53 protein-coding genes, 1 pseudogene, 1 riboswitch and 1 other annotated feature (1 of these 56 running past the window's edge) are annotated in these 57,671 nt (G+C 33.1%); of the genes and pseudogenes, 15 read left to right on the top strand and 39 right to left on the bottom strand.

What is annotated here, in order from left to right:
• Nucleotides 1-705: the 3' portion of a S1C family serine protease gene (locus tag ACSULM_RS00270; RefSeq protein ID WP_436859776.1), read on the top strand. Its footprint begins 597 nt before the window's first position; only the last 705 of its 1,302 coding nucleotides appear in the window; its start codon lies off the left edge, out of view; its stop codon occupies nt 703-705.
• A gap of 490 nt (nt 706-1,195) precedes the next feature.
• On the opposite strand, the gene tyrS is transcribed toward ACSULM_RS00270, so the two are convergent.
• Nucleotides 1,196-2,458, bottom strand: a complete 1,263-nt coding sequence (gene tyrS / locus ACSULM_RS00265) for a tyrosine--tRNA ligase (RefSeq protein WP_436859775.1) — start codon at nt 2,456-2,458, stop codon at nt 1,196-1,198.
• A 397-nt stretch (nt 2,459-2,855) separates the two neighbouring features.
• Here tyrS and ACSULM_RS00260 point away from each other — a divergent pair, with 397 nt between their 5' ends.
• Nucleotides 2,856-3,767: a transglycosylase domain-containing protein gene (locus tag ACSULM_RS00260; protein ID WP_436859774.1), complete on the top strand. Its 912-nt coding sequence runs from the start codon at nt 2,856-2,858 to the stop codon at nt 3,765-3,767.
• A 114-nt stretch (nt 3,768-3,881) separates the two neighbouring features.
• Here ACSULM_RS00260 and ACSULM_RS00255 read toward each other — a convergent pair whose 3' ends face one another.
• Together ACSULM_RS00255 and acsA are read right to left on the bottom strand one after the other, a co-directional pair.
• Nucleotides 3,882-5,549: a formate--tetrahydrofolate ligase gene (locus ACSULM_RS00255; protein ID WP_436859773.1), complete on the bottom strand. Its 1,668-nt coding sequence runs from the start codon at nt 5,547-5,549 to the stop codon at nt 3,882-3,884.
• A gap of 374 nt (nt 5,550-5,923) precedes the next feature.
• Nucleotides 5,924-7,633: pseudogene (gene acsA, locus ACSULM_RS00250) on the bottom strand (acetate--CoA ligase).
• A gap of 176 nt (nt 7,634-7,809) precedes the next feature.
• Here acsA and ACSULM_RS00245 point away from each other — a divergent pair.
• Together ACSULM_RS00245 and ACSULM_RS00240 are read left to right on the top strand one after the other, a co-directional pair.
• The gene (locus tag ACSULM_RS00245; protein WP_436859772.1) at nt 7,810-8,442 is read left to right on the top strand and encodes an N-acetyltransferase; all 633 of its coding nucleotides are present in this window, start codon (nt 7,810-7,812) and stop codon (nt 8,440-8,442) included.
• Nucleotides 8,443-8,455: 13 nt separating this feature from the next.
• The gene (locus tag ACSULM_RS00240; protein WP_436859771.1) at nt 8,456-9,619 is read left to right on the top strand and encodes an acetoin utilization protein AcuC; all 1,164 of its coding nucleotides are present in this window, start codon (nt 8,456-8,458) and stop codon (nt 9,617-9,619) included.
• Between the two features lie 183 nt (nt 9,620-9,802).
• Here the strand turns inward: ACSULM_RS00240 and ccpA are convergent, their stop codons facing one another.
• The 10 genes from ccpA to ACSULM_RS00190 all read right to left on the bottom strand — a co-directional run bounded on the left by ccpA (nt 9,803) and on the right by ACSULM_RS00190 (nt 22,666).
• A complete protein-coding gene (ccpA, locus tag ACSULM_RS00235; RefSeq protein ID WP_069995080.1) occupies nt 9,803-10,792 on the bottom strand; it encodes a catabolite control protein A in 990 nt (329 codons plus the stop codon).
• Between the two features lie 317 nt (nt 10,793-11,109).
• On the bottom strand, nt 11,110-12,201 hold the full coding sequence (locus tag ACSULM_RS00230) for a bifunctional 3-deoxy-7-phosphoheptulonate synthase/chorismate mutase (RefSeq protein WP_436859770.1): 1,092 nt from the start codon (nt 12,199-12,201) through the stop codon (nt 11,110-11,112).
• Between the two features lie 402 nt (nt 12,202-12,603).
• Complete coding sequence (locus tag ACSULM_RS00225; RefSeq protein ID WP_436859769.1) at nt 12,604-13,938, bottom strand: hypothetical protein; 1,335 nt, start codon at nt 13,936-13,938, stop codon at nt 12,604-12,606.
• A 78-nt stretch (nt 13,939-14,016) separates the two neighbouring features.
• Nucleotides 14,017-14,511, bottom strand: a complete 495-nt coding sequence (locus ACSULM_RS00220) for a DUF948 domain-containing protein (protein WP_436854135.1) — start codon at nt 14,509-14,511, stop codon at nt 14,017-14,019.
• 70 nt (nt 14,512-14,581) lie between these two features.
• The gene (gene murC / locus ACSULM_RS00215) at nt 14,582-15,895 is read right to left on the bottom strand and encodes a UDP-N-acetylmuramate--L-alanine ligase (RefSeq protein ID WP_436859768.1); all 1,314 of its coding nucleotides are present in this window, start codon (nt 15,893-15,895) and stop codon (nt 14,582-14,584) included.
• Between the two features lie 23 nt (nt 15,896-15,918).
• Complete coding sequence (locus ACSULM_RS00210) at nt 15,919-19,650, bottom strand: DNA translocase FtsK (protein WP_436859767.1); 3,732 nt, start codon at nt 19,648-19,650, stop codon at nt 15,919-15,921.
• 17 nt (nt 19,651-19,667) lie between these two features.
• The gene (gene ytpR / locus ACSULM_RS00205) at nt 19,668-20,267 is read right to left on the bottom strand and encodes a YtpR family tRNA-binding protein (protein ID WP_436859766.1); all 600 of its coding nucleotides are present in this window, start codon (nt 20,265-20,267) and stop codon (nt 19,668-19,670) included.
• A gap of 13 nt (nt 20,268-20,280) precedes the next feature.
• Nucleotides 20,281-21,144, bottom strand: a complete 864-nt coding sequence (locus tag ACSULM_RS00200; RefSeq protein ID WP_436854140.1) for a DUF1444 domain-containing protein — start codon at nt 21,142-21,144, stop codon at nt 20,281-20,283.
• Between the two features lie 117 nt (nt 21,145-21,261).
• A complete protein-coding gene (locus tag ACSULM_RS00195; RefSeq protein ID WP_436859765.1) occupies nt 21,262-21,570 on the bottom strand; it encodes a thioredoxin family protein in 309 nt (102 codons plus the stop codon).
• Between the two features lie 19 nt (nt 21,571-21,589).
• The gene (locus ACSULM_RS00190) at nt 21,590-22,666 is read right to left on the bottom strand and encodes a M42 family metallopeptidase (RefSeq protein WP_436859998.1); all 1,077 of its coding nucleotides are present in this window, start codon (nt 22,664-22,666) and stop codon (nt 21,590-21,592) included.
• An 82-nt stretch (nt 22,667-22,748) separates the two neighbouring features.
• On the opposite strand from ACSULM_RS00190, the gene ACSULM_RS00185 reads away from it, so the two are divergent.
• Complete coding sequence (locus tag ACSULM_RS00185; protein WP_436859764.1) at nt 22,749-23,066, top strand: hypothetical protein; 318 nt, start codon at nt 22,749-22,751, stop codon at nt 23,064-23,066.
• 269 nt (nt 23,067-23,335) lie between these two features.
• Here the strand turns inward: ACSULM_RS00185 and ACSULM_RS00180 are convergent, their stop codons facing one another.
• From ACSULM_RS00180 to ACSULM_RS00145, 8 genes are all read right to left on the bottom strand, one after another.
• Nucleotides 23,336-24,163, bottom strand: a complete 828-nt coding sequence (locus ACSULM_RS00180) for a YtnP family quorum-quenching lactonase (protein ID WP_436859763.1) — start codon at nt 24,161-24,163, stop codon at nt 23,336-23,338.
• Nucleotides 24,164-24,374: 211 nt separating this feature from the next.
• Nucleotides 24,375-25,010, bottom strand: coding sequence for a tRNA (guanosine(46)-N7)-methyltransferase TrmB (gene trmB / locus ACSULM_RS00175; RefSeq protein ID WP_436859762.1), 636 nt, complete (start codon nt 25,008-25,010; stop codon nt 24,375-24,377).
• Between the two features lie 12 nt (nt 25,011-25,022).
• The gene (locus ACSULM_RS00170; protein WP_436854145.1) at nt 25,023-25,814 is read right to left on the bottom strand and encodes a phosphotransferase family protein; all 792 of its coding nucleotides are present in this window, start codon (nt 25,812-25,814) and stop codon (nt 25,023-25,025) included.
• Between the two features lie 461 nt (nt 25,815-26,275).
• A complete protein-coding gene (gene dat, locus ACSULM_RS00165; protein WP_436859761.1) occupies nt 26,276-27,121 on the bottom strand; it encodes a D-amino-acid transaminase in 846 nt (281 codons plus the stop codon).
• A gap of 2 nt (nt 27,122-27,123) precedes the next feature.
• Complete coding sequence (gene pepV / locus ACSULM_RS00160; protein ID WP_436859760.1) at nt 27,124-28,533, bottom strand: dipeptidase PepV; 1,410 nt, start codon at nt 28,531-28,533, stop codon at nt 27,124-27,126.
• A 268-nt stretch (nt 28,534-28,801) separates the two neighbouring features.
• Nucleotides 28,802-29,209, bottom strand: a complete 408-nt coding sequence (locus ACSULM_RS00155; protein ID WP_436854148.1) for a YtxH domain-containing protein — start codon at nt 29,207-29,209, stop codon at nt 28,802-28,804.
• A gap of 17 nt (nt 29,210-29,226) precedes the next feature.
• The gene (locus ACSULM_RS00150; RefSeq protein WP_436859759.1) at nt 29,227-29,925 is read right to left on the bottom strand and encodes a pseudouridine synthase; all 699 of its coding nucleotides are present in this window, start codon (nt 29,923-29,925) and stop codon (nt 29,227-29,229) included.
• Complete coding sequence (locus ACSULM_RS00145) at nt 29,925-31,559, bottom strand: putative polysaccharide biosynthesis protein (RefSeq protein WP_436859758.1); 1,635 nt, start codon at nt 31,557-31,559, stop codon at nt 29,925-29,927. Before ACSULM_RS00145 ends, ACSULM_RS00150 begins: the two co-directional genes overlap by 1 nt.
• Nucleotides 31,560-31,681: 122 nt before the next feature.
• Between ACSULM_RS00145 and ACSULM_RS00140 the strand changes: the two genes are divergently transcribed.
• Nucleotides 31,682-32,944 carry an NAD(P)/FAD-dependent oxidoreductase gene (locus ACSULM_RS00140; RefSeq protein WP_436859757.1) on the top strand — a complete coding sequence of 421 codons (1,263 nt, stop codon included), beginning with the start codon at nt 31,682-31,684 and terminating at the stop codon, nt 32,942-32,944.
• A gap of 76 nt (nt 32,945-33,020) precedes the next feature.
• Here ACSULM_RS00140 and ACSULM_RS00135 read toward each other — a convergent pair whose 3' ends face one another.
• The 3 genes from ACSULM_RS00135 to ACSULM_RS00125 all read right to left on the bottom strand — a co-directional run bounded on the left by ACSULM_RS00135 (nt 33,021) and on the right by ACSULM_RS00125 (nt 37,361).
• Nucleotides 33,021-33,332 carry a rhodanese-like domain-containing protein gene (locus ACSULM_RS00135; protein ID WP_436859756.1) on the bottom strand — a complete coding sequence of 104 codons (312 nt, stop codon included), beginning with the start codon at nt 33,330-33,332 and terminating at the stop codon, nt 33,021-33,023.
• Nucleotides 33,333-33,350: 18 nt separating this feature from the next.
• Nucleotides 33,351-35,765, bottom strand: coding sequence for a leucine--tRNA ligase (gene leuS, locus ACSULM_RS00130; protein WP_436859755.1), 2,415 nt, complete (start codon nt 35,763-35,765; stop codon nt 33,351-33,353).
• A gap of 51 nt (nt 35,766-35,816) precedes the next feature.
• Nucleotides 35,817-36,010 (bottom strand) — a binding site (T-box leader).
• Nucleotides 36,011-36,191: 181 nt separating this feature from the next.
• On the bottom strand, nt 36,192-37,361 hold the full coding sequence (locus ACSULM_RS00125) for an MDR family MFS transporter (protein ID WP_069995058.1): 1,170 nt from the start codon (nt 37,359-37,361) through the stop codon (nt 36,192-36,194).
• 110 nt (nt 37,362-37,471) lie between these two features.
• Here ACSULM_RS00125 and ACSULM_RS00120 point away from each other — a divergent pair, with 110 nt between their 5' ends.
• The gene (locus ACSULM_RS00120; RefSeq protein WP_436859754.1) at nt 37,472-38,425 is read left to right on the top strand and encodes a TIGR01212 family radical SAM protein; all 954 of its coding nucleotides are present in this window, start codon (nt 37,472-37,474) and stop codon (nt 38,423-38,425) included.
• Complete coding sequence (locus tag ACSULM_RS00115) at nt 38,422-38,982, top strand: tRNA (mnm(5)s(2)U34)-methyltransferase (RefSeq protein WP_436859753.1); 561 nt, start codon at nt 38,422-38,424, stop codon at nt 38,980-38,982. The genes ACSULM_RS00120 and ACSULM_RS00115 overlap by 4 nt, the downstream gene beginning before the upstream one ends.
• Nucleotides 38,983-39,367: 385 nt before the next feature.
• On the opposite strand, the gene ACSULM_RS00110 is transcribed toward ACSULM_RS00115, so the two are convergent.
• The 3 genes from ACSULM_RS00110 to ACSULM_RS00100 form a co-directional block, all read right to left on the bottom strand.
• Nucleotides 39,368-39,769, bottom strand: a complete 402-nt coding sequence (locus ACSULM_RS00110) for a transcriptional regulator, SarA/Rot family (protein ID WP_436859752.1) — start codon at nt 39,767-39,769, stop codon at nt 39,368-39,370.
• Nucleotides 39,770-39,916: 147 nt separating this feature from the next.
• Nucleotides 39,917-40,873 (bottom strand): L-lactate dehydrogenase, encoded by a 957-nt coding sequence (locus ACSULM_RS00105; protein WP_436859751.1) that lies wholly within the window; start codon nt 40,871-40,873, stop codon nt 39,917-39,919.
• A 186-nt stretch (nt 40,874-41,059) separates the two neighbouring features.
• Entirely contained in the window at nt 41,060-41,884 is an 825-nt protein-coding gene (locus ACSULM_RS00100; protein ID WP_436854159.1) for an alpha/beta fold hydrolase, read from the bottom strand.
• Between the two features lie 264 nt (nt 41,885-42,148).
• Between ACSULM_RS00100 and ACSULM_RS00095 the strand changes: the two genes are divergently transcribed.
• Entirely contained in the window at nt 42,149-43,150 is a 1,002-nt protein-coding gene (locus tag ACSULM_RS00095; RefSeq protein WP_436859750.1) for a proline dehydrogenase family protein, read from the top strand.
• Between the two features lie 163 nt (nt 43,151-43,313).
• Here ACSULM_RS00095 and ribH read toward each other — a convergent pair whose 3' ends face one another.
• From ribH to ACSULM_RS00070, 5 genes are all read right to left on the bottom strand, one after another.
• Nucleotides 43,314-43,772, bottom strand: coding sequence for a 6,7-dimethyl-8-ribityllumazine synthase (ribH, locus tag ACSULM_RS00090; RefSeq protein WP_436859749.1), 459 nt, complete (start codon nt 43,770-43,772; stop codon nt 43,314-43,316).
• Nucleotides 43,773-43,785: 13 nt separating this feature from the next.
• The gene (ribB, locus tag ACSULM_RS00085; protein WP_436859748.1) at nt 43,786-44,967 is read right to left on the bottom strand and encodes a 3,4-dihydroxy-2-butanone-4-phosphate synthase; all 1,182 of its coding nucleotides are present in this window, start codon (nt 44,965-44,967) and stop codon (nt 43,786-43,788) included.
• 10 nt (nt 44,968-44,977) lie between these two features.
• On the bottom strand, nt 44,978-45,610 hold the full coding sequence (locus ACSULM_RS00080) for a riboflavin synthase (RefSeq protein WP_436859747.1): 633 nt from the start codon (nt 45,608-45,610) through the stop codon (nt 44,978-44,980).
• A 6-nt stretch (nt 45,611-45,616) separates the two neighbouring features.
• A complete protein-coding gene (gene ribD, locus ACSULM_RS00075) occupies nt 45,617-46,660 on the bottom strand; it encodes a bifunctional diaminohydroxyphosphoribosylaminopyrimidine deaminase/5-amino-6-(5-phosphoribosylamino)uracil reductase RibD (RefSeq protein WP_436859746.1) in 1,044 nt (347 codons plus the stop codon).
• Nucleotides 46,661-46,825: 165 nt separating this feature from the next.
• Nucleotides 46,826-46,959, bottom strand: a riboswitch (FMN riboswitch).
• 231 nt (nt 46,960-47,190) lie between these two features.
• Nucleotides 47,191-48,657, bottom strand: a complete 1,467-nt coding sequence (locus tag ACSULM_RS00070; protein WP_436859745.1) for an FAD/NAD(P)-binding protein — start codon at nt 48,655-48,657, stop codon at nt 47,191-47,193.
• Nucleotides 48,658-48,832: 175 nt separating this feature from the next.
• Between ACSULM_RS00070 and ACSULM_RS00065 the strand changes: the two genes are divergently transcribed.
• Nucleotides 48,833-49,759 carry an osmoprotectant ABC transporter substrate-binding protein gene (locus ACSULM_RS00065; RefSeq protein ID WP_436859744.1) on the top strand — a complete coding sequence of 309 codons (927 nt, stop codon included), beginning with the start codon at nt 48,833-48,835 and terminating at the stop codon, nt 49,757-49,759.
• A 263-nt stretch (nt 49,760-50,022) separates the two neighbouring features.
• Here the strand turns inward: ACSULM_RS00065 and ACSULM_RS00060 are convergent, their stop codons facing one another.
• Nucleotides 50,023-50,877 carry an N-acetylglucosaminidase gene (locus tag ACSULM_RS00060; protein WP_436859743.1) on the bottom strand — a complete coding sequence of 285 codons (855 nt, stop codon included), beginning with the start codon at nt 50,875-50,877 and terminating at the stop codon, nt 50,023-50,025.
• Nucleotides 50,878-51,042: 165 nt separating this feature from the next.
• Nucleotides 51,043-51,267 carry a hypothetical protein gene (locus tag ACSULM_RS00055; RefSeq protein ID WP_436854168.1) on the bottom strand — a complete coding sequence of 75 codons (225 nt, stop codon included), beginning with the start codon at nt 51,265-51,267 and terminating at the stop codon, nt 51,043-51,045.
• A 219-nt stretch (nt 51,268-51,486) separates the two neighbouring features.
• Here ACSULM_RS00055 and ACSULM_RS00050 point away from each other — a divergent pair, with 219 nt between their 5' ends.
• Both ACSULM_RS00050 and ACSULM_RS00045 read left to right on the top strand, forming a co-directional pair.
• Nucleotides 51,487-51,981 carry a sigma-70 family RNA polymerase sigma factor gene (locus ACSULM_RS00050; protein WP_436859742.1) on the top strand — a complete coding sequence of 165 codons (495 nt, stop codon included), beginning with the start codon at nt 51,487-51,489 and terminating at the stop codon, nt 51,979-51,981.
• On the top strand, nt 51,974-52,399 hold the full coding sequence (locus tag ACSULM_RS00045; RefSeq protein ID WP_436859741.1) for a competence protein ComK: 426 nt from the start codon (nt 51,974-51,976) through the stop codon (nt 52,397-52,399). The genes ACSULM_RS00050 and ACSULM_RS00045 overlap by 8 nt, the downstream gene beginning before the upstream one ends.
• 2 nt (nt 52,400-52,401) lie before the next feature.
• Here the strand turns inward: ACSULM_RS00045 and ACSULM_RS00040 are convergent, their stop codons facing one another.
• From ACSULM_RS00040 to ACSULM_RS00025, 4 genes are all read right to left on the bottom strand, one after another.
• A complete protein-coding gene (locus ACSULM_RS00040; protein ID WP_436859740.1) occupies nt 52,402-52,851 on the bottom strand; it encodes a hypothetical protein in 450 nt (149 codons plus the stop codon).
• A gap of 152 nt (nt 52,852-53,003) precedes the next feature.
• A complete protein-coding gene (locus tag ACSULM_RS00035; RefSeq protein WP_436859739.1) occupies nt 53,004-53,642 on the bottom strand; it encodes a pentapeptide repeat-containing protein in 639 nt (212 codons plus the stop codon).
• 247 nt (nt 53,643-53,889) lie between these two features.
• A complete protein-coding gene (locus tag ACSULM_RS00030; protein ID WP_436859738.1) occupies nt 53,890-54,006 on the bottom strand; it encodes a putative holin-like toxin in 117 nt (38 codons plus the stop codon).
• A gap of 343 nt (nt 54,007-54,349) precedes the next feature.
• Nucleotides 54,350-55,063: a transaldolase gene (locus ACSULM_RS00025; RefSeq protein ID WP_069995039.1), complete on the bottom strand. Its 714-nt coding sequence runs from the start codon at nt 55,061-55,063 to the stop codon at nt 54,350-54,352.
• Between the two features lie 298 nt (nt 55,064-55,361).
• Here ACSULM_RS00025 and ACSULM_RS00020 point away from each other — a divergent pair, with 298 nt between their 5' ends.
• From ACSULM_RS00020 to ACSULM_RS00010, 3 genes are all read left to right on the top strand, one after another.
• On the top strand, nt 55,362-55,667 hold the full coding sequence (locus ACSULM_RS00020; RefSeq protein ID WP_436854176.1) for a hypothetical protein: 306 nt from the start codon (nt 55,362-55,364) through the stop codon (nt 55,665-55,667).
• Nucleotides 55,668-55,784: 117 nt separating this feature from the next.
• Complete coding sequence (crcB, locus tag ACSULM_RS00015) at nt 55,785-56,150, top strand: fluoride efflux transporter CrcB (RefSeq protein WP_436859737.1); 366 nt, start codon at nt 55,785-55,787, stop codon at nt 56,148-56,150.
• A complete protein-coding gene (locus tag ACSULM_RS00010; protein ID WP_436859736.1) occupies nt 56,147-56,503 on the top strand; it encodes a fluoride efflux transporter FluC in 357 nt (118 codons plus the stop codon). Before crcB ends, ACSULM_RS00010 begins: the two co-directional genes overlap by 4 nt.
• A gap of 87 nt (nt 56,504-56,590) precedes the next feature.
• Here the strand turns inward: ACSULM_RS00010 and ACSULM_RS00005 are convergent, their stop codons facing one another.
• Nucleotides 56,591-57,427, bottom strand: coding sequence for an aldo/keto reductase (locus tag ACSULM_RS00005; RefSeq protein WP_436859735.1), 837 nt, complete (start codon nt 57,425-57,427; stop codon nt 56,591-56,593).
• Nucleotides 57,428-57,671: the final 244 nt, after the last annotated feature.

Raw genomic sequence — 57,671 nt, 5'->3', positions numbered from 1 at the left:
AAAGCTATTGATTTCGCTAATTCTACTAAAGTGAAGACAGGCGATAGCGTCTTTGCAATGGGAAATCCACTCGGTTTAGAGTTTGCTAATTCAGTTACTTCTGGTATTATTTCAGCAAATGAACGTACAATTGACACACAAACATCGGCTGGTTCCAATAAAGTTAACGTGTTGCAAACAGATGCTGCAATCAATCCAGGTAATTCAGGTGGTGCCCTTGTTGATATTAATGGTAACCTTATCGGTATTAACTCTATGAAGATTGCAAGTGACCAAGTTGAAGGATTAGGCTTTGCAATTCCAAGTAACGAAGTGAAGGTAACGATCAAACAACTTGTAGAAAACGGAAAAATCGTTCGCCCTTCTATCGGTATTGGTCTACTGAATGTTAGTGAAATTCCTGAACAGTATAAGGATGAACTTAAGACTAACCGTAAAGATGGTGCTTATGTTGCCAAAGTCGAAACAGATAATGGACTTAAAGAAGGTGACATTATCACAAAAATTGATGATCAAACAGTGAAAGAAGATACAGACATTCGCTCATATTTATATCAACACAAAAAGCCAGGCGAAAAAGTCAAATTAACAATTGACCGCGATGGCAAGACTCAAACTGTTGAGATAACTTTAAAAGAACAAAAGGCTTCATCAATTAGTGCATCAAAAGATTCAGAGAGCGAAAGCGATTCCCCTTTTAATTAATTCATAAGAAAAGACAACACTACTCATAAAAATACGGTTTCAGAACATTGACAAGCCCTTCGCAAATTAATGCGAAGGGTTTGTTTATTTCTATTTATATAGCTTTTACTGTAAATTCCAAAATGAGATACTTCATCTAAATTTTATATACTAAATACCAACGCAAACTACTTTGTTTATATTCTTTTTCTTTGGTACATTGATTTAATACTAAATAATATTTTATATTTCTTTTACCAATTGCTTTGGTCCACATAATAAACACTACCCCTGTTTAATTTACATATATTCTAATTTTTTAATATTGGCAGTGATTTATGCCGACTCCTGCGGGAATAGCACTAGCCGAAGACTACTGGTTAAGGCAGTGCCCGCGGAAAGCGTTCATAAAAAAACTGCCAACAAAGTCGGAGACTTTGTCGACAGTCTGAAGCAACCGATGGACACATTGTGTGAACTCGGTTGCTTTATTTTTTATCTTGCGCCAAAACTACTTATAATTCACCATGTAGTATTTCTTCTTACCACGACGAATAATCGTAAACTCATTATCAATTTTATCTGCATCTGTAAGTTCATAATTTACATCTTGTTGTCTTTCACCATTAATATAAATTGCACCGTTATTGACGTCTTCACGCGCTTGACGTTTCGACGATGAAATATCTGTTTCAACAATTACTTCTACAATATTTGTAGTCTTATTACTCAGTTCAACTTGTGGCACATCTTTGAATCCAGCTTTCAATTCTGTTGCAGATAATGATTGTAAATCCCCTGCAAATAACGCTTTAGAAATACGTACTGCATCATCGAGTGCCGCTTGTCCATGAATAAAGCGTGTAACATTTTCAGCTAATGCTTTTTGTGCTTCACGTAAATGCGGCGCCTCAATCATGGATTGTTCTAATGCTTCAATTTCTTCTTTTTCCAAGAATGTGAAGTATTTTAAGAATTTAATCACGTCGTCATCTGTTGTGTTAATCCAGAATTGGTAAAATTCATATGGACTCGTCTTCTCAGCATCTAACCAAACAGCGCCACCTTCTGTTTTACCAAATTTCTTACCGTCTGATTTAACAACCAATGGAATTGTCAATCCGTAAGCTTCTGTTTGACCATACATACGACGCATTAATTCAATACCACTTGTGATATTGCCCCATTGATCCGATCCACCAACTTGAATTTTACAATTATATGTCTTGTTTAAATGACCAAAATCAATTGCTTGTAAAATTGTGTATGTGAATTCTGTGTAAGAGATTCCATGTTCTAAACGTGTTTGAATAGAATCTTTACCTAACATGTAGTTCACGCCAACATGTTTACCGTAGTCTCTCAAGAAATCAATTAATGAAATTTGACCTAACCAGTCTCTATTATTTACTAATTTAGCACCTTGTTCTGTATCAAATTCAAATATTTTATGCATTTGTTGACTGATGCCTTGAACATTTAATTCCACTTGTTCTTCTGTTTGCAATGTACGTTCCTCTGATTTACCAGATGGATCACCAATCATGCCTGTACCGCCACCAATTAATACGAGTGGACGATGACCATGTTCTTGGAAACGACGTAACGTTAAGAATGGTAATAAGTGACCAATATGCAAGCTATCAGCAGTTGGATCTGCACCACAATACAAAGTTACTTGTTCTTTATTTAATATTGTTTCAATACCTGTTTCATCTGTTTGTTGATAAATTAAGCCTCTCCATTGTAAATCTTCTAAAAGTGCATTTGCCATTGTATCAGCCTCCATTTTTTAGATATAGTTTTGAATTAGGATGTAATAATTGAGTAAGGTAGTAAATAACGCTACTTTTCTATATAAAAATATAAAAACGCCCCTACAAATTAATGTAAGGGCGCATGCGCACGGTACCACCATACTTTAAGTCAAACAACTTTATTAATGATACGTTCATTAACTAAAACGTTTGGATCTTACTCAATCAGGTGTATTCACACGTTGTTTATCATTAGTTCACAGCGACCACTAACTCTCTTGAGATAATACAATATGCTACTTCTCCTTCATCCAAAAACGATATCGAATTGATATTAATTATAAGTAACTCTATTTTAAAAGTCAATCCTATAAAATATGTTATAATATTGCTTAAATAAGAAGGAGGTTATACATGAGTCAACAAACAGCTGATAGCAATATGGATGTACAACATGAAGCATCTAAACTAGAAAAATTCGAACGTATTTATAAAAAAATCAAACATATATTCATGGGCTTGTTTGCCATACTTGCATGTACCTCAGTCATTTTATTAGCCGTTACTGTATTTTATTTTCAACATTTAACACAGTCATCCATAAACATGACTGATGAAACATTAAGATTAAAACTATTGAATATTGCAGGCACACAAGAAATCGATTATGACAATCACAATATTCTTTCTGAATATAACCAATCGATGAACCCACTCATCGTAGGACCTCAAGGCGTAAATAAAAATGTTATCAAAGCTTTAACCGCTTCTGAAGATAGTTTGTACTTCAAACACAATGGTATCTTACCGAAAGCTTTGTTACGTGCCGTTGGTCAAGATGTATTCAACTCTCAATCAGCGACAGGTGGTAGCACGATTACTCAACAATTAGTTAAAAATCAGGTGCTGACTAACGAAAAAACATATCATCGTAAAGCAAATGAATTGGTACTTTCTATGCGTGCGGAACAGGTACTTACTAAAGATGAAATCATCTATACGTATTTGAATATCGTACCTTTTGGGCGTGATTATAATGGTAACAATATATCAGGCATTGCATCAGCTTCTTATAGTTTATTTGGTAAACCACCTTCAGCAATTAATGTTGCTGAATCTGCTTATCTTGTAGGCTTATTGCAAAGCCCTTATTACTATACACCTTATGATGAAAATGGTTCACTAAAACCTGATGAGCAAATTCAAATTGGTCTTAATAGACAGCATTACGTACTGAAACGCATGTTAGTTGAAAAGAAAATTTCGGAACAGACGTTTAAACAAGCAGAACACTATAATATTAAACAACACCTATTAGCAAAATAAGGGAGCAGCATTGAAATTTAATCATTACAATAGATCTCAACACTGCTCCTTATATTTATACTATTTTATTTAATCCATGATGACTCGAAAATTTCAGGTTATCATTTTTCTTTATTAGAATAGCCCTACTGCATGTCCATCATCAGTAACATCCATATTTAATGCAGCTGGTTTCTTAGGTAGACCTGGCATAGTCATTATTGCACCAGTTAATGCAACGATAAACCCTGCACCTGTTTTAGCTTCTAATTCACGAATAGTAATTTCGAAGCCTTCTGGAGCACCTAATTGCGTCGCATCATCTGTGAAGGAATACTGAGTCTTAGCCATACAAATTGGATAATGATCCCAACCGTTGTCTTTAAATTGTTTTAATTGTTTTTGAGCTTTGCTACTGAAAGTAACTTTAGCACCGCCATAAATTTCTTTAACAATTGTTTCAATTTTGTCTTCTAATGGTTGTTCTAATTCATAAAGGTGTTTAAATGTTTGAGGTTGTTCAATGACTTCTAGCACTTCATTTGCTAAGTCAATACCTCCTTTACCACCTTTTTCCCAAACTTCTGTTAACGCTAAACGTACACCATTGTCTTTTGCCCATTGCTGTACGTATTCTGTTTCAGCATCTGTATCATGAACAAATGCATTTAATGCTACAACAGGTTCTAAGCCATATTTTCTAACATTTTTAACATGGCGCTCTAAGTTAACAATACCTTGTTTCAATGCTTCTACATTTTCTTCTTTTAAGTTATCTTTCGCTACACCACCATGCATCTTAAGCGCACGGATAGTTGCTACTACAACAACTGCTGAAGGTTCGAATCCTGCTTCACGTGCTTTAATATCGATGAATTTCTCAGCACCTAAGTCTGAACCAAATCCTGCCTCTGTCACGACGATATCTGCTAAATCTCTAGCCGTTTCAGTTGCTAGAATAGAGTTACAGCCATGCGCAATATTAGCAAATGGACCACCGTGTACTAACGCTGGTGTACCTTCAATTGTTTGCACTAAGTTTGGTTTAATCGCATCTTTTAAAATCATTGCCAATGCGCCTTCAACTTTTAAATCTGCTACAGTAACTGGTTTGCGGCTACGTGTATATCCGATTGTAATTTTACTGATTTTCGCTTTTAAGTCTTTAATATCATTTGCTAAACAAAGAATAGCCATAATCTCTGAAGCTACCGTAATATTGAAACCATCTTCACGTGGCACACCTTGAGTTGGACCACCTAATCCTACAATGACATTACGTAACGCACGATCATTCATATCTAGTACACGTTTCCACTCAATACGACGTTGATCGATTTCTAATTCATTACCTTGGTGAATATGATTGTCAATAAATGCTGATAATGCATTATTTGCTGTTGTTATCGCATGGAAGTCACCATTAAAGTGTAAATTAATATCTTCCATTGGTAACACTTGTGCATAACCACCACCCGTTGCACCACCTTTAATACCAAAAGTAGGTCCTAAAGCTGGTTCACGTAATGCGACCATGACATTCTTGTTAAGTTGATTAAATGCATCAGATAAACCAACTGTGACTGTCGATTTACCTTCTCCGGCAGGTGTTGGACTCATCGCCGTTACTAAGACCACTTTTCCTTTACCGTTATTTTGTTGAACTTGATTAATATCAATCTTCGCTTTGTAATGACCATATGGTTCAAGTGCATCTGCAGGGATACCTGCTTTTTCAGCAATTTCTCCTATTGGTTTAAGTGTAGATTGATTTGCAATATCTAAATCAGATAAGTGTGCCAAATTCATTCGCCCCTTCTTAAAATAAATTTTAAATCAATAATCTTTATATATTCCTATATATACTACTGACAAAAATAAATCCTTACATGTCTAATTTTAACCAACTTAGAATATAATGTCGACAAATTGCGATAGCGCTTTCAGATTTTCATACACAAAATTGTAAATTTTACCCTTATCTATACACCAAAGTTGTATTATTGCACATTAATATCCTTCCATATTGAAATAATGAAAATTAAATATTGTTATTATTCGCTCAATAATAACCAGCTATATCCATTTAAACTCAATGAATATAGCTGGTTAAATTACTTTTAGTATTTAATTACGTGAACATTACAACTTACTATAGTAGTTAAAAACATTTCAAATTAATCTTCCATCGTACTTAAATCGCCTTCTGGTAAATCAAGTTCCCAAGCTTTAAGCACACGGCGCATTATTTTACCTGAGCGTGTCTTAGGCAGCTTTTCTTTAAATTCAATTTCTCTAGGTGCTGCATGTGCAGCTAAACCATCTTTTACAAATTTGCGTATTTCTTCTTTCAAGTCATCTGATTCATGATAACCATCACGCAAAGCTACAAATGCTTTAATAATTTCTCCTCTAACAGGATCTGGCTTACCTATCACACCTGCTTCGGCAACAGCTTCATGTTCTACTAATTTGGATTCTACTTCGAATGGACCAACACGTTCACCTGCAGTCATGATTACATCATCTACTCGACCTTGGAACCAGTAATAGCCGTCTTCATCTTTATAAGCCGAATCACCAGATACATACCAATCGCCTATAAAGTAGGATTCATATTTTTCAGGATTCTTCCAAATTGATACCATCATTGATGGCCAACCCTTTTTGATTGCTAAATTACCCATGCGATTCGGTGGCAATTCATTACCTTGGTCATCAATAATCGCTGCTTCTACACCTGGTAATGGTTTACCCATAGATCCTAGCTTCACATCCATTGATGGATAATTTACAATCATATGTCCGCCCGTTTCAGTCATCCACCATGTATCCAATACACGTTTACCATAAACATCCTTCGCCCATTTGATAACTTCAGGATTTAACGGTTCTCCTACAGATAAGATTGTTTTTAGCGATGAGAGATCATACTTTTCAACAATATCATCACCCGCACTCATTAACATTCTCAATGCGGTCGGCGCTGTATACCAAATTGTTACTTTAAACGTTTCTATCATGCCATACCAAGCTTCTGGTGAGAAACGTCCACCTGCAATACAATTCGTCACACCATTCAACCAAGGGCTAAATATGCCATATGATGTTCCTGTAACCCAACCTGGATCTGCAGTACACCAATAGACATCGTCTTCTTGAAAATCTAACACATACTTACCAGAAACGTAATGTAGTAGCATCGCTCTTTGCGCATGTAATACACCTTTTGGTTGCCCTGTAGAGCCTGAAGTATAATGTAAAATCAAACCATCATCTAGTGATAACCATTCTGTTTCAAACGTATCTTTAGCTTTGTTAAATTCAGTATTAAAATCCACATATTCAGCATCAACATCGTCATCTACTACTACGATTGTTTCTAAATGTGGAAGTTTGTCTTTAGGAATTCTTGGCAATAGCGCATTTGTGGTAATGATTACTTTAGCTTCACTATTTTCCAAACGATCGGCAACCGCTTTTTCCATAAAAGCTTCAAATAACGGACCAACTATAGCGCCAATCTTTAAAGTGCCAAATAATGCAAAGTATAACTCAGGCGTTCTAGGCATAAATATGAATACACGATCACCTTTTGCTACATGTGCTTTATCTTTAAGGACATTTGCAGCTTTATTTGTATTAGCTTGCATTTCCTTAAATGTATATTGTTCTTGGCGATTATCATCTTTATAATGCAGAGCAATTTTATCACCTTTGCCCTCATCTACATGGCGATCAATACATTCATGCGCCATATTAACATTACCAGATTCATGCCATGAAAATACTTTTTCAACCTCGTTCCAATCAAAATTTTGATATGTCTTCTCGTAGTCTTGAAGATTGAAATCTCCATTTTACCCTTTGTAAACTTCTACTTTCATTTTAAATCCCCCTCTGAATGAAATCGCTTACTTAAAAAGTATTATAACGAATATTATCTAAATTTTCAAAATAATAAGTGTAAGCGTATTCATTTTTGTGTTATTTTATTCTTCAATAACTTATAATGAAACTATTAAGATTGCTACAACGACATATGCGGTATTGGGGTGAAATCATGAAACATATCAAAACGTATCAGTCTCGAACATATCAAATTAATGATAGTCAATTTGTAATTGAAGGCCCAGTCTCATACAAACAACTCGATATGATGACCTTTGATGATGGCTTATCTGCTTTTCGACAACCTGCTGAGCAATTTGAAGCAGTAAAAGAAATTAGTGAATTAGATGAAGGTCGTATTTTTATATTACGACAACGTCAACATATAATCGGATATGTGACCTATCATTATCCAGACCCTTTAGAGCGTTGGTCTACTGGTAATTTAGATTATCTTATCGAATTAGGTGCTATAGAAATCAGCTTGGCGTATCGCCATCTACATCTAGGTAGCGAACTGATTAAAGTAAGCTTAGCTGCGGATGAATATGAAGATTATATCGTATTAACAACAGAATACTATTGGCATTGGGATTTGAAAAATTCAGGCCTAGATGTCTATGAATATAAGAAATTAATGCAAAAATTAATGGGGTATGGGGGCTTAGAAATTTTTGCAACAGATGATCCAGAAATTACAAGTCATCCGGCTAATTGCTTAATGGCTAGGATTGGCTCACGTATTAGTATTGATCAGTTACAAGCATTTGATGACATTCGATTTATGAATCGCTTTTTCTTTTAAAGGGGAGAAATTTATGAGTAATACGCAACATGCAACAGGATATGTCTATGCTAATGCGTTACTGCAATATCGTTTTAGCAATGAACATCCATTCAATCAAATGAGATTAAAGTTAACCACTGAATTATTACAAGATTTAGGTTGTTTGAAGCAACACCATATTGTAACACCTAGAATTGCAACGGATGATGAAATTGCACTGATCCATTCATATGACTATATACAAGCGATAAGACGTGCATCTCATGGCATTTTAAATGAACATGAAACTAAAAAATATGGTTTAGATGGTACGGAAACACAACAATTTAGAATGATGCATAAGCACAGTGCGAGAATTGTTGGAGGTGCTTTAAATTTAGCAGATCAAATCATGGACGGCACACTTAGAAATGGATGTCACTTAGGTGGTGGCTTACATCACAGCCTGCCTGGTAAAGCCAATGGGTTTTGCATATATAATGATGTTGCAATATGTATTGCTTATTTAATCAAACATCATCGTCAGCGTGTCCTGTGTATAGATACGGATGCTCATCATGGTGATGGTACGCAGTGGAGTTTTTACACAAATGATCAAGCTTTAATTTATTCGATTCATGAAACTGGTAAATTCCTCTTCCCTGGATCCGGGCACTATACCGAACGTGGTAACGAGCAAGGCTTTGGCTACACTGTAAATATTCCCTTAGAACCTTATACTGAAGATGAATCGTTTTTAGATGTATTTCGACAAACGATTGAACCTATCGTTGCATCATTTCAACCAGACATTATCGTAAGTGTCCATGGTGTCGATATCCATTATTTAGACCCATTAACTCATATGAGTTGCACATTAGAGTCTCTATATCAAATACCGTATATTATTCAATCACTCGCAGATCAATATACAAATGGTAAAGTCATCATGTTCGGTGGCGGTGGATATAATATATGGAAAGTTGTTCCCAGAGCATGGACGCACGTATTTCTAGCGTTAATTGGTGAAACACCACCAACAGGTAAATTGCCAGAATCATGGCTATCTAAGTGGCAACCCTATGCCCCTTGCCAACTACCACAATATTGGAAAGATGATAAGCAAGATTATACAAATATACCGCGCCGATCAACGATTAGTGATACAAATATGAAACATGCGCAACAAGTTTTAAGTTGGTTCAAACCAATTTAATTTTGCAATTATATGTATGAAACATTAATGCTATCAATTGCCTATACTTTATTCTTAAAATTTATTTATAAATTACGCAAAAAACCACACCTCTTTTTTAGGAGGTGTGGTTTTTGTTTTTAGATTCAACTCAGTTGAATACCTTATGATAGCTCATTAAATAGAAATGACGGTATGTTAAGTTTACTTTGTTGTGCCTCTATATTCAATTCTATGTGGCAGAATAACATTAGGCTCTTCAATCGTTTCTTCATTCATATATTTCGTCAATAATCTCATACCAACCGCGCCGATATCATATAACGGTTGAATAACACTTGATAATTGTGGTCTCACCATTTCAACTAATCGAGTATTATTAAAACTTATAATTTGCACATCTTCCGGTACTTTTACTCCTGCATCTTGTGCTGCATAAACTAAACCAATGGCTTGTTCATCACTAATTGACAATATTGCATCCGGTTTAGCTGATTCTAAAGTTTTAAATGCACGTAAACCATCTTTATAAGTTTCATTACCATTAAAGACAAGTTTATCATCTAATTCTAAGTTATGTGCATTTAATACACTTGTTAATCCAGCTAATACGTCTTCCTGTGCTTTTTTAGAATAATCTCCACCTACTAGTGCAAATGTCTTAGCACCGTCTTGAATAAGTTTTTCAGTGATTTCTTGTGCAGCAGTTTCAAAATCAATATTTACCGATGAGATACCTTCATCTTTACCATTTGTACCAGATACAACAACTGGTACTGATGATTTATTAATTAATTCTTTAATTTCTTCAGATATTGTTCCACCTAAGAAAATAATGCCATCTACTTGTTTACTTAATAGATTGTTAAAAATTTCCTTTTCTTTGTTAGGATCATTATCAGAATTAGAAATAATTGAGTGGTATTTATACATTGTCGCGATATCTTCTAGACCACGTGCCAATTGTGAATAATACACATTTGAAATATCTGGAATAATAACACCGACAGTTGTTGTACGTTTACTTGCTAAACCTCTAGCAACTGCATTTGGACGATAATTTAGTTTCTTAATTACTTCATTTACTTTATCACGTGTTTCTGGCTTAACATTTTGGTTACCGTTAACCACACGTGACACAGTTGCCATTGATACTCTAGCTTCACGAGCTACATCATATATTGTTACAGTCATAATTTCCTCCTTGAAAGCGATTTCTTTATCATTGTACTCTGTTTTCATAACATTTTCAAAGTTTACCATATTTTCACGTATTGTAAAATCATTTTGTTTATAAAAATCATAAATATTTCAATAATTATATTCTTAATAATTGCTTATAGCCTTTTGTTTTATTCCTAATTAAAATGAAGCTATTTTAAATTATATGTCGCGTAATTTATTCAAACAATCATTGATATTTCAAATCAAAAAACCTTATCCCCCACGTCGAATAATATACGTAGATGATAAGGTTTTTAAATTTATAAGATTAACCAATGCACTTAAAATTATTTAAGTTGCTTGTTGTTATACATATCTGCAAGTGGCTTAATTTCGTTATAGAATTTATCAAATTCATCAAAGTCCATTTGTTGACCACTATCACTTAATGCTACTGATGGATCAGGATGTACTTCTGCCATGATACCATCTGCACCAACTGCCAAACCAGCTTTTGCTGTTGGAATCATAATGTCTTTACGTCCAGTACTATGTGTAACGTCTACCATAACTGGTAAATGTGTACCTTGTTTTAAAATTGGAACAGCTGAAATATCTAATGTATTTCTAGTTGCCTTTTCATAAGTACGGATACCACGTTCACATAAGATTATATTTTCATTACCTTGTGATGCAATATATTCAGCTGCAAAGATAAATTCTTCAATCGTTGCTGATAAACCACGTTTTAATAATACTGGTTTATTTGAACGACCAGCCTCTTTTAATAATTCAAAGTTTTGCATGTTACGCGCACCGATTTGGAATACATCTAAGTAGTCATCAGCTACTTCAAAATCAGCTGGATTTACAATTTCACTTACAACATTTAAGCCATATTTATCTTTAGTGTTTTTAAGAATTTTAAGACCTTCTACACCTAAACCTTGGAAATCATATGGAGATGTACGTGGTTTAAACGCACCACCACGAATAAATTTCTCGCCTCGTGCTTGTAAATTCGCTGCTACTGCATCTACTTGTTCTTGTGATTCAACTGAACATGGTCCAAATACAAATGATTTGTTTCCATTACCAATGATGCCACCATTGTCAAATTGTACAATAGTATCTTCTGGCTTTAATTTTCTAGAAACATATAAATGTTTTTCATTTTCAGATTTTTGTAAATCAGTAGAGGCTTTAAAGATTTCTTTAAATAGTTGCTTAATCACATTATCATTAAATGGACCTTCATTTTTATCCAATAATTGATTAATCATTTCTTTTTCGCGTTGTGGATCATAAACTAACGTACCTTTTTTACGTTTCTCTTCACCAATTTTTTGTGCGATTTTTCCTCTTTTTGAAAGAAGTTCTAAGATTTCTTCATTAATTCCAACTATTTCATCTCTGTATGATTGTAATTTGTCTGTCATTTTATTCACCTCTATGATAAATTTTAAAACCAATATTTTATTCTGCTTTAAAGCGATAAAATATTTGTTAATCGTTATTCTAACAATAAGTAATTATAACTTCAAGTCTAGAATGTTAAAAATTCACTTTTTTGTGAATAACACTAATAATAACTGAATTTTCAGTCAGTTACTAGTTATATTTTACACTACTTTGTTATTTGCTCAACTTTCTTTTAAAATCACTACTTTTTATGTCTGTTTTATATTCTAAGTCATTATTATTGGCGCTTTTTATATTAAAATAGCTAAGTGAATTACATTTCACACATAAAAAATGCCAACAAAGTCGTAGACTTTGTTGACAGTCTGAAAGCACCAGACGACATAATCACCTGGTGCTTTTATTAACAACAATTTAACTTAATCATTAAATGTGCGTTTATCTATTTTACTTTTTGCTTTTTCTGTTTTTTTCGTTTGTGGTCTATTTTCCGTTATATTATTTTGATCAGATTCATCTTGTTGTGCTGATTTTAAAGTATCTACTGCATCATGATTTAATATGCCGTCATTCGTTGTATCAGCGTGCTGTTCTGTTGTTGAATCACTTGCTGATTTAGCTTTATGATTGCTTGTTAATCCTCCACTTGCGTTGTCATGTGTAATAATGCCATCGTTAAATGATGCACTTTGATGTGTTTGTTTCACACGTTGCTCAGCATCATCTGGCTTAACACTTTTATCTTGTTTATTATCCTTAGGCTGTTCTACTTTATCTGTCGTTGATTCAACAGCACTATCAACTTTTTTAGGTGTTACCAAATTAGGAACTTCCTTATTTTTTGCTTGTACTGGTGTCTCTGGTTTAAGTAACAATGCAGTCTTTTCAGCAACCGTTACATCATCAGTCAGCGCTTTATTCTTATTTTTAGCTGCTAATGCTAAACCAGACGCTGTTACTACACCTACTTTAGCTCCTTGATTATGTTCAGATTGATTACTTTGCTCATCGTCTGATTTCGTTACTAAGTTCGGCGTATTTGTCTTTTTATTAGTTGATGGATTTGTTTCTTTTAAAAGTTGAGATGTATTTTCAGATACTTGTGAATCGTTTTCTAATGCTTTCTTTTTATTACTTGCAGCTGTTGCTAAACTTGTTGCAGCAATCGCACCACCACTTGTAGCTGCTGCGTTTAATGTTGTATTATCTTTGTCTGTTTGCTCATCAATATTTGCTTCTTCTTGAATTGCATTTTGTTGTGCGCGAACTTCACTTTCAGATGGTTGTGCATTGGAATCAATATGTGCTGGAATGTCATTTGCTTGAGCTTGTGACTCAACCGCTTGAGCTTCTTGTTGCTCTTGTGCCTCTGGTGACATATTCGCTAAATTATTATCAGATGTTTCTTGTTGAATCGCAACTTTTTGTGCAGCCAATTCAGCTTCACTAACTTCTGTATCTTTTTCTTGCGCTTCTGAAATTGTAGATTTTATAGAATTAACTTGATGTTCCGCTTCTTGTTGCTCTTTTTCAGATTGCTTAATAATATTAGATTTAAACTGAGTGTCTTTCTTAGGAACAGATTTATCTTTATTTTTAGCTTTACTTAATGATACTAAGCCTACAGCTGAACCAATAACAGCACCCACAATAAAACTATATACAAAATCATTTCTAGCGCCTTTGGTAAAATACTCTGGTACTTCATAACTTTCTAAATTTCTTTCATAGTTATCACGATTATAGTACTTCATCTTCCAGTGCCCCCTATAACAAATGCACTTAAACAAGTTTCAAACCTCATTTAAGTGCATTTGTTGTTATTATATGAATTATTTGTTATCTACACGTGTAGTATAGCTATGATTTGTATCATTTGCTACACTGCTCGCTTTGTAATTTGCACTATCTCTACGATTTCTTCTATTTTGCCATTTGTCAGCAACTTCCATTGCAACATTTGACCATTGAACTACTTGAGAGATTTTATCTTCATTTTGAGAAATATTGTGCGTAATTGAGTTTGTTACTCTGTCAACTGAACCATTTAATGTTTGTACTGAGTCACCGATACCTTTAACAGCATCAATAACTGAGTTTAAACGATCTGATTTGTCTTGAATATCTTCTGTTAAGCGATTCGCTTTGTGTAATAAATCAGTAGATTCACGTGTAATACCTTGAACTTGTCCTTCGACACCATCAAGAGTTTTTGCTACGTGGTCTAAGTTTTTCTTAACTGAAAGTAATACGACAACGATACCAATTACTAATATTAGAAATGCAATCGCTGCAATAATTCCAGCTATAGGTAAAATCCATTCCATTTAAAACGCCTCCTATAAATCATATGTTGTTATTTTTTATTAATACCCCTATCATTTTAACATAAACATATTAAAAAGAAGAAGTTGCACCAATTTTTTCCATATAAGCACGTTGGATTTTTTGAATATCTCCTGCACCCATAAATAATATTACAGAATCATCTAATGATTCTAGTGTATTTACACTTTCCTCGTCAATTAATGTCGCACCATCAATTCTCTGAATTAAATCTTGAATCGTTAAGTTACCACTATTCTCCCTTATAGAACCAAAAATTTCACATAAGAAAGTCTTATCAGCTAAACTTAAACATTCAGCAAATTCATCCAAGAATGCTTGTGTTCTACTAAAAGTGTGAGGTTGAAACACAGCGATAACATCTTTATTTGGATATTTCTTTCTCGCTGTTTCAATTGTAGCACTAATTTCTCTTGGATGGTGTGCATAATCATCAACAAGTACTTGCTTTCCAACCTTAGTTTCATTAAATCTACGTTTAACGCCACCAAATGTTTCTAATGCTTCTTTAATATTATCAACATTTAAATCCTCTAAATAACTAATCGTAATAACAGAAAGCGCATTTAAAATGTTATGATCTCCAAATTGAGGTGATAAGAAAGTATCGTAATACTCACCTTTCACATATACATCAAACTTCGTACCTTTTTCACTAATTTCTAAATTGTCTGCGTAAATATCATCATTTTTAGAAAAACCATAATAGTACACAGGTACATCTGCTTTGATATTAGTTAAATATGGGTCATCTCCCCAAGCAATTATAGCTTTTTTAACATTTTGTGCCATTTCTTGGAACGCACTAAATACGTCATCAACATCTTTGAAATAATCTGGATGATCAAAATCCACATTTGTCATGATTGCATAATCAGGATGATAACTTAAAAAGTGTCTGCGATATTCACATGCTTCGAATGCAAAGTAATCACTTTCAGGGATACCTAATCCTGTTCCATCACCGATTAAGAAAGATGTTTTTTTATCGCCATTCATAACATGTGATAACAAACCAGTCGTTGATGTTTTACCATGTGCACCTGTTACTGCCACTGATGTGTATTGATCTATAATGTGTCCTAGAAAATCATGATAGCGAATGACTTCTAATTTTAAGTCATGTGCTCTAACGACTTCTTCATGTGTATCTGGGAATGCATTGCCTTGTACGACAACCATATTTGATTCAATATTATCTGCATTAAATGGTAAAATTTTAATTCCATTATTCTTTAAAGCTACTTCTGTAAAAACATAATTATTAATATCTGATCCCTGTACATCATTGCCAAGATCATGCATGATTTGTGCTAATGAACTCATGCCAGCACCTTTAATACCGACAAAATGATAATGTGTCATTGTAACACTCCTTTATCTCTAAATTAATTCTCATTTAAATCTGATTCAGTTATATATACATCTCTTGGTTTTGAACCATTTGCACCTGAAACATAACCAAGTTGTTCTAATTGATCAACAATTCTAGCTGCACGATTATATCCAATTTGGAAATGGCGTTGTACTAATGAAGTTGAAATATGACCTTCATTGAGCATAAATCGACAGACGTCATCGAATAAATCATCTTGTGGTTGTGCCTCTGTTTTCTTCAATAATTCTTTTTCTTCGAATAAATATTCAGGCTCTCGTTGCTGTTTAATAAAGTCTACAACATCATCTATTTCCTCATCTGAGACAAATGTGCCTTGAACTCGGATAGGCTTATTCATACCGCTACCGAGATACAACATATCACCATAACCTAATAAGCGTTCTGCACCACCACTATCTAAAATAGTACGTGAATCCACGCTTGATGATACCATAAATGCGATTCTAGTTGGTATATTTGCTTTGATTAATCCAGTAATGACATTTACTGATGGTCTTTGCGTAGCGACGAGCATATGAATACCACATGCACGTGCCTTTTGGGCAATACGCGCAATTGATTGTTCAACCTCTTGTGGTGCCATCATCATTAAGTCAGCTAATTCATCTATAACTATAACAATTTTAGGCATTCTATCTTCATAAGCTGCTTTTTTGTTAAACGCAGTAATATTTCTCACATGATATTTGGCAAAAACTTTATAACGTCTTTCCATTTCTTCTACAGCCCATTTTAAACTCTGTGTAGCAGCTTTAACATCTGTAATAACAGGTGCTACTAAATGAGGTAAATCATTATAAGGTGCTAATTCTACCATTTTAGGGTCTATAAGTAATAATCTTAATTCTTCTGGGTGATTTTTATACAATAATGACATTAATATACTATTGATACAGACTGATTTACCTGAACCTGTTGCACCAGCAATTAAAGCATGTGGTGTTTTTGAAATATCCATAAGCAGTGGTTCATTATTAATTCTAAGTCCCATAGCTACTGTTAACTTGGACTCTGCATTTTTAAATGCTGGTTCTTCAATAATCGAACGTAAATTAACAGTTGTAGCATTGTGATTAGGTACTTCAATACCTACTAAGCTCGTTCCTGGAATTGGCGCCTCAATTCTAATATCTTTGGCCGCTAGAGCCATTTTAATATCGTCTTGTAATGCGGTAATTCTAGAAACTTTAACACCTTTTTCCACAGATAATTCAAAACGTGTAACACTTGGTCCTTCTGTTACATTTTGTACTTCTGCTGGAACATTGAAATAATAAAAAGCTTCGTTTAATTCCTGTTTTTTATCTTCAATCCAAGCATTGTCAACTTCGTGCTGTTTTGGAGCTTCTAAAAGTTCTACACTCGGTAATTTAATATTTGGACCTCTTCTAATGGTCTTACTATTTTGATGTTCATTGAGTGCTTGACTTCCACCAAGTTGATTTCCAGACATTTCTGGCTTTAACACAGGCGCTTGCGTATTTGCTTGCGTATTTTGCTGTGTTTGTGCTTGCACATGGTCTGTTTGTTGTGTCGTAGATGACGTCTCTGAAGCAACTTGTTCTGCATCGTTTTCGACAATTGACGCATGTGTTTGCGCTTCGTGTGAAATTTGCGAAGGAGCATCATGCTTGTCATGTGCTACCTTTTCTACATTAATTGATTGTGTCGTATCATTCGTCTGCTTGTCGGAAGTATTATTTTGTACATCCTGTTCAGGCAAATGATGATTTTCAGAGTTTGTTGTTGGCGTTTTATGACTTGGTTCTGTTGTTGGTTGGTTAACATGATTGAAAGTTTGAATTTTTGATTTTTGCGCATCTAACATACGTTTTTTATCAGAAGGAGTCATTAAAACATTAAATGGTTTACTCCCCTTTTTGATGTCACTTTGCGCTTTTTTATTACTATTAACATTGCCAACACTTGGTTGCTCTGATTGCATTGAATTAGTTGTAGTCTTAGTTTCATTCAACGGTTGTTCGGCTTCCGAATAAGAAATGTCTTTTTCCACATTTAAAGAAGCTTCATTACTAGATTCAGACGATGCTGTATTATTTATACTTGTTTTATCTAGTTCGCTGTCTTTTGCATACGACGTATTGTCAAAATCACTATTGTCTTCTACAACATTATTGTCTTCAGAATTATTAAATGTATTTATAGAACTCGAATCAGTGTTATCTACATTCACATCATCTTTGCTGTCAGTAGTTGTGCCAGTTGAATGGGTTTCAAATGCGTCTGACTTCTGATCACTCAATTCTCTATATTGTGCATCGACAATTTCAGAATCTGCACCAGATTGTGACATGTCTTCGGACGCTTTCGTCATTTCATGTTCGTGTTGATAATCAGGAGAATCAATATCCTCACTATGTTCTTGGTCAATATTAGCATTTGATGATGAGGCAGAATCCAGATTTTCAGATTCTAAATTAGCAGTAACATCTTCAGCATCTTGTTTACTATTTTCAGATTCATTATTAACTTCAACTCGATTTTCATCGATTGTATGCTTATCACGTACATAGTCTAAGTCAATTTCTTCATAATTAAATGGTGAAGATTCTCCAATTGTTGTTTCTTCAGACATTGATTGTTCTGATACAGAATTATCTTTGTCAGATTGTGTATTATCCGTTGATGTCTCATGCGTTTCAACATGATTATCTTCAGCATCTAATGAACTTTCACCTATGTAATTTTGTGCTTGTTTCGCATACATTTCATCAATTGCTTTTTGAATACTATCTTCCTGATTCTCCTGCTTTTCATTACGCTTTTGTTGCAACGCTTTTTTAAATTGGCGTTTTTGCAATACTTTACGTTCACGTTCACGACGTATTTCTTCTACAATTTGAGAAGCGTAAATATTTTCTAATTTTATTGTATTATCCTTTTTATTTTGGCGCGCACTATTTAAATCACTTACATTTTTACTTGTAGTATTTTCTTTAGATGTTGTTACTTCTGTCGAATGATTTTGTGATTTTGGCTTTTCTGCAGTGAGATTATCGATATCTTGCTGTTTTTGAACCTTCATCGTATCTCGATTTTGATAGTCCGAATGGTTTGTAGTCACTTTAGCATTTTCTTGTGTATGTGCAGAAGTATCATGATTATTATGCTCATCTTGTGCTGTTTTAATAACACCATTTTCTAGTGGTCGCGGTTTTTTTGTACCAAAAATTGCAGATGGCACTTCACTCGCTTTAAATTCACTTTGATGGTAGTGCTTAGGTGTATTGGCATGATGTTTAGACGTTGCATTTGCACGTAATACATCTGTTTGAATTCTCATACGTTTACCTTTATGTTGCTTAGACTCAGTATTTGATTTTAGATGTGACTGATGTGGTGCCTTCGTCTCTTGAAATTCCTTCACTTGGTTATTCCCATTACTTTTAACCGATTTATCGCGCATTTGTCTATGGCGTCTATATTGGGTGTTAATACTTCCAGACTGCTCATCACGACGATAATCCTGTTGATCATGAGTTGTACTTTGATTCACATCATTTTGCGCATTAGCTTCTTCTAAAACACGCATAGGAAATCTAAATTTACCTTTTGGTCTTTCGTAAACATCATTGTTTTGAGGAAGTAACGAATCACGCGTTTCATGTTGCACTACTTTTTGACGTCGTTGGCTTCGTTTACTGAGATAATCTTCATCTGAATTGTTATCTTCTCCAAATAGCTTGTCGAACCAGCTCATACGTACATTACCTCCTTTTATTCTTCAAAAAATGATTGACCAACTGTATAGTCGTCAGATAATACCATGATTCCTTTTTCTTGAGGTGCATTTGGCAAATTCAATTCTTTCATAGAACATATCATGCCACTTGAAGCGACGCCTCTAAGCTCTGCATCTTTAATAACCATTCCACTCGGCATTACAGCGCCCACTTTTGCTACAACGACTTTTTGACCAGCATCAACATTGGGCGCACCACAAACAATTTGTAACTTTTCAGTTGCTACATCTACACTTAGAACACTTAATTTATCGGCGTCAGGATGTTTTTCTTTGGTCTCTACATAACCAACTACAAATTTTGGTGAAAAATCTGCATTCAATTTAAAAGTAAATCCGGCACTTTCAATTGCTTTTTGTAACCCTTCAACTAGTACTTCCGTTAATTTAATATGTCCGTTTCCGTCAATTGATACATATGATGAGGCATTAAAAATATTATAGCCAACAACTTGACCACCAAGCTGTATCTCTACGACGTCACCTTTACTTTCATATTGAAACTCACCTTGCGCAGGTTCTAATTGTAAAAATGCAACATCTCCAACAGCTGCTTGATTATAAAATAAATTCATATTCCATTACTCCTTATTTCTTATCTTTATTTTCATATTGTTTTCGTGTAGCTTCTAATCGTTGAATCACGTTTGGATCTCTTTTTTGTTTATTATTTTTCCCTAGTATGAATATTGGTTCAAAGTGTCCATTTTCATATCCTAACGATAATGAAGTAATTGGGACTAATCCTTTTGTGAAAAATTCCATAGTTAAATGTGCCATAACATCATAACCTGTTTTATTGCGAATATCTGCAATAATTAAGACATCTTGGTGTGGCACAGCAACTAACATTTCACCTTCACATTGTTCTTGAATTTCATTTAAAAATGATGTATTCAATATTCTGCTCGCATCGTATCCATCATTTGAATTTACAAAGTAAAAAATATTGCCTTTGACTTCATCCGTCGTATATTTATTTTCTAATTTTCTTACATTGAATAAAGCCATTTCTTTCAATTGTTGTTTAGTCACATTCATTTCTTGAAGCATTGCTTCATCTATCAGACGATAGGATTTGCCTAAGTCCACAGCATAATATATGTTTGTTTCAGCTGTATGTTGATCAATAACAAAGGCATTGCCATTTTTGTCTTTTTTATCAAAACTAGGAGATCTCAGCACTGGCATAACTTGAATTTGGTCGCTATGCGTAAGTGATTCTCCTTTCATTTGTTCAATCGCTTCTTCAACATAATATATAATTTCATCTACTATTTTTTCTTTTTGAGATTTATACTTTGCTACAATTGGATTTATTTTGACAGTAACGCCTTTACCATTATCAACTCTTGATATACGTAGCGTTTCGTCTTCGCGATTAAAACTAAATTTAACATCTAAATGTTTCAATCGTTCTTTTAATTTATCTCTCATTTGAAAGACATTCATGATTAACACTCCTATTTGCGTACCTTATTACAGTTTACAATAAATATACCCTTAGTAACAGAAAAAATGTATGTTCTAAGGGTATAATTTTTATTAAATCATTTTCAATTTATTTTTCTATAATTCTGCTAAAAATGAGTCGATTTGCGCTATCGTTTTACGCTCTTTACCAATATAACTTCCTATTTGTTCACCATTTTTGAACACTAAAAAACTAGGAATTCCCATAATACCATGGTCTATACAAATATCCATAAATTTATCTCTATCTACTGATATAAATGTGTATTCTGTATACTTTGCTTCTAATTGTGGTAATTCAGGCTCAATAACCTTACAATCTGGGCACCAGTCAGCAGTAAATAAAAAAACTGTCTGTTGTTGTTTTAATTCCTCGAATTGTTGTTCACTTTCTAATTGTTTCATCATTGTTCACTCCTATATTTTAACGATATTGTAGTTCTTCTATTTTAGAGTTATCCAATTCTGTAATTGAATGTTTTAATAAAGCTCTAGCTGCTTCATAGTCTCTCATATCAAACACTGCATTCGTACTATGAATATACCGTGCACAAACACCAATAACTGCAGTTGGTATCCCTATATTCGCTTTATGAATTTCTCCACCATCTGTACCACCTGGTGAAATATAATATTGATAGTTTATCTTATGATTATCTGCAATGGCTAACAAATAGTCTCTAAAAGTTGTTTTTAACAGCATTGTGCCATCTTTAATTCTTATTAATGTTCCTTCTCCTAATTCTCCTGATAAATTTTGTTTACCTTTCATATCATTGGCTGGAGAACAATCTACTACAAAAGCAAGATCAGGATCTATTAATTCAGCAGATGCACGTGCACCTCTTAAACCAACTTCTTCTTGTACATTCGCTCCAACATACAAATCGAAATCAAGTTCAACATCTTTTAATAATTCTAGTAATTCAATGCCTATGAGGCAACCGTATCGGTTATCCCATGCTTTACTAGCAAAACGATGTTCTGACAATTGAGTGAAAGGTGTATCCGGTGCAATTGCATCGCCAATTTCAATACCACGTTGCCTTACTTCTTCTGCACTTTCAGCACCAATGTCTAGTAACAAATCTTCAATTTTCGGTGCGCCTTCGTTTCCAGTTCTAAAGTGTTTTGGTATATTGGCCACAATTCCAATAATCTCTTCGCCTTTTCTAGATTGTACCTTCAATCGTTGACCTTGCCATATATCTGTTGCAACGCCACCCAAATTTGTAAATTGAATCATACCGTTTGATGTAATATGTGTAACCATAAATCCAATTTCATCCATATGTGCAGCAACCATAATACGTTTTGGATTTTTAACTTTAGAGCGTTTAACACCATAAAAGCCACCCATTCGATTATAAACAAATGTATCAACTAAAGGTTCCATTTCTGATTTTAAATATGCTTTTACGTTGTCTTCAAAACCTGCTACGCCGTGTAGCTCTGTTAATGTTTTCATTCTTGTTAATGTCTTTTGCTTATCTATGTTCAACATCGCTCACTCCTTTATATTTATTATATCATCTTCGTTATGGTAAACTATTAATATGACTTTATTGGGGGTAAATTATGTTATGTTGAATAAAAAGAATTGGTTCCTAATCTTATTTATTTCGCTAACAGCTTTTGTCGGATCCATTTATTTTTATAAACGTCAAAATCATCTACAATATCAAGATCCAGAGAAAATAACAGCAGAAATCAAAACGTATTTTATGCACGTTGTTGGATCATACATATTGAAAGAACCAATTGCGTATAAGAAATCCGATACAGAATATATAGTCTTTCAAGGTGGCATCACAACGAGACATGATGACACACTAATTTACTATACTTTTTATGCCGATGCCGTCAGTGGCGAAATAATAGATATTTGTGAATATGAATAAAGTAATTAAGGTTAAAGTTATGAACATGAGTGAGCCTGGGACATAAATAGATGTCTCAGGCTCGTTTTCAATTAGTCAGTAGATGACTGTATAGAAAATGTATAATCCCATTGCTTATTTTTTAAGTTAGTGAGTGTTATACCTGAGCTTCAGCTCAGGTTAACTTTTCAATCCTAGTCATCCTTGCCGGGGTGGGACTACGAAATCTTTAATTAAAAATGGAATTTCAGTCCCACTCCCACTACGTATTGTTCATCACTTTAACCTTTTTAATTTCTCGCTATAAAAGTTTCAATCTCAGTCATATCATCTTTATTAAATTTAACCGCAAAATAATCCACATCATGATAATATATGAACCAATAATCCTGAAATATGAAATTTGGTATTAAACGCTCTTTCTCCCTTATAGATTGCATAGGATAATCATCATAAGCTGTTACCCATAAAGGATTTCTATGAGCAACTGTTGGAAAGATATCTCCCATATGAACTGCCTTTTCACCGGCGCTTTCAATAGTAATAATACAATGACCGAAACTATGTCCACCGGTATGTATCATAGTAATACCTGGTACAACTTCCATGGACTTATCAAACAACAAGAGTCTATCTTGGAAATCACCGTTATTTTTCTTCCAGTACGTGGATTTACTGCGTATATTGGGACTTTGAAATTCATGCCATTCATCTTGTTGGATAACATGTACTGCATTAGCAAAGATAGCATTACCCTCACTATCGACGAGTCCAGATGCATGATCGAAATGCATGTGCGTCATTAACACATAGTCTATATCTTCAAGTGACACATCTAAAGCTTTTAAATCTTCTTCAATGTGACTTTCATATTCCGCACCAAAATTTCGTCGCTCTTTTTCAGTCAATTTACCTGAACCTATGCCCGTATCGATTAGAATATTTTTTTCATTTGCTTGAACTAAAATCGGATGCGTTGGCAATGGTATTTGATTTTTATCATTCACATCATATTTCTTAGTCCACAGTACTTTAGGTACAACGCCAAACATTGCACCACCATCTATATTTGTGATGCCTCCATTTAAAGCATGTATATGATAATCACCTATTTTCATTGTTTAACCCTCCTAATGCATATTCAAAGAATTCTCTGCTTAGATTTTATACTAATACAAAGCATAGTATACGTAAAATAATGTGAAATTTAATAACAATTATCTTTTGCTTCTATCAATCGAAAATATTTTCTTACCCGTCTAATTGTATAAAAAAAACAGGTTAAGACATCAATAATGTCTCAACCTGATTTTGTCTATGAAATTCTATTTAATGAAATTTCGCTTCCATGCGATAAATTCTAGAACCTTTATCAGAGAATTTCTTCTCATATTCAGTTTCAATGTTATCTTCAACATCTTCCTGATGTAAGTTCAAGTTAATTTTTGTGAAATACATACCGAACTGAGACATACTTTCTAAGCTATACGCAAACAATCCACGGTTATCCGTTTTAAAATGAAGTTCTCCATCATTTTTTAATATTTGCTTATATAACGCCAAGTATGTTTTATATGTCAGGCGACGTTTGGTATGTCTTTTTTTCGGCCAAGGATCAGAGAAATTCAAATAAACTCTACTAACTTCACCATCTTTAAAGTAATCATTCAGTTCTATAGCATCGTTGCAAATAAGTTTGATATTAGTTAATCCTTGTTCCACAACTTTATCTAAGACTTTTATCATGACACTCTTTTCACGTTCCATAGATATGAAATTGATATCTGGATTTTTTGCAGCAAGCGTTGTAATAAACTGTCCCATGCCAGAACCAACTTCAATATAAATTGGACGATCATTACCAAACCACTCAGTGATTTGACCTGCATGACTACCATCAATATCGACTATATTCGGTTCTTTTTTTAGATAGTCTTCAGCCCAAGGCTTGTAACGCATTCTCATTTTAATGACTCCTTATATAAAAGCATTGTTAGTCATCACTTCATTTAAAAAGTTTAACCACAAGTTCATATCTTTATAACGTTTCTGCTCTTCATACCACTGCACCATACCAATGGATTGTACGACCGTATACCATTTCATACGTTTTTGTAAGTCAATCGAATCCTTGGTATCGTATACATTTAACCATTCAGTCCATTTTTGTTCAGGAACGTAATTGTATAGCAGCATACCCAAATCAATTGCAGGATCAGCGATCATTGCACCTTCCCAATCTACCAAAAATAATTCGTCATGATCTGATAGTAACCAGTTATTATGATTAACATCACCATGAACTACAGTATAAAATCGGGGGTCAAGTACGGGCATATGGTCTTCTAAATATGTTAATGCCTTTCTAACGACATGATGCGTTAATACATCTCTAGATAAAGAAGCATTAATCTTATTTAAAAGTATATCTGGTGTAATCGGCTCCATTTCCATACGTTTCAACATATTTAATAATGTTTTTGAGTTATGGATTTTCTTCAATAATTGCGCAACACGTTGCTCATGCATTTCGTTGAAAGTAAGTTCTCTACCGTTTTTCCAATGTTGTGCTGTAACGACTTCACCGGTTTCAATACGTTTCGTCCATACAAGCTTAGGTACAATACCTTCTGCAGATAAAGCTGCAATAAATGGATTTGAATTTCTCTTTAAGAATAGTTTTTGTCCATCTTGTTCAGCCATATATGCTTCACCTGATGCACCGCCTGCTGAGTCAAGCGTCCATCCCAATTGATAAAACTGCTCCAACACGTTCACCTCACTTTCAATTAGAAAATGGCTCCAGAAAAACAAATTTCGAGAGCCATATATAATCATTTTTATAACAAATAATCTCGAATTTTTATTATAACTTATGTCGCCTCACTATGATTATGACTAACACAATGTCCCTTATAATTAAAATTCATATAATATTATTCACTGACTTTCTATTTATAGTAACTTTTATAGCATACCATAAAATGACCTCAAACAGAGCAATATTTTTAATATTTCTCTATCTTTTTTACAAGAAATTATTTACGTTCAATTTCAAGACTCATAAAAGATTTTATAATGTTTGAGTTTTAATTTCAACCAATAATGAGAAACAAAAAGTCACTTTTTACTTTCTCAGTTTTGGTTAAATTAGTTAAACGGCTCAGTATGCATTATAGCATAATTTAGCACCAAATTTTGCTATAATTTTTATCCATTTTTAGAAAATATTAACTATGTCTGTCAATATATCTATTAAAGCCTTCTTGTAATGATTTAGTAATCGCACCTACTTCACCATTACCCACGCTTTCGCCATTCAGTTTAACTACAGGCATAACTTCAATTGATGTACTAGAAACAATAATTTCATCAGCATTTTTTAAGAAATCTAAATTGAATGTCTCTTCTATAAATGAAATGCCTTTATCTTCAGCAATCTTTTTAATCACCATACGTGTAATACCATTTAAGATATAATTATTGACTGGGTGTGTATAAATCGCACCATCTTTAATTGCATAAACATTACTAGATGATCCTTCGGTAACAATGTCACCACGATGCTGAATTGCTTCTTGTGCATTGTATTTAGCTGCATATTCTTTTGCTAATACATTACCTAATAAGTTTAAACTCTTAATATCACATCTCAACCAACGTACATCTTCCGTTGTAACTGCATTAATACCTTCTTCTAATGACTTATATGGTCTATCGTATGATTTAGTAAACGCCATGATATTAGCTTCTACTGCAGGTGTTGGAAATGCATGGTCACGTGGTGCTGTCCCACGAGTCACTTGGATATATACACCACCATTAATCACATCGTTTGCAGCTAGTAGTTCTTGGATAAGTTCAGTAAATCCTTCAACACTATGCTTTAAATCCAAACCAATTTCTTTGGCACTGCGTAAGAGTCTTTCAAAATGTTCTTGCGCTGTAAATACACTTCTATCATATACTCTAATATATTCATAAATACCATCGCCAAATACGTAACCTCTGTCATTATAAGAAACTTTAGCATCTTGTTCGTCTACAAGTGTTTCATTTATAAGTACTTTTGTCATAATTATTCCTCCACGCACAATTTATATAACGCTTCTAAATAAATACTTGTTGCATTAAATAATTGCTTTTTAGTAATATATTCATTTTTTTGATGCATTAAATCCTCAGAATCACTGAACATTGCTCCAAAAGCAACCCCTTTATCAAGGTTGCGCGCGTATGTTCCGCCACCAATTGTATATGGCTCTGTATCATCGCCAGTTTGATTTCTATATGCTTGAACTAAGTTTTGAACAAACGGATCATCTTTCGCGACATAATGTGGCGTTTGGTTCTTGCCTAATTGAATTGAAAAACCAAGTCCCTGTATCTCATCTTTAAATCTTGTTAACGCATCATCAAATTCAAAACCTTCTGGATATCTTAAATTAATGCCAAATGTACCGCCTTTTTCACTGTCATATTGAATGATTCCAATATTTGTTGTTAAGTCACCCATCACATCTGTATGGAACTTCATACCCATTTTTTCTCCAAAATCAGAATTAAATAGATATCGATCACTAAACGAAACAAAATTAGCAGCTGTCTTATCTAAATCTAATTGTGCTAAGAAGTTTAATAAGTATAGGCCAGCGTTCACACCAATTGACGGATCCATACCATGTACTGCTTTTCCGTACACAGTTAACACGAGTATTCCACTGTCAACAACGCTCTCTCCTTCAACTTCATGTTCGCTTAAATATTGTTCAAAGTTTTGAATAACATCTGTCATATTTTCTTTAACAGCTAATTTCGCAACTGCTTCATCAGGAACCATGTTATATCTTTGGCCTGACGTAAACGCTCGTAATTGGTATTCAGGCTCGTCTTGATCTTCAGCTTTCACATCTTGAATCACATCAAAAGTACTAATGCCTTTTTCACCATGAATCGCTGGAAATTCTGCATCTGGTGCAAAACCTAATTGCGGCATTTCTTCTGTTTCAAAATAACGATCTGTACACTTCCAATCAGATTCTTCATCAGTTCCAATAATAATATGTATACGTTTTTTACAATCAACATTCATATCGTTTAAAATTTTCACAGCATAGTAGGCTGCAATTGTTGGACCTTTGTCATCTAAAGTACCACGTGCAATTACTTTGTCTTCAGTTACTACTGGTATAAATGGATCTGAGTCCCATCCATCTCCAGCCGGTACAACATCTACATGGCAAAGGATACCGAATACATCTTCGCCATTACCAGCCTCAATACGGCCTGCAATATGATCTACATCATGCGTGCCAAAACCGTCTCTTTCTGCAATTTCATACATATAGTCTAAAGCTTTTCTTGGACCTGGACCGACCGGGTATTCTTTCGTAGCTTTATCATCTTCTCTAACACTTTCGATTGAAAGTAATCCCTTTAAGTCTTCTAATATAGCATCTTCATATGCTGATACTTTTTCTCTCCACATTTGTAATCAACTTCTTTCTTATAGCGAATATAACTAATATTTTACATGAAGTGGCGTAGAAACTACAGTGAGATACTATTATTATTCAAATATTTATCTGTTATGTTTTTGAATTAAACAGTTCAAACGTTGTTTTTACGACTATAAAAAAACTGTACTACTATCAATTGTTTTGCCGTACTATTATCTTTCAATTTACTGTACAAAAAAAGACCGAGACAACTTTAGAAATTGTCTCAGTCTCAATGATAATAAAAATCAAATCGTATTATTTGTTTTTATTGCCATTATTTTTTAATTCATCTTCTGTAACAACGCGTAAGTTGTTTGATGGGTCTGCAGCACCTTCATCAGTAAATCTTGCTTCATCAATGTGCTCCTCATCTTTACCAGAAACGTTTGAAAAACGATCTTTTTGTTCATTAATGAAACCTTTAGGATCTTGTTTCACTTTTGAAGCATAACCTTTAGGGTCTTGTTTTACTTCATTATATGTTTCACCAGCTTTTGAACTGATTTGGCTAGCGATATCTTTCGCATTTTGTTTATAAGATTCTGGATTAGATTTGTATTTACTATACTCATCTTTTAATTTGTTTCTATTTTCCTTTTTAGAAAGTAGGACAGCTGCAGCTGCACCACCTATACCAATAATTGCTTTAAATAATTTTGACATATTAATACACCTCTTCTTTATTTTATATCTAATAATTTAAAATCTTCCTGAGTTAAATGACGATATTCTCCTGGTGCCAGTGTTGAATCAAGTTGTAAGTCGCCAATACTAATACGTTTCAATGCCTCAACTTCATTGTCTATCGCATGAAACATACGTTTAACTTGATGATAGCGTCCTTCATAAATTGTGACAAGTGATTTGTTCACTTCATCACTATGGACTAACTTTGCAGGTTTCGTCAATCCCTCATTCAATTCAATACCCACTTTAAATACATTTATATCATTTTTTGTAATATTTTTTTTAGATATTACTTCATACGTTTTTGGAACGTGCTTTGATGGACTCATTAATTGGTGATTAAATTGTCCGTCATTTGTAATTAATAACAAACCTTCTGTATCTTTATCTAATCTGCCAACTGGAAATAAATCCAAGTACTTATATTCATCAATTAAATCCAACACTGTTTGATGTTGTCCATCTTCTGTTGCTGAAATATAACCTTTAGGCTTATTTAGCATGAGATATACTTTATCGATGTAATCTATACGCTTATCGTTTACCGATATAATATCAATTTCTGGATTGATTTGTATTTTCGGTGAAGTTTCAATCTTGTCATTAATTGTGACGCATTTCTTTTTTAACAACTGTTTCACTTCTGTGCGTGTACCTACACCCATATTCGATAAAAACTTATCTATACGCATTATATCAATCCTAGTTTACGTCTAATTTTATTTGGGATATCTCCTAAGAATTGATCCGCAAGTCGTGTTTTCATTGTAATACTACCGTATATAAGCATACCAACAGCAACACTTACAACAAGAATGACTAAAGCACCTATTTTGCGTTCTGGTGAAATAAACATTTGTAAAATAAAGAATGTCAATTCGACACCGATCATCATAATGAAACCGTATAAGAATATTTTCCCAAAGTGTAACCATGTTTCACTAAAATTAAATCTTGCATATTTTTTAAGAATGTAAAAATTACATAACACTGCAAATAGTAATGCAATTGCTGTACTTAAAATTGCACCAGCTGTATGGAAAGCTACAATAAGTGGTGTGTTTAAAATAATTTTTATTACCACTGCTGCTAATATGACAAATACTGTTAATTTTTGTTTATCTATACCTTGAAGCATGGATGCAGTTACACTTAATAATGCGATTAATATCGCTACGGGTGCATAATAAAACAACAATTGACTTCCGTCAACATTATAGGTATAGAAAACTGTATATAATGGTAATGCTAGGGCCATAATACCTAAACTTGCTGGCACTGTTATAAACATCAATACACCTAACGATGTACGTATTTGTCTATGCATTTCGTTTAATTGCCCTGATGCATACGTTTTTGTAATAAACGGAATTAAACTTACCGCGAAACCAGCTGACAGCGAAGTCGGAATCATAACAATTTTATTTGTTGTCATATTTAAAATTGAAAAGAAATAATCATGTAAGTTACTCGCTACTCCTGCTATATTCAAAGCACTATTATGTGTAAATTGATCCACTAAATTAAATAACGGGAAGTTCAAACTTACAATAACGAATGGGATACTATACGAAATAATTTCTTTATACATTTTTCCGTAAGAAACATCCATACCGGTGTTATCCGTTGCAACCATTCTTTCGATATTGCCTTTTCTCTTTCTCCAGTAATACCACAAGACAAAAATGGCTGCGATTGCGCCAATTGCAGCTGCAAAAGTTGCGACACCATTGGCTGCGAGCACACTGCCGTGGAATACATTTAATACTAAATAGCTACCAATCAAGATAAATAATATTCGAGCTACTTGTTCTATCACTTCGGATACTGCAGTTGGTCCCATTGATTTGTAACCTTGGAATACACCGCGCCATGTCGCTAATAGTGGAATGAAGATAACTACAATACTAATAATTCTAATAATCCATGTGATATCATCAACGGTCCAAACACCTTTAACATCACCTTTATTAGCCAATGTTATTGATGCAATACTTGGAGCCAATAAATATAGAAGTAAGAAACCAATAAATCCTGTTATTGTCATAACTATAAAACTAGATTTATATAACTTTTCACTAATTCTATATGCACCTAAAGCATTATATTTCGATACATACTTTGATGCTGCTAAAGGGACACCTGCAGTTGCAATTGCGATGGCAATATTATAAGGTGTGTACGCATAGTTGAAAGGCGCCAAATTTTTCTCGCCACCAATAATTGCATAAAATGGAATAATATAAATTACACCTAATACTTTAGTAATTAAAATGCTTAGTGTAATTAAAAAGGTTCCCCTCACTAATTCTTTATTTTCACTCATTCAGATCTTCCTATCTCAAATTAATTTTTACACTCGTAAACTTAATAATAACGTTATAACTACTTTTTTTCAAAACTATATTACTATAAAATTAACACTATCAGGTTAAGGGAGGCAATAAAATGTATCAAACAATTATCATAGGTGGCGGACCAAGTGGACTCATGGCAGCTGCTGCAGCGAGTCAAAATAACGAAAATATTTTGTTACTTGAAAAGAAAAAAGGACTTGGTCGCAAACTAAAAATTTCTGGCGGCGGCCGCTGTAATGTAACAAATCGACTTCCTTACGATGAAATCATAAAAAATATTCCTGGAAACGGTAAATTTTTATATAGTCCATTTTCAGTATTTGATAATGAATCGATTATTCAATTTTTCGAATCTAGAGGTGTACTTTTAAAAGAAGAAGATCATGGTCGTATGTTCCCTATTTCTAATAAAGCTCAAGATGTTGTAGATGCATTAATCAACACATTAAAACAAAATAACGTAGAGATACAAGAGGAAGCTACAGTAACTAACATTGAATATACAAACACACAGTCATTTATAGTCACTTTAAATGATCAACAACAATTTGAAAGTCGAAGTTTAATTATTGCGACCGGTGGCACAAGTGTCCCACAGACAGGTTCAACTGGGGATGGTTATAAATTCGCAGAACAATTAGGTCATACAATAACAGAACTATTCCCTACCGAAGTTCCAATTACATCTGAAGCATCCTTCATTAAAAATAAACGCCTAAAAGGCTTAAGTTTGAAAGATGTTGCACTTTCTGTCTTAAAAAAGAATGGAAAAACACGTATCACGCATCAGATGGACATGTTATTTACACATTTTGGAATAAGTGGACCTGCTGCTTTAAGGTGCAGTCAATTCGTTTATAAAGAACAGAAAAATCAAAAACGTAACGATATACAAATGCAAATCGACGTTTTCCCAGAACTTTCACACCAAGACCTAGAACACAAAGTTAGAAAAATGCTTGAAAATACACCAGACAAATACGTAAAAAATAGTTTGCATGGCTTAATCGAAGAACGATATTTGTTATTCATGATTGAAAAAGCGCAGATATCTGATGATGTAACAGCACATCATATTTCAAACGCACAAATCACTCAACTTGTAACATTATTGAAAGGATTTACTTTTCCTGTAAATGGGACATTATCGATTGAAAAAGCATTCGTGACTGGCGGTGGTGTTTCACTTAAAGAAATACAACCTAAATCTATGATGTCAAAAATTACACCAGGCCTATTTTTATGTGGCGAAGTACTTGATATCCATGGATACACAGGTGGTTATAATATTACGAGCGCTCTTGTCACGGGCCATGTTGCCGGTTCCAATGCTAGCCTTTATACAACAGAATAACATTAGCAACACATATAAAAAGGCTGAGACAACATCATGATTGTCTCAGCCTCAAACTTTATATTAAATTAAAGCATTAGATACTTTTTATCTCTAATCCTTCGTCGCCCCATTCATCCATGCCGCCTTCAACATTTACAGCGTGTACACCATTTTGTTCTAAATACTGAACAACTTGTGCACTTCTGCCTCCAGCTTTACAAATAATGTAGTACGTATCATTTTCATTAAATTGTTTCAATTGATCTGGAATAGTGTTCATTGGGATTGTTTGAGCACCTGGAATAATTCCCATTGCAGTTTCTTCATCTGTTCTAACGTCAATTAAATTGACTGGATTTGCATCTAAGATTTTCTCTTTTAGTTCGCGTATTGTAATAGATTCCATCATTTAACCCTCCATTTTTTATTTAGCTACGATATTCACAAGTTTTGCTGGAACTGCAATTACTTTTTTAATATCTTTACCTTCAATTTCAGATTTAACATTTTCATTACCAAGTGCGACTTGTTCCATTTCCTCTTTGGAAATATCTTTCGGAACATTTATCTTAGCACGTACTTTACCATTCACTTGCACAACAATTTCAATTTCGTCATCAACAAGTAATGATTCATCGTATGAAGGCCAAGGTTGATACGTAATTGTTTCTTCATGTCCTAAGCGTGACCATAATTCTTCAGAAATATGTGGCGCAATTGGTGCCAACATTTTAATAAATCCTTCAATATATGGCTTATAAATTTCATCCGCTTTATAACAATCATTGATGAATACCATAAGTTGACTTATAGCAGTATTAAAGTTCAGTGTATTGAAATCTTCTGTCACTTTCTTCACTGTTTGGTGATAAGTCTTATCTAAAGTCTTACTATGTGTGTTTACCACTTTATTAGAAATTGAACCATCTTCTGTAATTAATAAACGCCATATTCTATCCAAGAAACGTCTTGAGCCATCTAAGCCATTTTCGCTCCAAGCAATTGCTGCATCGAGAGGTCCCATAAACATTTCATATAAACGTAATGTATCCGCACCATGTGATTTCACAATATCGTCAGGGTTGATAACATTACCTTTAGATTTACTCATTTTTTCATTACCTTCACCTAAAATCATGCCTTGGTTAAATAATTTTTGGAATGGTTCTTTCGTTGGCACTACACCTAAATCATATAACACCTTATGCCAGAATCTCGCATATAATAAATGTAATACAGCATGCTCAACACCACCGATATATAAATCAACTGGCAACCAATGTTTTAATTTCTCAGGATCTGCAAGCATATTTTCATTATCAGGATCAATATATCTTAGATAGTACCAACAACTACCTGCCCATTGTGGCATAGTATTTGTCTCACGGCGACCTTTCATTCCTGTTGTTTCATCCACAACATTTACAAAATCATCAATATTTGCAAGTGGTGATTCTCCTGTACCCGATGGTTTGATTTCATCTGTTTCAGGAAGTAATAATGGCAACTCATCTTCTGGTACTGTCGACATTGTACCATCTTCCCAATGAATTACTGGAATTGGTTCGCCCCAATATCTTTGACGACTGAACAACCAATCTCTCAATTTATAATTTACTTTTCGAGAATCTGCATTTTTTTCTTCTAGTAACGCAATCGCTTTTTCAATCGCCGCTTCATTATACAGACCATTTAATTCACCAGAATTGATATGTGGACCATCACCTGTAAATGCTTCTTTGGTAATATCGCCCCCTTCTATAACTTCGATAATTGGTAAGTCGAATGCTTGCGCAAATTCATAATCACGCTGATCACCACTTGGTACAGCCATCACTGCGCCTGTGCCATATGTTGATAATACGTAGTCTGCAATCCAAATTGGAACTTGTTGACCAGATAACGGATTAATCGCATAAGCACCAGTAAACACACCAGATTTTTCTTTTGCTAAACCAGTACGTTCTAAATCTGATTTTTTAGCCGCTTCTTTCTGATATTCTACAACTGCATCTTTATTGTCTTCCGTTGTAATTCGATTTACTAGCTCATGTTCTGGACTTAATACTAAGAAAGATGCACCATAAATAGTATCTGCTCGTGTCGTAAAGACTTCTATTTGATCATTAACATCTTTAACATCGAATTTAACAGCAGCGCCTTCTGAACGACCAATCCAATTACGTTGCATATCTTTCAAGGATTCAGGCCAATCAAGGTCATCTAAATCTTCTAATAAGCGGTCTGCATATTCTGTGATTTTAAGTACCCATTGTTTCATTGGTCTTCTATAAACTGGATGTCCACCACGTTCAGAAACACCATCAATGACCTCTTCATTTGAAAGAACTGTACCTAGAGCTGGGCACCAGTTCACAGCAACTTCATCTACATATGCTAAACCTTTATTATATAATTGAATAAATATCCATTGAGTCCATTTATAATATTCAGGATCTGTAGTGTTCACTTCTCTATCCCAATCATAACTAAAACCAAGTTCTTTAATTTGGCGCTTAAATGTCTCGATATTTTGTTTTGTAAATTCACGTGGGTCATTTCCAGTATCTAATGCGTATTGTTCCGCAGGTAATCCAAATGCATCCCACCCCATTGGATGTAACACATTATATCCTTGCATACGCTTATAACGTGAAATAATATCCGTTGCTGTATAACCTTCTGGGTGTCCAACATGTAAACCAGCACCAGATGGATATGGGAACATATCTAACGCGTAGAATTTTTTTTGGCCTAAATTATCACTCGTTTTAAACGTTTTATAATCCTGCCAATAATCCTGCCATTTCTTTTCAATTTCATTATGATTGTAATTCACTACTTTTCCTCCTATTCAATAAAAAAACACCTCAAACTATTATTGTAATTCGCTAGGGACGATTTTTCACCGCGGTACCACCCTGTTTCACATAAAATGTGCACTCATTTTAATTAAATAGTAAGAGATGTCATAAGTTATCTTTAAGTCCTGGTAAGTTCACAAGACACTTTACACTAAGTTCCACCAACCTTAGCTCTCTGTTGAAAAGTGTGCGTGCTACTACTCCTATTCATCATTAATGATATTTGAAAAAACTATTTATTTCAAGCCATAAAACTGATTTATCAATATTTCAGCTTCCCTATTCTCAATAATATAAAGATATATGTAACTACATAAATAGCGATTTCTATAAAAAAGCCTCATCCACTGTTAACTGGATGAGGGCATATAGATATTTCAAATAATAATTCTTATGATTTATTACACATCTTTGGATAATTTCTTATCGTAAATCATTAAAAATACAAGTGCCATTAACAATAATACAATCATCCCTAAAAACATCGCTTGCATATTTAAAGTATCAACGATAATACCACCAATTAAAGGTCCAAATGCTTTACCTACTGTTGCAGCTGAGTTCACATAGCCTTGAAATGCGCCTTCTTTTCCTTTAGGTGCGAGTTGATTTGCAATAGTCGGTACAGCAGGCCAGACAAACATTTCCCCTAAAGTAAGAATAATCATACCTACCATAAATATTGAAAATTGTTCTGCAAAACTTGTAATGAAGAAAGAGATAATAAAAATAACAATTCCAACGAACATTTGATACTTCAAATTCCCTTTCAACAATCGAATGACTGGTTGGATAAGCGGTTGTGCTACTAATATCATAATTCCATTCACAGTCCATAATAAACTATATTGACCCATAGAAATATTTATCTCTTGTGTGAACGAAGCAATTGTACTTTCCCATTGAATATAAGCAATCCAACATATACTGAACATGACACACAGTAATACTAATGCGATAAATTGCGTACGATACGCCTTGGACAATAATCCCATTGCATCATTTGGTTTCACCTTAACATCTAATTTTATATTAAATTGAGTCACTGCCACTATGGCAAATGCAATATACATAAGTAAATTTGCTATAAAAATATAATTAAAACTGAGTTCAGCAACAAAACCACCTGATGCTGCCCCTACTGCAACACCTAAATTTTGTGCTAAATAAATCGCGTTGAATGTTTGACGTCCACCTTGTGGCCAAACTGCCCCTGCCATTGCATAGATTGCTGGAACAATCATTCCTCCACCAAAACCTAAAGTAACAAGCCACACTGCATACCATGGCCAACCATGAAAGAAATTGAGCAATGTAGTACTCATTAAACAAATAACCGTACCAATCATGATTGTTTTGTATCCACCTAATTTATCAAACAAATTGCCACCTAATAAATTTCCGACGACCATTCCAAAAGAATTTATCATTAAGACTAAACCAGCTACAGTTAGACTTTTATCTAATTCTTCATTCATAAAAATTGTATTTAACGGCCATAAGAAACTTGAGCCAGTGATATTTAATGCCATTCCAATGACAAGCCACCAAACGGATTTAGGCATATTCATAACATTAAGCTCCTTTCCCGTTTAAAAATTTCTTAATTTACTCTAAACACTATATCACTAAAATATGTTAAAATCTTTAACTAGAATGAATTTAGAAAGGAAAATGTTACATGGGACAATTCTTCCCTTACGCATTCGAAAATAAAAGATATCACACATGGAATTATCACTTAAAAAATAAATTTGGCCAAAAGATATTCAAAGTCGCTATTGATGGTGGGTTTGATTGTCCAAATAGAGATGGCACCGTTGCACATGGAGGATGTACATTCTGTTCTGCAGCAGGTAGTGGTGATTTTGCCGGTAATCGTGTGGATCCAATCGAAGTACAATTTAGAGAAATTAAAGATAAAATGCATGAAAAATGGCAAGATGGCCAATACATTGCGTATTTCCAAGCATTTACTAATACGCATGCTCCTGTCGAAGTATTACGTGAAAAATATGAAACTGCTTTAAAAGAACCTGGTGTTGTCGGATTATCTATAGGGACACGCCCTGATTGTTTGCCTGATGATGTCGTTGAGTATTTAGCAGAATTAAATGAACGTACCTATTTATGGGTTGAGCTTGGTCTACAAACAGTACACCAAAAAACTTCTGACTTAATTAATCGTGCGCATGATATGAAGACATATTATGAAGGTATAGCAAAATTACGTAAGCATAATATTAATATCTGTACACATATCATTAATGGTTTACCAGGTGAAGATTATAATATGATGATGGAAACAGCTAAAGAAGTAGCACAAATGGATGTCCAAGGCATCAAAATCCATCTACTTCATTTGCTTAAAGGTACACCTATGGTTAAACAGTACGATAAAGGCATGTTAGAGTTTATGTCACAAGAAGAATATACTAAATTAGTATGCGATCAATTAGAGATTATTCCAAAAGACATGATTGTGCATCGTATTACAGGCGATGGCCCAATTGATTTGATGGTTGGACCGATGTGGAGTGTCAATAAGTGGGAAGTATTAAATGAAATCGATAATGAACTTGCACGTAGAGAGTCATATCAAGGAAAATATTTCGAGAGTACTGTAAAGTCATGAAACTCGAACGCATTTTACCTTTCACAAAGACATTAATACAACAACATACAACAAATAACAGTATCGTCATTGATGCAACATGTGGCAATGGTAACGACACTCTATTTCTTGCTCAACAAGTGCCTGATGGTAAAGTTTATGCATTTGATATTCAAGACGCAGCAATTAACAATACTAAAGCAAAAACTGTCGATTTCACTAATATTTCACTGATTAAAGATAGTCATGCCAATGTTAAATCACATATCCCTATTGAAGTTCACGGTGCAGTCGATGCAGCAATTTTTAATCTTGGTTATTTACCTAAGGGCGACAAATCAGTAGTTACGCAAGCAGCTAGTACTATCGAAGCCATTGAAAATATATTCGATTTATTAGCAACTGAAGGAATCATTATTTTGGTTATATATCATGGGCATGAAGAAGGCAAAGTAGAACGTGACGAAATCTTAACTTTTCTTCAGCAATTTGATCAAAATAAAGCACATGTACTACAATATCAATTTATTAATCAGCAAAATAATCCACCATTCATTTGCGCAATCGAAAAAAGATAATCATTCAAAAAACAAGAAATCTCATATAATTTGGGAGCAGTACTACGAAAACTAACTTAACTGTTTGTCTTCCTAGTCCTGCTCCCATTTTTTATTTAATAACATTATGATTGGTATACAAAAAATAGCTGCATAGAAATCTTGTTTTCCTAATATTGATTACATAGCGCCCTCTCACCAAGAATGCCTAGAGTTAATATTATAAAAGCTAAAGCTTTTACAATAACAAGGCTAACCATCATATATATAACAGTTGCGCTTTACACTAGCGCTTTTTAATTCAGTTAGTTACTATTTATATAATTAAGGAGGCCGAGACATTATATTATGTCCCGGCCTCCATTACTAAACCATTGCAATCAGGCAATAAGATTTAATGAATTCCCTATAAATTTAAGATAGATTTAAGACTGTGTTGAATAGTTGATGCTTTAGAATCAATTTGTTCTTTAAAGATGTTTAAAAGACTTTCCCTTTGACCTTTTAAATCTTCATTGAAATGAATAATAACTGTACGTTCATCATTTTGTGGTCTTTCTTTAATAATCCACGCTTTTTCAACTAAATCATTATAAGTACGCGTTCTTTTGTATGATTTAATATGTACGAACTCATCCATTTCCTTTAAAGTCATTGATCCTTCTTTCCACAATGTCAGAAGTATAAGTAATTCTTCTTTTGACATCTTATATTGCTTTTGAACTTGTGCAAAAATATCATCAATTTCTTTGAGCACAGATTCTAATTGCAATATACCATCAACTTTCTCAGCAAATGCTTTCCCCATAGCATAATCCCCCAATCATAATATAAAGTTTAAACATGTAAAATTAATTTATCAAATTCATCATTCACTGTATAAAATCAACACTGAATAAATATTAGAATTTTTAATAAAATTAATCTTATATACAGTTTAAAATTAAACTATGAATTATGCAATTAAATGAGATATTTTATCTTGCATTTCTTTCAAAATATTTACGGAATTGTTAAATAATTTATTTTCTTCATCACTTAACGGAATTTCAAATACTTCCACGGCACCTTGTCTATTAATCTTAGTCGGTACACCAATATATACATCTTCTTCACCGTATTCTCCTTGTAAATAGCTAGAAACAGTGAGTACTACATTCTGATTATTTAGAATGGCTTTGGTAATATGCACTAATCCCATTGCAATACCATAATAAGTAGCCCCTTTGGCTTGGATAATGTCATACGCAGCATCTCTCGTATTGATAAAAATTTCTTCAATTCTATGTTGTTTTTCAGGATCATCTTTTAATAATTGGTATAAAGGTTGGCCAGCAATATTTGCTTGTGACCAAACTGCAAGTTCAGAATCTCCATGTTCACCAATAATTTGGCCATGCACACTTCTATCAGAAACACCAAATTCTTCTGCTAATTCATATTTAAAGCGTGCTGTATCCAATATTGTACCTGAACCAATGACTTTTTCTTTTGGTAAACCAGAAACTTTTTGTGTAACATACGTAAGCACATCGACTGGATTTGTTGCAACCAAGAAGATACCATTAAATCCTGATTTCATCACATCAGTAACGATTGATTTAAATATTTTTGTGTTTTTTTCAATTAAATCTAATCTTGTTTCACCAGGTTTTTGAGCTGCTCCAGCTGTGATAACTACGATATCTGCATTATGACAATCTTCATAACTACCACCTTTTATTTTCACCGGAGATCCACCATATGGTGCTGCATGATTCAGATCCATGACATCACCTTTTACTTTAGCTTCATCTAAATCTATAATTACAAGTTCATCAACTACGCCTTGAGCCACTAATGCAAAAGCATAACTAGAACCAACAGCACCATCACCAATTAATACCACTTTATTACCTTTAATATATTCCATAATTGACTCTCCTCACCTTAAAATTAACTGTTTTATATTGTGATTTATTTCACAATATAAATATAACAGGTTTCCACATTATTTACAATCAGTTTATGTGATTATTTTCACATTTTTTGGTTTATATTCTTTAACAATGATAAAACCTCGAACAGATACCTGTCCGAGGCTAATTTTAAGTAATATTTATGAAACTTCATTCTCATCATGTACGATAAATCCATTATTACTAGCACTATTATTTAGAAATGCTAATATATATCGCATCACTTCATCTCGCTCAGGCTCATTATGGATTTCATGATATAACCCTTGCCAAGCTTTAAAATACAGTTCATTAGTAGTAATTTTATCTTTAATCAAATCCATCGCAGTTGTGTCTGCCACTTTATCTGCAGTACCATACATTAATAACATTGGTAATGACTTCACATCTTTTAAATGATTGACGGTTTCTTTCATAATTTCAACAATTTGTTTATACCAGTGGTAAGTTACTTTATTCAACATTAATTGATCGTTAGAAGTTTCATCAATCACTTCTTCATTTCTAGTCAAATCTTCAACGGTGATACCTACTTTAAACCTAGTATCTTTAGCAATTTTTCCGACATTAGAAATAATATTATCTTTTCTAGATTTATTACTTTTCTTAAATTCTAATAGTGGTGACACGAGCATTAACCCTTCAATTGGTACTTCGACTTTTTCTAGTAAATTTAAAATAATCAAACCACCCAAACCAACACCTAATACATACGTTGGTAACTTATATTCATTTGCAATTCTAATCCATTCTAGTATATGTTCATGATATACATCGAAATTTTCAATCTGACCTTTGTTTGATCTAGAGGTTTGTCCTTGCCCTGGCAAATCGCCCATGATTACATGAAACCCATTTCGGCGAAGCATAGTAATCACATATGCATATCTTCCTGTATGTTCAAGCATGTTATGTGCAATTACAACGACACCTTTAGCTTCATTTTCGGTTTCCCATTTCCACATAATTCATACTTCCCCTTCTTATATAAAATTCAATAGCCTTATTGTATCAAAATGCGTGATACTTTTTCCATTTTAAACAGTTTAAATATCCTGAAAAATTGTTTATTTTTATGCGTTCTTCTCTGATATAAAAAATTATCTACCACAAGAGTGTATATTATAATATAAAGTGTAATATATTTTATTGTAAACGATTTCATAACTATTAGATTCATGATACACTATTACTGAAACATAGCTATAAGCAGAATGGGAGGAATTAATATGCCAATTGTGAAAGATTTTTTTATCGGACTATCAAATAGTTCGTTTTTAAATAAGACTGCTAAGGAAGTTGGACCAATCTTCGGTGCGAACAAAGTAGTTGCCGGAAATACAATTAAATCCTTAGTAGACACAATTGAACGTTTAAATCAAAAGGGAATTACTGTTACAGTGGATTGCCTTGGGGAATTTGTTGTAACAGAAGGCGAAGCAATTCAGGCAAAGGATCAAATTTTAGAAGTGATGTATGCTATTTATAATCATAATTTGGATGGTCATATGTCTGTTAAGCTTAGTCAGTTAGGCTCAGAATTTGATATAGATCTTGCCTATCGTAACTTGCGTGAAATATTATTGAAAGCAAATGAGTTCGATAATATGCATATTAATATAGATACTGAAAAATATGATAGTTTATTTGACATCACACAAGTATTAGATCGCTTAAAAGGTGAATTTAGAAATGTGGGAACTGTCATTCAAGCTTATTTATATAAAGCAGATGCTTTAATCGATAAATATCCAGAGCTAAGGTTACGTATGGTTAAAGGAGCTTATAAAGAAAGCGATACAATTGCTTATCAATCGAAAGAAGAAATCGATGACAATTACATACGTTTAATTGAAAAAAGATTATTAAATGCAAAAAATGTAACTTCCATCGCAACACATGATGATAAAGTAATTACGCATATTAAACAATTTATTAAAGATAATAATATTGAAAAAGATCGCTATGAATTCCAAATGCTTTATGGTTTTCGCTCAGAATTAGCTGAACAAATTGCAGGTGAAGGATACAATTTCTGTATTTACGTACCATACGGTGATGACTGGTTCAGTTACTTTATGAGAAGATTAGCTGAAAGACCTCAAAACTTAAACTTAATGTTTAAAGAATTACTCAAACCAACAGTACTTAAAAAAGCAGGTGTTGTCGCAGGTACCTTGGCAACCGTTGTTGCAACTGGCGTGCTAGTTGGACGATTCTTGAAAAAGTAATATTTGAACAACAGAGTCCATTATAAATATGCAATACAAAAGCTGCTTTCAAACTCTTATAGTTTGAAAGCAGCTTTTACTTTTTTATTTACGTTGTTCAATAATTTTAAATGCTTAATTATAGAAATTAATCATGCTTTGTCTGTGTTAATTCTACAATCAATTAAAATGATTTCAGTAAATTGGCCATTTCGATTGCACTTACTGCCGCTTCAGCACCTTTATTACCCGCTTTAGTACCTGCACGTTCAACAGCTTGTTCAATATTTTCAGTTGTTAATATACCAAAGATAACTGGTGTGTCTGTCACATCGTTAGCTTTAGATACACCCTTAGCAACTTCGTTACATACATAATCATAATGAGAAGTTGATCCTCTGATGACACAGCCAAGTGTGATAACGGCATCATATTCTCCTTTTTGCGCTAGTTTTTTAGCAACTAATGGAATTTCAAATGCACCTGGTACATACGCTACATCAATTTGTTCAGCATCCACATCATGTCTAATCAATGTATCCTTAGCCCCATCTAATAAGCGATTTGTAATAAAATCATTAAATCTACTAACGACGATTGCTACTTTTAAATCTTTTCCTACTAATTTACCTTCAAAATTCATTTTCCATGACCTCCTATAATAAATGACCCATTTTCAGTTTTTTTGTATCCATATAATCTTGATTATATTCATTTGTTTCAACAATGAGATCTATTCGCTTGTTGATATCTATACCGTATGTTTCAAGACATTGAAATTTCTTTGGATTATTACTAAGTAAATTAACCCTTTCGACACCAAAGTATTTTAAAATTTGAGCAGCATCTTGATAATCTCTCAAATCTTCATCAAAACCTAAAGCAATATTCGCAGTAACAGTATCATAGCCTTGTTCAATAAGTTCATATGCTTTTAATTTATTAATTAAGCCAATACCTCTGCCTTCTTGTGGTAAATATAAAATAATGCCACCGTGTTGTTTTATATATTTCATGGAGGCAGCTAATTGTTCACCACAGTCACATCTTTGACTATGAAAAATATCACCTGTTAAACAAGAAGAATGTATACGTACATTTTCTATTTTTTTAACATCGCCACTAACAATAGCTACGATTTCTTCATCATTATTAGCATTTTCAAAGCCATACATATCAAAAATGCCGTATTCAGTCGGCAATTTGACTTTCGCTTTAGCCTCTATATGAGTGATTGCTGTTTTTCTATAACGTACTAAATCTTCTATTGAAATCATGATTAAACCATGCGCCTCTTTAAACGCTTCTAAATCGTCACCTTTAGCCATAGTCCCATCATCATTCATGATTTCACAAATAAGTGCTGCTGGTTTCGCATCAGTTAACTTTGCTAAATCAACAGATGCTTCAGTATGTCCGCGTCTTGCTAACACACCATTTTCTTGTGCTATTAGAGGGAATAAATGACCTGGTTTATTAAAATCACTTGCCACGGCATGTTCATCTATCAATGCTCTAGCAGTCATAGTTCTTTCAATTGCGCTGATACCTGTCGTTGTATCAATATGATCGATACTGACCGTAAATTGCGTGCCATATACATCAGAATTATGATTAACCATTGGATTTAACTCTAACCGTTGTGCGATGTCTTGACTGACTGGTGCACAAATGAGCCCTTTACCATACGTTGCCATAAAATTAACTGTATTATCATCCATCCACTCAGTTACAGCGACAAGATCACCTTCATTTTCTCTATTTTCATCATCAACAACAATGATACTTTCGCCCTTTTTCAGTGCCTCCAGTGCTGATGCTATACTATCTAATTGCATAATACCCCTCCTAAAATCCGAACGCTTTGAGTTTGTCTGTACTTAGACCAGAACCTTGATTTGCAACGATTTTTTCTACATATTTGAATAACATATCCGTTTCTAAATGAACAGAATCACCGACACGCTTTTGATTTAAAATTGTAGACTTTCTCGTTTCTGGAATAAGATGAATATCAAATGATGACGAATTTAATTTAAAAATTGTTAAACTCACACCATCCACTGTAATTGAACCTTGACTTACCATCTGTTTTAGCAGGTTCGCTGATGGTTGTATTGTCACTATTTTTGAATTATCAGAATCCTGAATTCTCGTTATTTTAGCAACTTCATCAACATGACCTAAAACAAAGTGACCACCAAATCTGCCTTGTCCAAGCATTGCTCTTTCCAGGTTCACTTCAGCAGCTTGTGATAATTGGTTAAGATAAGTCTTATTTTCTGTACCTTTGATTATCTGAACAGAAAATGAATGATCATCAAAATCTACTACTGTTAAACATGCACCATTCACACTTATTGAATCACCAATATGCATATCACTTAATATTGTCTGACAACCAATGTTCAAACTAACCACAGATTGCTGTGTTGATATTTTTTTAATTGTTCCTATTTCTTCAACGATGCCAGTAAACATGGCTCATCACTTCTTTCGTAGTGTCAATTTAATGTTTTGCTCAATCATTTGAGAATTAACAATTTTAAAATGTGGTACTTCTGATAAATCAAAAATATTCTCAGTTTGGAAAAATTGATAATTACCAGAACCACCTATAATTTTCGGGGCATAATATAAAATAAGTTCATTCGTGTAATTAGATTGGAGAAATTCTGAAGTTACGGTAGGACCGGCTTCAACTAATAATCGTCCTATCCCTTTTTCATGTAAATCTTTTAGTATATTTTCAATTGAACAATTTGAAAGACAATTAATTTCAACATTTTCAATATCTGATTTAAGTTTACTATTTTCTGTATAAATCCAAATCGGTTCACTTTGATTTTGAAATATATCTAAGTTGAAATCTATTTGACCCGATTTTGACAATATAACTCGAATCGGATGCTTGCCATCTTCAATTCGCGTAGTATATTGTGGATTATCTTCTATTAAAGTTCCTCTTCCAGTAAGTACTGCATCATGGTCGTGGCGTAAATGAAATACATCTTTCTTTACAGCTTTATTCGTAATCCACTTACTTTGTGCTTCATCAGTTGCCTGTTTGCCATCTAAACTGCAAGATACCTTAACCGTTACTTTTGGTACAGATTGCCTTTTTGTTATAAAAAAGTCCTTGTATAACGATTCTGCTTCTGGTTGATGACGAAACTCGACTTGTATTCCAGATTGTTGTAAGACATCATCGCCGTGAGTTTTGAGTGTAGTATCTTTCACTGCGTATACTACCTTTTGAATACCTGCTGAAATGATTTTATTGATACATGGAGGTGTAGAACCATAATGCGTACAAGGCTCTAATGAAACGTATATAGATCCACCTTGTGCTTGTTCTCCTGCCATGTCCAATGCTTGTACTTCAGCATGTTTGTCACCTTTTTGTAAATGTGCACCTATACCTACAATACGACCTTGCTTAACCACGACGGCACCCACTGGAGGGTTGGTACCAGTTTGATCTTCTACCATTTGTGCTAATTGAATAGCATAATTTAAAAACTGACTCATCTCATCACCTCTATATAATAAAAAAACACCCGAATGAAAGCATTCGGATGTTGGGATATATATTGATATAACATTATTTAGCAACAATTAGACACACTCCAACATATTTTTAAAATATGAGTATGCCAAATAAACACTCTAAAAGTGCCATTTTTTGTTATACTGCAATTCTTTCTCCCATCCAGACTATACTGTCGGCTCTAGATTTTCACTAGATCAGCCACATTCGTAATTACGAATGCAGGTCGCAGGCTTAATTTACTGCCGGTTGGGAATTCCACCCTGCCCCGAAAGAATATTTATGAAATTGTTATTGATGATTGAGTCTGTGTAACTATAAATAGGTTACAAAATCATCGTACTACATTTTTAGCGAAAAAACAATTCTTATTGTTTGAGTCGGTTTTATTATAAAAAAAGTACTAAACAGTTTACGTGTAAATCAAACTGTTTAGTACTCAAGCTCATTACTATTTTTAAATAGAGCATAGTTCTAAATTTGCTAAATATATTTCGTTATCTCAGCCTCATTATGATTTAGAATCTAGTAAATGATGAACAACACCAACTGCTTGTTTTACAATCATCATGACACCATTCCGAGACTGATTAATACCATTCGTTAATTGACCAAGCGCGTACATATTTTGTAATGTTCCATATCTTGGACTGATGACTTGATTCGTCTCTGCTACGATTTGGATACCTCCAAGCGGATGCGCTTGAACAACTTGTCTATTTTCTAAATTTAACACGAGCTGGTCATCGCTATCGAGGTCGGCAAGTTGTGTTTTAGATCCTGTCGCATTTATAACGATATCGCACTGTTGACTCGTACCATCTTTAAATTGAAATTGGAATTCTGAATCCATATGTTCAACAGATTCTAAACCACTTTTTATTTCTATTAATCCATTTTCAATGTGTTCTATAATTAATCGTGCAGTTTGCGGCGGCATTGGATTCGAATTTTCTTTTAAAATCCACTGATAGTCAGACAAGAATCTCTTTTGATCTTCTCTACTAAAGCTATTCCAAATCCAATTCAGATTTTCTTTAGCAAGTTCAAGTATACTTTGAAACTTCCCTAATATTTCTGAATGCTCTAAATCATAGTTTAAATCTGCTATAGCATCGCCCTGCTTACGGTGCACAAGTGTCTCTACTGGAATCTCAAGAGTTGCACAATCCTTTAAGAACAAACAAATAGCATCGTCTAACGGTACATTCCCAAAATTACGCTGCTTTATTTGGTTAAAGTTATCAGGTGTTACATACTTAAATTCTAATTCAGGCATTTCGCCTCTTACACTTGGCAGATGCCCTTTACGGCTAGTCACTGTGATTGGCAAATTAGGATGATGTGCTGTGACATAACGTATAACATCCAAACTGGCCAAACCAGTTCCTATGATTGATATTCTGTCAGAGTCCTTAACATGATCTAAAGTATTATATGTTGGATATGGCGTTTGAATATAACCAGGTGTCCCTTTTAATTTATATGGATCATGGTAAGTTAACGTGCCAATACATAAGAATACAACATCATATGTCTGCGCATTTTCACTTTCTTTGGAGGTACATACTTGATACGTGACCTCCGTGTCTCCAATTTTTGATTCGATATATAACTCAGATACTTCTTCTTGTACCAACTGTATATTGCTATATTTAAGATTATACTGCTGTAAATAATCCTTCATATAATGACCAAATATAAATCGTGGCAAATATTTAGGATTCGAAAATTTAAAAGTTGATTGATTTTCATACCACTCATAAAATTCACGATGATTATCCAAATTTAATGACATTTCAGCGGCTGGTAAATTAATTAATAACTGATCGCTGTCATTTTGAAATGGAACACCTTGTCCCATATTTTTCGGGTTATCATAAACGTCTATTTGCATCTGATTAAATTGATCACTCTTGACCAATTCTTTCAACACACTGACGCCGGCTGTCCCCATCCCAATGATGGCAATTTTCATAGTATCATCCTCACTATTATTATTTGATTTTATTATACCAATGATTGTCTTCACATTATATATTTTAGGTCTATCAGTTATTTTCATTGTTTAGTTATAATGTTTTTCAAAATATGTTAACATTGATGTATTAATAAAATTTATTTTTTTGTTTTTTTATTTGAGGGGTAAAATAATGAAAATTATGAAACGAATGCTTTTTTTAATTTTAGCAAGTACAATTCTATTAGCAAGTTGTGACTTACCTGGTTTAGGCAGTGGACAATCTAAAGATACAGTGAAAATTTCAGCTCTAGCTACAAGCGAATCACAAACCATGGCTTATATGTTAAAGGAATTAATTGAACATGACACCAATGGTAAAGTAACAGGTTCCATCATCAACAATTTAGGCTCTGCAACGATACAGCATAATGCATTAATAAATGGAGATGCCGACGTTTCAAGTACACGCTATACAGGAACAGATTTAGTGGGTGTATTAGAACAAAAGCCTATTACGGATCCTGATAAAGCTATGAAACTTACTAAAAAGTTATTCACTAAAAAATTTGATCAGCGTTTTTTCAATTCATATGGTTTTGAAAACACCTTTGCATTTATGGTCACAAAAGAAACTGCGAAAAAATACAATTTGCATAATGTTTCTGATTTAGAAAAAGTGAAAGATAAAGTGAACGTTGGAACAGATACTACTTGGATTAAACGTGGTGGCGATGGCTATGCCCCATTCCAAAAGCATTATGGATTTGCTTTTAATTCGATTAAACCAATGCAAATTGGTCTTGTCTATGATGCATTAAAAAACAAAAAACTTGATGTAGCTCTCGGCTATACAACTGATGGCAGAATTGCAGCATACGACTTAGTTGTACTAAAAGATGACAAAAACTTCTTCCCACCTTATGATGCAAGTGCAGTTGTACCTAATGATAAATTAAAAAAACAACCTGAACTTAAAAAAGCTATAGAAAAATTAGAAGGGAAAATTTCAACGGAACAAATGCAAAAATTAAATTATGAAGCAGATGGTGAAGGTAAAGAACCTGCAATCGTAGCAAAAGAATTTTTAGAAAAACACCATTATTTTGATAAAAAATAATAAATGAACAGTTAAGGATGTGACTTGATGAAATTTGTATTCAAAGTTTTTATATCTGCACTCATGTTATTTTTATTGATAGGACAGAAAAACAAAGCGGAATAACAATTCCAATTACACACATATACGCAATCATTATTTGAAGGATTGGCCACAATGCGGCTTATCCTTCTTTTTTTGTATTTAAAGTCCAATAATCAAAAATTATAAAACAAAAAAACCAACAAAGCTCTAGGCTTCATTGGTTTAATTTAGTTCGTATTTTATTGTGTTTTATGTTTATTATCATCTTTATAAACAAAGTATTTATAATATTTTCCTTCTGTTTTCATATTCTCATAGAAGTTAGCCATTAAACTTGCATTACTCTCAGCCCATTTAATGTCTGTAGCATATTGATGTTCACCAGGATTTTTCGGATTCCATCTCATACTGTATAACGTATTTTGATCTTTATTTGATAAAAAGTGACCATGGATAAAGTTAGCACCACCACTAATTGCTTTTTGAGGGGTATCCCATCCATGTTTTTTAGCGTATTCAGAGCCTGTTTTAATAGGATCCTCATCTAAAGCACCTACACCAAAGAAGTTATAATATTTTTTACCATCAATTTCAACACCACTCGCAAGTTCACTCTTTGCAGAACCTGTTTCGAGTAATGCATGAGAAATTAAATACACTTCATTTACATGCTTGTCTTTAGCTGCTTTTATAAATTCATCAGAATGCTCTAATAATGTTGGATTATCAATTAGCATACGTTTTATTCTATTTTGATCAATTCCTTGGTACTTATCTAATTCTAAAAATTGGTATTTTTGTGTATCACTATCAATAAAATCGCTACTGTTCATCGCAGCTTTAATTTCAGTTGATGATGCGTCTCTCCAAGATTTATTATCTTTACTTGAGACTTGCTGGCTTGTGTAGTTATCAATTTGCTTTTTTGAAGCCTTGTCCAAAGTTACTTTTAAATTCTCAACTTTTTCCTGTTCATTTACTTCTTTAAAAAAGATTTGATCTGAAATCATTGAAAATACAATGACAACAGCTACACCTAAGATTACCAATAAACCTACAATTGATAATATAGAGCCTTTTTTATGCTTCGTCATGTTCACACCTCTTAGGTAATAATTAGGAATGAGAAGTCCCTTTCATCTATGCATTTATAGTTTGAGACTATCTGATAATAAAGTTTAACACTAAATAGATAATCACACAATTTTAACTTTGTGTTGTTACACATTCATAAAAAAAGTAATGAAATTTTAATTTCATCACTCTTGACTTTTATAATATTCCATCATTATAAAACTTGAAGCTTGGGATCTATTTTTATAATAATAACGATTTAAATCAATAGTACCTTCTATTTCTCCGTCACGGTACATCATTTCATTAGTCATATTATTAATCATTACAAAATCAGACTTATCTTTAATCATATCTAAATCATTATGTTTTGCAAAAAAATGTTCCAAATTTAAATGTGCGTAATCCATACAAACCTCCTGATAATTGTCTGAAGAAATTAATATATTTTCTAGTGTTATATCTTTAAGTTGCATACGCGTGAATGTAATATACTTTAAAATTTATTGCTCTTATGTTCTCTATTTAACACCTATTATTAAGATTTAGCAAATGAAATTTATTATTTTTCATTTTAAAATGTAAGCATCCGGAAATATTTGTTGTATATACAACTTTGGAGCCATACAATGAATTTTGATCAATTATATAAAACTAAGCACAAACTTATTTATTTTCTTCTAAAAAAGTATAATGTCACGTACAATTATGATGAATTTGCACAATTACTTTTAATTAAATTATGGGAACTCGCGCTTAATTATGATCAAAAAAAATCACCCACTATGAATTCTTATTTATATACCAGATTAAACTACTATTTAATAGATTTATTCCGCACTTTCAGTAACTACTCCGATAAATATCAATTAACAAATGATTCTGAGTTACAACAATTATCATCACATACAGTGCTTGATGATTCCGTACAATTCCAACACTTTTTCTCTCAACTTACTTCCTCTGAACGCCTATGGTTACAACTAAAACTTAAAGGCTATAAACAACATGAGCTAGCCAACATCTTAAATTGTTCAGTTTCAACCATCAAAAATTATCAAAAGCGGTCCAACAGGCATATATCAATTTTTTCAAAACTAACTGAGGTGATACAACATGACTAGTCTATCAAAAGTATTATATTTCAAAAATGTAGTTGGCCCAGAAATATTAACCTTATGTCAATACACAACACATCAAATCACTTACCCCTCAACGATTAATCAAGCATTAGAATATGTATTAGAAAGTCACAACCTTTCCTTTTCAATACAATTGAAACAGTCAAGGACATTATTAAAAATAAGAAAATTTGTACCGATCTTTATCAATAAAGAAACTATTGTTTTTCCAATTATGCACCAACGCTCACCCATCAAATACTTTATAAATGCTTGTGCTATCAATGGGTTAACTTCGAAAAGTAGTCAAACAATAATCTATTTTGAAAACTCGACTTTTATAATCGTTGATGCGCCATATATTTTAGTATATAAAAAATGGCAAGAAAGTTTGACACTTTCTCACCTTTTAAATCACTAACATTACAATGATTTATTATGTTTATATTCTAATAACTTTTTAGTAAAATAGCCTGTAACACTTCGTATTAAATACAAACTCACCACAACTAATAGTAATGCACCAACAAGTGTTAATATCACAGTTATGGTAGATAATTGAACTTCGGGTTTTATGAAGTATTGTACTGCCGTTAAACTCGTTATAAACCCAAATAAAAACAACCCTAATAACAAAATATAAGTTAATAAAATTCCTATCAGTAACACAAATAATTGTGTTGATGACACCACTTTTTCTTTAAAAATATATTCTTTCAAAAATTGATTGGAAAAAGCTATGGGACGATTCAAGTTGTCACTATTTTCTACAGTCCCAACATGTTGTAATACTTCATCTAATTTCGACTTTTCTTTTTTATTTAAAAACCACAATTGTTTTTTTACTTTTTGCTTAAAAATATTTAACTTCATAACCAATTATTCTCCTTTAAGACTACTTACTATAACTACTATTTTTAATATGTTCCAAACACATTATCTTAATTAAATAATAAATTCATTATCGCACGCTTTTCATAAAATTAATATCTATTTTTAGTCCAACACATTTTTGCATCTAAACTTTAATCATCCACAACAATTAAGCCCATTAGCGATGCAAATAGAATAGCTTGTTCTCTAGATATTTTACACCCTACTAAATCTTCTTTATTTATTGTTAATGTTTCGAAATACGATTTACTAATATCACATGTTTTTAATGATGTTTGATAGTTAGACAATTCATTTATATTTGTATTTGTAAAAATTACTTGATTAAGTTTATTTTGATGAAACTCAGCATTTGTAATATTGCTATTTTCTATTAAAAACTTTTCTATTTTTGATTCAATAATGGTAATGAAATCACCTTTAACTTCATTAAAAACAATATCTCCAAATCTCATATCTCTAAACATCGCACCCGTCATACGGCAATGTTTAAATACTGCTCTATGTATACTACCATTCTCCATGTTCGTATTTGAAAAATCACAGTTTTCAAAAATAACATCTGTAAAGTCTACTCGTCCCAAATCGGCATTCGCAAAATTACAATCTTTGATGTAAGAACCATATAGAAGCAGTCGTTCAAGTTGTTGGTTTTCTAAACTTGATTTATTAATCTCTGCTAATTCTAAAATATCGTCATCTAATGTAAATATATCATCTAAAACTTTTGGTTCTAAATTTTTGCTTATTTTAGGTGGTTTAATTTTCATAACTGTATGCCCCTTTATTTTAAATCGATTTTTAGTATAACAAACATGTAAACAGCTATATAAATTTTCCCCTCAAAAAAAAGCCGACAGAATGAGCTGACTCATTGAATTTGATAATATTTTTATATTGTGTTACTTTATATATAGAAAAAGGGCAACACATATGTGTATCGCCCAAGTGAGTCCGTTAAAAAGACGGTGACTGATTTAATAGTTAATTCTAAAATAACCATCTAAACCGCCAAAGTTAGAGATGGTTATTTTTTTGGTTTAATTTAACAATTGCAATCACTAAACCTAATAAGGTAACGATGAAAGTTCCGAAACCTAACATTAAGTGTAGCGTTTCTACAATTGAAACCACACAAGGCATCTCCTTTCTAAAGATTTTGTCGGTACTTCCATAAGCACCACCTCACTTTATACTGAGATTAGCCACCATCTATCCAACTTGCTCACCTTAATATTTTACCATATTCACTAATATTCTTTCTTCAAACCTTGTTTAATTTCATCTATCATTTTGACTTACTCAGAAATCCAAAGAATCCAGTCACAACTATAAAAAATTATACACATGCATGTCAAAAAATGGAAAAAGATATGATGGATAAACTGGAAGAATTTAAAATTATATGATTTCCTCTTTTTTCTTTTTAAAGAACAAAGAAAACCCCTACAAACACTGTGTTTATAGGGGATTGATATTAAAGAATAGATAAACCTGAACTTTGAATATCTTTGGCAAATCCTTGGACAGTATCAACAGATAATTCATTAATGTCACGTCCTAAGTTATTATTTACTTTTTTAACTACGTCAGCAGGACATGTAATGATGTCAGCGCCCACTTCATCAGCTTGAATAACGTTAATTACTTCACGACAACTTGCCCATAATAATTTAACGCCTGCTTTACTATGCGTTACTTCTGCCGCTTCTTTCATTAATGGGATTGGATCTACACCTGTGTCAGCAATACGTCCAGCAAATACTGATACATAAGTTGGAACACCTTCTGTAACAGCTTCAGTAATTTCTTTTACTTGATCTAATGTATAAACAGCAGTTACATTTAAACGAACATTTTCTGCTGATAATTTTTTAATTAGAGAAATCGTTGATTCACCTTTTGTATTTACGACTGGAATTTTAACAAATACGTTATCACCATATTGTTTTAAAATTTCAGCTTCTTTCGCCATTGTTTCTAAATCATCTGCAAATACTTCAAATGAAATAGAAGCATCAGGAATTTCACGTACAGCTTCTTCAGCGAAAGCTTTATAGTCAGTAACACCTGCTTTTGCCATTAAACTTGGATTAGTTGTAAAACCATCAACCTGTTTATTTTTATAAGCTGCTTTCATTTCTTCAATATCTGCACCATCTGCAAATACTTCAACATTTAATTTTGCCATTGCTTATTCCTCCTGACTAAAATAAATAATTCACATTCGAATTATTTGATAACGGTTTTATTAACCATACAACTCATTTATACCACCATTACTATTAAAATTCTAACGTTTTGCTTATGTATCTGCGCTCACAAATGAAATTCAACAGTTTTTATGTCGCAATATTAGGAATACCGCTTTTATATTTATAAGTATTTTTTTATTTGATAGTATCAATCAAAATCTAATATTGTAAATTTCATTAAATTATTTTAAATTTATGATATTATTATTAAATGAATCGCATTAGGAGGTCTTTATGGCACGATCAAAACTTTATTTTTATTTATCTAGTATACTGATCATAATTAGTTTTTATTTTAATACTAGAAACCCTCTGTTAAACATGCATTTTAGTTCTATGATCAAGCTAATCTTTGTATGCAGTATTATTAACGCAATTATTTTAATCATTTCGATTATATTCGCAGATAAATCCATCAAACACGCACGTGAAAAATCAGATTGGATTGTAAAAGCAAGTAAACTATTGCCTTATGTCATTTTAGTTGTAATAATCATTCATATTATTGCTTCATTATCAACATTTGGCATCATTTTTTAACTATGTAGCTGGGACATTAATATTTGTCTCAGCTATAATTATTATGTGCTGTTTAATTATTTTATAAATCAATAGTATCAATGATTTACTCATTTTTACGAAAGGAAGTCGGACCTAATGCAATACTTGTTCATTTTTTTAGGTGGTGCGTTCGGCGCATTGCTAAGATATGGTTTATCTTTTATAAATGATTCATCTGGTTTTCCTACTGGTACCTTATACGCAAATTTAATCGGCGCTTTTTTAATGGGACTACTAGGGACCACAGCAGTTAAATATTTTAAAAATAGCCCATTACTTAAAAAAGGTATTACTACAGGATTTCTAGGTGCATTAACGACTTTTTCAACATTTCAATTTGAACTCTTAGGCTTTTTTGAACAAGGTGCATATTTTTTAATGATTACATATGCTTTATTGAGTTATTTACTTGGTATATTGTTTTGTTATATCGGAGTTAAACTGGGAGGATACTTTTCATGATTAGTGGCTTATTCGTCATGCTTGGCGGTGGGATTGGCGCTGTTATCCGTGCAGCTATTACAAATATTTGTAATGCCAAATTAAACTCTATTATTCCGATAGCCACACCTATCGTGAATATAGTTGGAAGTATGTTAATTGGACTATTCATGGGAATGGCCTTACATGTAGACTGGTTAAATTCATTTTTTGTAGTAGGTGTACTAGGAGGCTTAACTACATTTTCAACACTTTCATCAGAACTAGTTCACTTACTATTTACACAAAAGAACATGAAATATTTTTTAATCTATTCACTCTTGCAATATGGCATGTCATTTTTCGCCTGTTATCTTGGTTATATTATAATTTAAATATTTCAAATCATCGAGATTCTATCTCATATATCATAAAAAAAGTGTGTGACTTTGAATACATCAAAGCCACACACTTTATATATATTAATGTCCATTATAACCAATTGGATCTGGACCAATTCGACGATCCTCATTAAGATTGTCTAGTCGCTTGATTTGTTCGTCCGTTAATGAAAAATCGAACACCTCTAAATTCTCTTCTATACGTGATGGTGTTACAGACTTAGGTATAACAACAACGCCATGTTCAATATTCCAACGAATAATGACTTGTGCTGGAGACTTACCAATTTCATTAGCGATAGCTTGCACAGTTTCATCTTCTAAAATTTGCGCATTCATTAGTGGAGACCATGATTCCATGTGTATATTTTGGACATCTAAATATCTATTTAAGGATGCTTGTAATAAGTATGGGTGAAACTCAACTTGATTAATCACAGGTTTAATTGAAACTTGAGCCAATAAAGCTTCTAAATGCTCAACATTGAAATTACTCACGCCAATATTTTTCACTTTATTTTCCTTATATAAATCTTCCATACCTTGCCATGTATCGATCATCACTGCTTCATCCGTACCTGGCCAGTGCATTAAATATAAATCTAAATAATCTAACCCTAGTTTTTTCAAACTTGTTTCATACGCTTCAGCCACATTAGTACGGCCATAATCGTCTAACCATAACTTAGAAGTAATAAATAAATCACTTCGCTTTAAGCCTGTAGCAGCTAGTCCCTCAGCAATCCCTTCTCCAACTTTATCTTCATTTTCATAAATCATTGCAGTGTCTATATGTGTATAACCACTCTCAATTGCATGTTTTACTGATGCTTTACATTTATCGTTGTTTTCTACACGAAATGTACCTAATCCGACAATCGGCATTTCATTTCCATTATAAAATGTAATATATTCCAAATAGATCTTCCCCTTTGCTTATTAGTTATTTATGTATAACGCTATTCCCCTTTTCAACAATAATAATGCCTTTAATAGAAAAATTAATCACCATTTCTTAATCATAAATCAATAACGCCATATTTTTACAAAGTTAATAAATTATAATTCAAAAAACATACTAAGATTAGCTATGAAGAAATCTATGACGATAGATTTTTTCATAGCTATTTTTTATAGTTATAGAGAGGAGTAGATCGTCCAG

Origin of the sequence: Staphylococcus caeli (assembly GCF_051413795.1) — a bacterium.
In the GTDB taxonomy this organism is placed as follows: domain Bacteria; phylum Bacillota; class Bacilli; order Staphylococcales; family Staphylococcaceae; genus Staphylococcus; species Staphylococcus caeli_A.
The sequence above is the reverse complement of the archived record's forward strand: the minus strand, read 5'-3'. Positions and strand labels throughout refer to the sequence as shown.

Excerpts from the sequence above, each read along its gene's own strand:
- ACSULM_RS00240 (WP_436859771.1), top strand. The coding sequence starts at position 8,456 with ATGAGTAATACGCAACATGCAACAGGATATGTCTATGCTAATGCGTTA.
- ACSULM_RS00110 (WP_436859752.1), bottom strand. The coding sequence starts at position 39,769 with ATGGGGAAAGCATTTGCTGAGAAAGTTGATGGTATATTGCAATTAGAA.
- ACSULM_RS00200 (WP_436854140.1), bottom strand. The coding sequence starts at position 21,144 with ATGAATGTCTTTCAAATGAGAGATAAATTAAAAGAACGATTGAAACAT.
- ACSULM_RS00095 (WP_436859750.1), top strand. The coding sequence starts at position 42,149 with ATGCCAATTGTGAAAGATTTTTTTATCGGACTATCAAATAGTTCGTTT.
- pepV (WP_436859760.1), bottom strand. The coding sequence starts at position 28,533 with ATGTGGAGAGAAAAAGTATCAGCATATGAAGATGCTATATTAGAAGAC.
- ACSULM_RS00050 (WP_436859742.1), top strand. The coding sequence starts at position 51,487 with ATGAATTTTGATCAATTATATAAAACTAAGCACAAACTTATTTATTTT.
- ACSULM_RS00045 (WP_436859741.1), top strand. The coding sequence starts at position 51,974 with ATGACTAGTCTATCAAAAGTATTATATTTCAAAAATGTAGTTGGCCCA.
- ACSULM_RS00115 (WP_436859753.1), top strand. The coding sequence starts at position 38,422 with ATGAAACTCGAACGCATTTTACCTTTCACAAAGACATTAATACAACAA.
- ACSULM_RS00230 (WP_436859770.1), bottom strand. The coding sequence starts at position 12,201 with ATGACAGACAAATTACAATCATACAGAGATGAAATAGTTGGAATTAAT.
- ACSULM_RS00040 (WP_436859740.1), bottom strand. The coding sequence starts at position 52,851 with ATGAAGTTAAATATTTTTAAGCAAAAAGTAAAAAAACAATTGTGGTTT.
- ACSULM_RS00125 (WP_069995058.1), bottom strand. The coding sequence starts at position 37,361 with ATGAATATGCCTAAATCCGTTTGGTGGCTTGTCATTGGAATGGCATTA.
- ACSULM_RS00155 (WP_436854148.1), bottom strand. The coding sequence starts at position 29,209 with ATGTCAAAATTATTTAAAGCAATTATTGGTATAGGTGGTGCAGCTGCA.
- ribB (WP_436859748.1), bottom strand. The coding sequence starts at position 44,967 with ATGCAATTAGATAGTATAGCATCAGCACTGGAGGCACTGAAAAAGGGC.
- ACSULM_RS00210 (WP_436859767.1), bottom strand. The coding sequence starts at position 19,650 with ATGAGCTGGTTCGACAAGCTATTTGGAGAAGATAACAATTCAGATGAA.
- ytpR (WP_436859766.1), bottom strand. The coding sequence starts at position 20,267 with ATGAATTTATTTTATAATCAAGCAGCTGTTGGAGATGTTGCATTTTTA.
- ACSULM_RS00220 (WP_436854135.1), bottom strand. The coding sequence starts at position 14,511 with ATGGAATGGATTTTACCTATAGCTGGAATTATTGCAGCGATTGCATTT.
- ACSULM_RS00260 (WP_436859774.1), top strand. The coding sequence starts at position 2,856 with ATGAGTCAACAAACAGCTGATAGCAATATGGATGTACAACATGAAGCA.
- murC (WP_436859768.1), bottom strand. The coding sequence starts at position 15,895 with ATGACACATTATCATTTTGTCGGTATTAAAGGTGCTGGCATGAGTTCA.
- ACSULM_RS00105 (WP_436859751.1), bottom strand. The coding sequence starts at position 40,873 with ATGGAATATATTAAAGGTAATAAAGTGGTATTAATTGGTGATGGTGCT.
- ACSULM_RS00140 (WP_436859757.1), top strand. The coding sequence starts at position 31,682 with ATGTATCAAACAATTATCATAGGTGGCGGACCAAGTGGACTCATGGCA.
- ACSULM_RS00025 (WP_069995039.1), bottom strand. The coding sequence starts at position 55,063 with ATGGCAAAATTAAATGTTGAAGTATTTGCAGATGGTGCAGATATTGAA.
- ACSULM_RS00150 (WP_436859759.1), bottom strand. The coding sequence starts at position 29,925 with ATGCGTATAGATAAGTTTTTATCGAATATGGGTGTAGGTACACGCACA.
- ACSULM_RS00070 (WP_436859745.1), bottom strand. The coding sequence starts at position 48,657 with ATGAAAATTGCCATCATTGGGATGGGGACAGCCGGCGTCAGTGTGTTG.
- ACSULM_RS00195 (WP_436859765.1), bottom strand. The coding sequence starts at position 21,570 with ATGAAACAATTAGAAAGTGAACAACAATTCGAGGAATTAAAACAACAA.
- dat (WP_436859761.1), bottom strand. The coding sequence starts at position 27,121 with ATGACAAAAGTACTTATAAATGAAACACTTGTAGACGAACAAGATGCT.
- ACSULM_RS00055 (WP_436854168.1), bottom strand. The coding sequence starts at position 51,267 with ATGGATTACGCACATTTAAATTTGGAACATTTTTTTGCAAAACATAAT.
- ACSULM_RS00035 (WP_436859739.1), bottom strand. The coding sequence starts at position 53,642 with ATGAAAATTAAACCACCTAAAATAAGCAAAAATTTAGAACCAAAAGTT.
- ACSULM_RS00185 (WP_436859764.1), top strand. The coding sequence starts at position 22,749 with ATGTTGAATAAAAAGAATTGGTTCCTAATCTTATTTATTTCGCTAACA.
- ccpA (WP_069995080.1), bottom strand. The coding sequence starts at position 10,792 with ATGACTGTAACAATATATGATGTAGCTCGTGAAGCTAGAGTATCAATG.
- ACSULM_RS00180 (WP_436859763.1), bottom strand. The coding sequence starts at position 24,163 with ATGAAAATAGGTGATTATCATATACATGCTTTAAATGGAGGCATCACA.
- ACSULM_RS00145 (WP_436859758.1), bottom strand. The coding sequence starts at position 31,559 with ATGAGTGAAAATAAAGAATTAGTGAGGGGAACCTTTTTAATTACACTA.
- ACSULM_RS00060 (WP_436859743.1), bottom strand. The coding sequence starts at position 50,877 with ATGACGAAGCATAAAAAAGGCTCTATATTATCAATTGTAGGTTTATTG.
- ACSULM_RS00135 (WP_436859756.1), bottom strand. The coding sequence starts at position 33,332 with ATGGAATCTATTACAATACGCGAACTAAAAGAGAAAATCTTAGATGCA.
- ACSULM_RS00100 (WP_436854159.1), bottom strand. The coding sequence starts at position 41,884 with ATGTGGAAATGGGAAACCGAAAATGAAGCTAAAGGTGTCGTTGTAATT.
- ACSULM_RS00080 (WP_436859747.1), bottom strand. The coding sequence starts at position 45,610 with ATGTTTACTGGCATCGTTGAAGAAATAGGAACAATTAAAAAAATATCA.
- ACSULM_RS00010 (WP_436859736.1), top strand. The coding sequence starts at position 56,147 with ATGATTAGTGGCTTATTCGTCATGCTTGGCGGTGGGATTGGCGCTGTT.
- tyrS (WP_436859775.1), bottom strand. The coding sequence starts at position 2,458 with ATGGCAAATGCACTTTTAGAAGATTTACAATGGAGAGGCTTAATTTAT.
- ACSULM_RS00225 (WP_436859769.1), bottom strand. The coding sequence starts at position 13,938 with ATGAAGTACTATAATCGTGATAACTATGAAAGAAATTTAGAAAGTTAT.
- ACSULM_RS00020 (WP_436854176.1), top strand. The coding sequence starts at position 55,362 with ATGGCACGATCAAAACTTTATTTTTATTTATCTAGTATACTGATCATA.
- crcB (WP_436859737.1), top strand. The coding sequence starts at position 55,785 with ATGCAATACTTGTTCATTTTTTTAGGTGGTGCGTTCGGCGCATTGCTA.
- trmB (WP_436859762.1), bottom strand. The coding sequence starts at position 25,010 with ATGAGAATGCGTTACAAGCCTTGGGCTGAAGACTATCTAAAAAAAGAA.
- ribH (WP_436859749.1), bottom strand. The coding sequence starts at position 43,772 with ATGAATTTTGAAGGTAAATTAGTAGGAAAAGATTTAAAAGTAGCAATC.
- ACSULM_RS00245 (WP_436859772.1), top strand. The coding sequence starts at position 7,810 with ATGAAACATATCAAAACGTATCAGTCTCGAACATATCAAATTAATGAT.
- ACSULM_RS00120 (WP_436859754.1), top strand. The coding sequence starts at position 37,472 with ATGGGACAATTCTTCCCTTACGCATTCGAAAATAAAAGATATCACACA.
- ACSULM_RS00065 (WP_436859744.1), top strand. The coding sequence starts at position 48,833 with ATGAAAATTATGAAACGAATGCTTTTTTTAATTTTAGCAAGTACAATT.
- ribD (WP_436859746.1), bottom strand. The coding sequence starts at position 46,660 with ATGAGTCAGTTTTTAAATTATGCTATTCAATTAGCACAAATGGTAGAA.